Source organism: Vibrio natriegens NBRC 15636 = ATCC 14048 = DSM 759 (assembly GCF_035621455.1).
Classification (GTDB): Bacteria; Pseudomonadota; Gammaproteobacteria; order Enterobacterales; family Vibrionaceae; genus Vibrio; species Vibrio natriegens.
The window spans coordinates 1153432-1211102 of the sequence record NZ_CP141822.1 but is presented as its reverse complement, the minus strand read 5'-3'; the positions used below and the strand labels follow the sequence as shown (position 1 = coordinate 1211102).

Sequence of the window (57671 nt, the reverse complement as noted above, 5' to 3'; positions counted from 1 at the left end):
TCCCGAAAGACTAGACTGGGTGATGATGGTGATGAATGTTCATTACAAAATTGCGCATACTTATTTACTACTCTGTTTCGTTGCTCTGTTGGTAAACACACTAACCAAGGATTCTGTTTTTTTCAACACTAAATTTTACCTTTTCTAACATTTTTTACTAATACATTGTTTTTGTTTGATTTTTATTTATCTGACCTGTACTAAAAACCAATGAAAAAAGTCTCTATTCAACCGGTATCCTAGTAAATAACGTCGAATTTATAAATTTTGCTATAAACAGCGAGTTAGCATTTTTCATCACTGTAATTAACAACTTTCTCAATAAAAAGACAATAACTCGCCTTACGGCAACTAATTAAAAACTATTATTTTATTGGGGCAAAAATAGTGATTAATGATGAAACTGCATAACAATAGTGCTAACAAAGTTGTGGATTTCAGCGATGCCGATTTATATCCATTAATCGGTAACAGCGCATGTATCCAAGAACTTCGTAATGCAATAAAAAAATACGCTCGATGCGATGCAGAAGTGCTCATTCAGGGAGAAACTGGGGTGGGCAAGGGCTTGTGCGCCCGCCTGATTCATCAGTTGTCGAGAAGACGAGAGTCGCCTTTTATTGAGGTAAACTGTGGCGCGATTCCGAGCGGCCTTATTGCCTCTGAACTTTTTGGCCATGAAAAAGGCGCGTTTACAGGTGCTATTGCTGATCGCATCGGTTTTATTCAAAAGGCTCATAAAGGCACTTTATTCTTAGATGAGATTGGAGATATGCCTCCCGATCTTCAAATTCACTTATTACATTTTTTAGAAAGTAAACAGATACATAAAGTCGGCGCTGACAAGTTTATCGATGTCGATTGTCGTGTGATTGCTGCCAGCCATGTAGATTTGAAAAGTGAAGTGGTACAGGGAGAGTTCCGAGAGGATCTATTCTACCGACTCAATATATTGCCTTTGACGATCCCTCCTTTGAGAAAAAGAGGCAGGGACATTCTTATGCTTTCAGAGCATTTCCTAAACAGTTTATCGAATGGTCAAGTAAACAAAATGTCTGCTGACGTCGAAGAGATGCTACTCAAGCACCGCTGGCCGGGTAACGTGCGCGAACTGCGTAATGTCATCCAAAGAGCGATAATCATGTGTGACGACAACACATTGTTGGTTGAAGATTTAGGGCTCGATTGCAACGAACGACAACTCCTTCCATCAGTCGACCAAATCGATCTTGATTATTTGCTGCAAGCTATCGAAGAAAACAAACACAACATGAGTGCTGCGGCAAGAGATCTTGGTATATCCAGAACAACACTCTACCGCCTTATCAAGAAATACAATTTGAGCGTTTAACACTGTACAGCTGTAACGTAACACTGTGTAACAGTAAACTTATCTATTATCATTCACTTAAAATTTTCACGCCAAAAGCTGAAATTCAGCCCCTTATAAATCAACAAGTTAAAACAGGCATACTCTTTGCTCTCTACTCCTTAGTCATTAAACAAGATGACACAGGAGCAGAAAATGAACACCAACAGGCAATTTTCCAGAATAAGGACAGCGACTCTTGCGGTATCTTCACTGGCTCTCATGTTTTCAATGTCAGCTTTTGCTAGATTAGATGGCGCTATTTTCACAACCACGCCAGCGGGCGACATCGTAAATGAAAATGTCCGCTACCAATCTAAAGAAGAAGTCTTTTTAGATGGCGGCCCTGGGCCACAAGCCCCAAGAACGGCGGCAGCATTACCTGAAGGGCTTTATTACTTCCAGGTCACCGATCCATCCGGTAAGTGTTTATTATCAAGTACGCTAGAAAGCGCTGATACAAACGGCGGTACCTGCTACGAAGATGTAAAAATCAAAGGTAAAAATGCAAAAAATGCCGAGGCATTTTACGCTGAACCACTATCATGCCGACTTTTCTACTTTGATGGTGAAGATGGCGTGACCTTTATCAACGACTCGTACACTATGACTCAAGAAGTGAAAGTTCGCGGTAAAATGGAAACGCAATCCATAGTCGTAGAATGTAGACATCAGCTTGGTAGTGAGTATTTGGAAATAGACCCATCTGCAATGCCAGATGGTGAAACGATTCAACTCTTCCCATTTGCAAATACGCCTAATTCGGGCGGTGTTTATAAAGCTTGGGTATCCACAGCAGAAAGTGTAGAAGCAGCGTGCGAAAGTTCTCCAGACTGGAATGAAGGCATTGAAACCGGTGAAAACTGTAATGGTTTCTTTGGTTTTATTCCACGTAACTCGAAAACGGATAACTTTAAAGCATTAACCGAAACTCCTATACCACCTAACTTTGATATTGCACTTCGCTCTTTCCACGATAAAAACCTCAACTGTCAATACGACCCACTCGTTGATGAAATTATTCCGAATTGGGAGTTTGGTCTTCGTGATATAGACCCAAATATGCTAGGTATGCGAAATACCAAACTATCTAATGACTTACCTGCTGATCCAGTTAGATTCAGTGTGTTTGGTGTTGAAAATCATCCATGGACTATAGACCAATTTATGTGGTGGGCACACAAATATGAAGGGATTGCTCCGATGAATAATACTCCATCGGACACACCATTCAGCCACTTTACCACCTTCTCCGAGCTGAAAGACTTTGCTCCAACCTTCGATGATGGTGCTCTTCGAGTCAGCTTTAAAAACGCAATAGCTTGTCCAGAAGATACAGAAAGTCTATCGCTTCTAGCGGTTACAGATGACATCGTGAAACGCTCTTCGGGAGAAGATACTGATGAAGAGGCTGGTAACCAAGGGGATCCTGATGGCGATACTGGATTTGTACCAGGTATGTACGCTGAACCTACCTATGATGATGATCCTGTACTAACCATTCGCTTTGGTTCTATTGGTGTCGCAAGACTAGAAGTTTGTAAATCATTCGATGCAGATGGTAGCGGCTCCCACGATGAAGGCGAACAACTCATCCCTAACTGGCCAGTTACACTATACATCCCAGAAAGTGTTCCTGTTCTCCCAGAGGATGGAAACTTTGGTCCTGGTAATCCAGAGTTCGACCTTTTAGCACAGCTTCTAATTGACACTGGGTACTTGAAAGAAGGTGAAGAACTAGCGGAAGTCAAAAACCGCTATGTAACAAAACTAACTGAAGATGGTGAGCCCAACGAAAGTGGTGAATACCCAGAGGGCTACGGATGTGTGAAATTTAACGTTCTTGTTCCCAACGTAGTACCAACTGAAGATGGCACTCTACCTTCATATAAAGTTAGTGAGGATGTCGATAATCTTACCCCAACCTGGATGAATACCAGTGCTTATAACATCACTTTTGATGTCGAGTCAGTATTAAGCGAATTGAATGGTGCGCCTGTGGTTGAAGGTGTGGTTCGAAATCGTAGTGATGGCGAAGAAGGTAACAAGGTTTACTTTAACAACGTTTGTAAAATCACTGTCGATTTTGATACCAAAGGCTACTGGCACAACAAAAATGGTTTGGCTGAGCTGACAGAAGCAGACCGAGACTATGTCAATGGACTAGACCCATACGACAGTCCTACCGTCTACTTTGGCGCCGGTGATGAACCATTCGACGGTGAATACATGGACGGCACAGCTGTCGCTGCAGCCTTCTCTGACGGTTCAGTAATATGGGGAGCAGGCACCTGGCAATCAGAAGTGTCACACTTCCTAACCGACAACAATGGTAATGCCGATCTTAACGAGCACAAAGAACAGTTAGCGCAACAATTGTTGGCGTTTATCTTTAATACTCGTCATCGCCCTGTCGATTCAGGCTTAAGTCCAGCAACCAAACTTTGGTTCGGCGGTGAATGGGTATCTGTAGAAGACATCATCGACAGTGCAATTTCTGCATGGCAGGGTTCTGATATTTACACAATCGATCATATTAAAACCCTACTAGATGGTATGAATAACAATGATGCAGTTGAAATTCCTGTGTCATCACCAGAGGAGTGCCCTGCTGCTTATCCACCTGAAGAAAGTTAACCCCAAAAACGCGATTGCCCCCCTCACCTAAATCGCGTTTCAAAAAAAGCTCCGCTATTACTAGCGGAGCTTCCTCTTTTGCAATTAATAAATCAAAACTTGTTAAACGTTCTGATACGACGCCATCTTAGCTTTAGATAACCAAGAAAGAACGCTACACACAATCACAAAAGTAACGGCTGCTGCTGAGAATGAAATTGCGATAGATGCTGTCATACCCAGAGTAATGAAGCCAACGCAAGACACTAATGCTACAGATAGCGCGTAAGGTAACTGTGTTGACACGTGGTCAATATGATTACAACGTGCACCAGTAGATGACAGAATTGTAGTATCTGAGATTGGCGAACAGTGGTCACCAAATACCGCACCAGCAAGTACTGCGCTTAACATAGGCAGCATAAGCGCGATATCCGTCGCACCCGCCATGTCACCTGCGATAGGCAGCATGATACCAAACGTACCCCAAGATGTACCTGTCGAGAATGCCATCAAACCAGACAACAAGAACAGAATCACTGGCAGCCAGTGTGGGTCAATATTACCTTGAGCCAGCGTTGACAGGTAAGAACCCGTTTTCATGTCACCGATAACAGAGCCGATCGTCCAAGCAAATACTAGGATCAAAATAGCGCCAAACATTGATTTCGCACCGATCCAAAGCGTACGGATGATTTCACCCATTGGAATACCCTGCTTAAGCACAGTAAATAGACCAACCGCCAGACCAAGTAAGCTACCGTAAATCAGAGACATACCCACATCGGTATTCTCGAATGCGCCCAGTAGAGCAAACTCTTTACCATCCGCAGCCAAAGCCTGACCACCGGTGTACATCATCGCAGCAATTGTCGCGACAATCAGTGTCACGATAGGCAATATCAAGTCAGATACCTGACCTTTATCGCTCTCGCGAATATCAAGTTCTTCGTTGATTTCATGAGCTTCAGGCGCGTCGTTCTCTGTATCCTTGTCAAAGCCACGGCCTTGAGACGCAGAGATCTCATGCTCGCGCATCTTACCGATGTCCAGACCAAACCACGCAACAGCAAACACCATCAATAAAGCGAATACCGCGTAGAAGTTCATAGGAATCAGACGAATGTATGCACCCAAAGCTGAGTATTCTGTGATGCCATGCGAGACTAAGATGCCACCAATAATAGTGATGATGTAAGCGCCCCAGCTCGATGCAGGCATAATTACACACATTGGAGCCGCAGTTGAGTCCAAAATGTAAGCCAGCTTAGCACGAGAAACATAGAAGCGATCGGTAACCGGACGAGAAATCGCACCAACTGCCAGGCTATTAAAGTAATCGTCGACAAAAATGAATACGCCTAAGAAGGCAGCAAGAAGTTTGGAGCCACGCTTACTTTTAACACGAGATTGCGCCCACTCAGCAAATGCTCGAGTACCACCAGATAGTGTTAATAATGCCGTTGTCATCCCCAACAGGATAAGGAAGCCAACAATACTCATATTCCAGGTGTTAAGGCCACCATCTTCAACAAAGACAGAAGAGACTTGAGTACCAACATAGCCAGCGGTATCACCAACCGACCAACTATTTAGCAGTACCGCACCGAGTACGATACCCACACCAAGAGAAATTAATACACGACGAGTCAAAATAGCCAGAGTCAAAGCGACTAGCGGTGGCAATAATGAAACAGGAGAACTAGAAAAATCTATTAAATTCATGATCTTCAAAAACCAAAGTTTGGCTAGAGATCTACTGCAGACAAGTTACGTTTTACTTAAAACGTACTCATGTTGAACTTAGCGACAGGGAAGCGAACACTCCACCCAACCCTACAGTAGCGCTCCATAGTTTAATGTAAATATACTATGGCAGTGTTGTTCCTTTCGGATACAACCCCAGCAAATAATGTTGATGGATTACTTGCTTCGGCAATCTTCGCCTTCCACTATTATTCATTGGCATCACCCCAATAATAGCTACTCTTCGAGACTGCGCCTCTACGGCAACAGCAAACAATTGACCGCTAATTATACAAATTAGCAACAATTTATCTGCAATATTGCATCAGGTAGCGCTATTGTACTTATGATGGGAGCCAATGCAACACATCAAACTAAATTAAACAGATAAAACTCAGTTAAGCCAACTGGAAGTGTTAACTCACTCTAACGTTATCCAAATCATTATTGTGCAACTGACATCACTTCAATTAGGCTTTCTATGAAACCTTATTACTACACAAAATTACCATGCCTTATGTAATATTGATAAATAAGGTAAATGTAATGCGAATACAAAGAGACTTTATCTTTACCGACAAGTAAAAACATCTCGGCGCTTAATAAAAGTAATTACACAATTTCTGTGATTAAAATTATGCGGACTAACTTGAAATTCCATCTTATAAGTTTTAATTCTCAATAATAATATTACTTTCTCTAAAAAAGTGGCCAAAATTAAACGAAATCATGATTTAGTATTTGCACATAAGTAAAAGATAAAGTTAAATATAAGGACTTACTATTTATTTGTAGCATGGCATTATTTCATCGTAACGATAAAAGGTGCCAAACACATTAACCTATTAATAGGAATCGTTATGTCTGAGCTGACTAAAACACTTCTAAATATCCGTAGCCTTCGTGCGTTTTCTCGTGAGCTGACTCTTGAACAATTGGAAGAAGCTCTAGATAAACTTTCTACTGTTGTAGCAGAGCGTAAAGAAGCGGAAGAAGCGGAACTCGCAGCACAAGCTGAGCAAGAAGCTAAGCTTGCTGAAATCGCAGAAAAAATTGCTCAAGACGGTATTGACGTTGAAGCTCTTATTAATGCGCTATCAGGCGAAACTAAGACTAAAGCAAAATCTAAGCGCGCACCTCGCCCTGCAAAATACAAGTACACGGATACTAACGGTCAAGAAAAAACTTGGACAGGCCAAGGTCGTACACCTTCTGCAATCCAAGAGCAGCTTGATGCAGGTAAATCACTAGATGATTTCCTAATCTAATTGCTGGATATATAAAAGGCTCCTCAGGGAGCCTTTTTTGTATCTATTAGACAAATAAAAATGGCGCATATCATTATGCGCCATTTTTACATTTGTAAATGAGCTGTTAACTTTAACTAAATTAACGTTCCCAATACGCTTCTTCTAAACTATCTTCTCGCTCTGGCAAGCCACGTGAAAGACGTGGAGAATGCTGAACAAGAACTTCATAACTTGCACGGTTTGCGTATTTACAAACTTGTGAAAAAGAAGAGTAAGTTAAATACTCATTGCTGTGCTTACTTGAATTAGGCACATTTTCTTTGTGGTATTTATTCGCAGCCATGTCATGTAAAACCGCAGACAAAGCCGCATCACCTGCGCCATTGGTATTCTTAATTTTCTCCGGGCCACCCATATATGGTGAAATATGAGAATACACTTTGATCGGTGTTTCACACGCGTCTTTTTGTGCAGGTCGGCTAAATTCGTAACGGTTAAACTCTGCAATTGATCCTGGCAACAATGGCAAAGTAGTCTCACGCTTCGCGCTATCTTCTGTATAACCCGCCATGAATAAACCAACAGGACCAGCAGTACAAAGTACTAGATCTGCCCAATCCAACGTCTTGTCTGATGCCGCTAAAGGATCAGATTCACCTGTCAGTGCTTCGGCTTCATCTTCATTCATTGCGACAACAGAAACATGGTCACGAATAAACGCTTGCCAGTATTGAGGGTCGTCCTGAATAACAAATTTTGTACCCAATGTCAGTACAACTGGCACATCATACTTTTTCGCGTACTCGATCGCCTTCATGGTTGCTTCCGGCATTGGGTCGCCCTCTTTGCAACGCACCAGGTAAGACGTCAATAAAAGCGCAGACGCATTTTTGAAGATTTTCTCTGGGATGCTATCGGGATGAAGTTGGTTCATCTGACCTTCGCTGATGGCAAAAGTACGTTCACCGTCTTCTGTAATAAGAGCAAAACAACGCCCTATTGAGCCATTAACACCTTGAAGGTAGTTAAGGTCCATACGGCTTGATGTATTACACAAATAACGGTAGCCGTAGCTACCAATTCTAATGTCCTGACTCATTACCCCAAGCAAAGTGGAACGATCATCAGCAAGAACAGAGTAATTGTGCAACGTATTGCCAATCGTACCACCAGCGTATTCGTTAGTGATTAGGTTCTCTTCTTTTAATTGCTGATAAAGCGCTTCTGCTGTTTCATCATTAATAACTAATGAGTGGCCTTTACTCAAACCATATTTTTCAATCACATCTGTCGTAACTTTTGCTTCAATATCGACCAGTGTTTGATCAATACCGATGATGTGAGTACGCGTCATCTTCTTGCTTTCTTGTGCTTGACTGACTAAAGGGTCACGAGCATGAACAGGAAAATAATGCTTGGATTTGCGTTGTCCAGGAAATTTCATATTGTTAGTCTGAGTAAGGGATGAAAAAGAAAACGGATTCTATACCGCGAATAATATTGCGGCAATAACAGCCATTATAGCAAACGTTTGCCCGTCTCTTTTTTCTCCGCGATGACTTATTCGCCTTCCATAAAGCTTAAATCTGGCAGTTGATCCAGGTGCTCGCTATAACGTTTCAGACTAAACTCACCTTCGTTCTTCATCACATCAAACACTTCAATCGACATCGCACATGCCATCATTGCCACTGCATCTTCGCGAGGCGTCCCCGTCATCACTAGACGCATAAGTGTTTCTTTGGCTTTCATCGGATTGCCGTCTTCTAATTGATTTTCAACAATCTCAATTAACTCAGCTTCTTGCATAAATTGGTTTTCTTCAGTCATCTTGATATTACCTCTTGGATTTTCGGCAACTATGCCATATATATCCCTTCTATACTTATCGAATTCTCACACAGTGCTCTCTTTCGGTTAAATTTACATCAAAATCGAAGTGTGATTTCGCTCTCGGATCTGTCACCGGTTTGTGGATTCTGGTAGAATCTGCCTCCCGTTTATTTAAGTGGTGTTTAGTAATGTCTGATAACAGCCAAAAGAAAGTCATCGTCGGTATGTCCGGCGGCGTTGATTCATCTGTTTCTGCGTATCTTCTAAAGCAACAAGGCTACCAAGTAGAAGGCCTGTTCATGAAGAACTGGGAAGAAGATGACAACGAAGAATATTGCACAGCAGCAGAAGATTTAGCCGATGCTCAGGCAGTATGTGACAAGCTTGGCATCCACCTACACACCATTAACTTTGCTGCCGAATACTGGGATAACGTATTTGAGTATTTCCTTGCTGAGTACAAAGCAGGCCGTACGCCTAACCCAGACATTCTTTGTAACAAAGAAATTAAGTTTAAAGCGTTCCTTGAATTTGCTGACGAAGTATTGGATGCAGATTACATTGCAATGGGCCACTACGTACGCCGCTCTTTTCCTGAAAACGGTGAAAAACCGCAAATGTTACGTGGCTTGGATAGCAACAAAGACCAAAGCTACTTCCTATACACATTGAGCCACGAACAAGTTGCGCGCAGCCTGTTCCCGGTTGGTGATCTGGAAAAACCTGAAGTACGCCGTATCGCGGAAGAACAAGGTCTAATTACAGCGAAGAAGAAAGACTCGACTGGTATCTGCTTTATCGGAGAGCGCAAGTTTACTGACTTCTTAGGCCGTTACCTGCCAGCCCAACCAGGCAACATCGAAACGCCAGAAGGTGAAGTCATTGGCCAGCACCAAGGTTTGATGTACCACACGCTAGGTCAACGCAAAGGTCTGCATATTGGCGGCCGTAAAGGCGGCGGTGGTAATGAAGATCCATGGTTTGTTGGAGAGAAAGATCTTGAGCGTAACGTACTGATTGCAGTTCAGGGTAAAGACCATCCGATGCTAAAATCAGAAGGTCTACTTGCGTCACAACTGCATTGGGTAGATCGTGAGCCAATTCGCGATGTTATGAAGTGCACGGTAAAAACTCGTTACCGTCAGCAAGATATTCCTTGTACAATCATCCCTATCGATGATGAGAACATTAAAGTGATCTTTGATGAGCCACAAATTGCAGTGACTCCAGGTCAATCCGCTGTGTTCTATAAAGATGACGTTTGTCTGGGTGGCGGTATCATCGAACAACGCATTAAATATTCTCAAGCTTAGGAGTTGTTACGTGGCGAATACACTTTATGACCGTACTATCGCGTTTGCTGGCATTTGCCAAGCTGTTGCTTTGGTTCAACAAGTTGCGAAAAACGGACATTGTGATCAAGATGCCTTTGAAACATCCATTAACGCTATTTTGAACACCAGTCCAGCCAACACGATTGGCGTGTTCGGTCGCGAAGCCGACCTTAAGCTCGGTCTGGAGTGTTTGGTTAAAGGAATCGATAGTACGCCGTCTGGAAGCGAACTCACTCGCTACATCATTAGCTTGATGGCGCTGGAACGTAAATTGACGGCGCGTAACGACGCCATGTCTCAGCTCGGTGATCGAATCCAGATGGCACAGCGTCAAACCGATCACTTCGAGTTGATGGACGACCAAATGATCAGCAACCTGGCAAGCATTTACCTGGATGTAGTTAGCCCTATCGGTCCGCGTATTCAAGTAACTGGTACGCCTGCAGTCCTGCAACAAACCTCGATTCAGCATAAAGTTCGTGCACTACTATTATCCGGTATTCGCAGTGCGGTACTTTGGCGTCAGGTTGGTGGTAAACGTCGCCACTTGATTTTTGGTCGCAAAAAAATGGTCGAACAGGCACAGATCCTGTTGGCCCGTATGTAAGAATAACAATAACAAGCTCGCGTTTATCGCGAGCTCGTTTTTTTAGCTTAAAACCACTCTCGCGCAAACGTTTGCGCAATGTTCGTGACAATTGCCACAGTTATTGGTATAACGCTCACGAAATTTAGAAACCCAATTCAGGAGAACATCATGGAACTGTCAGCATTGACTGCTGTTTCACCAGTAGACGGCCGTTACGGAAGTAAGACGATTGCGTTACGCGAAATTTTCAGTGAATACGGTCTACTTAAATACCGTACTATCGTTGAAGTCCGCTGGTTACAAAAGCTAGCTGCTACTGCTGAAATCGCAGAAGTGCCAGCATTCAGCGCAGAAGCGAACCAATTCCTAGACGACCTTGCTGCAAACTTCTCTGAAGAAGATGCGCGCCGAATCAAAGAGATCGAGCGCACAACTAACCACGACGTAAAAGCGGTTGAGTACTTCCTAAAAGAAAAAGTGGCCGATGTTCCTGAACTGCACGCAGTTAATGAGTTTTTCCACTTTGCATGTACTTCTGAAGACATCAATAACACGTCACACGCTCTAATGCTTAAAGAAGCACGTGAGACGGTAATTCTTCCAGAAATCCGCAACCTAATCGACGCAATCAAAGCACTTGCTGTTGAATACCGCGACATTCCACTTCTGTCTCGTACACACGGTCAGCCAGCTTCTCCATCAACAATGGGTAAAGAGATGGCTAACGTGGCGTACCGCATGGAGCGTCAATACAAGCAGATCGAAAACGTTGAGATCCTAGCGAAAATCAACGGCGCAGTAGGCAACTACAACGCTCACCTTTCAGCTTACCCAGAACTAGACTGGCACAAATTCAGCGAAGAGTTCATCACTGAATCTCTAGGTGTAACTTGGAACCCATACACAACTCAAATCGAACCACACGATTACATCGCTGAATTGTTCGACGCGGTTGCACGTTTCAACACAATCCTAATCGACTTTGACCGTGACGTTTGGGGTTACATCGCACTAGGCCACTTCAAGCAAAAAACTATCGCTGGTGAGATCGGCTCTTCTACGATGCCACACAAAGTTAACCCAATCGACTTTGAAAACTCTGAAGGTAACCTAGGTCTTGCGAACGCAGTATTCGGCCACCTAGCGCAAAAACTGCCAATCTCTCGCTGGCAACGTGACCTGACTGACTCAACAGTTCTACGTAACCTGGGTGTGGGTGTTGGCTACGCAGTAATCGCATACACTTCAACGCTAAAAGGCATCAGCAAGCTAGAAGTTAACCGTGAAGCGCTTCTTGCTGAACTTGATAAGAACTGGGAAGTTCTAGCAGAGCCAGTGCAAACTGTAATGCGTCGTTACGGCATCGAGAAGCCATACGAGAAGCTAAAAGAGCTAACTCGTGGTAAGCGTGTAGACGGTGAAGCAATGCGTGTATTTATCGATGGTCTTGAGCTTCCTGAGCACGAGAAAGCTCGTCTTAAAGAAATGACGCCAGCAAACTACATCGGTCAGGCAATCGAGCTAACTGATAAGCTGTAAGCGCTAATTTAATTAGCCAGACATTGAAAAGGTTGACGTGAAAGCGTCAACCTTTTTTGTTTTATACGGGTTTTGATAATGGCAAAGATACGTAACGTTATTGCTTTTGAAAAAATAAGGTTATGGTCCCTACTTCGACACCAAACTTCTTAATTTTAGTCAGGTTAAACACGTGTCTGTCATCTTGACGATAAAGCCAGTCATCAAAAGCGACAGTGATGGTGTCGTCATCCATTTTTAACTCAAAGTCATACTGCCATTGTAATGCGTTACCTTGCTCCTGACCGGTTGCCACGCCAATAATGTCGTCTGCTTTGCCCTCATAACGGTTATTCTCTAATCTGGAGATCACCCAAATTCGCTGGTCCACTTCGCCATCATCAAACAAGAAGTCTTCTACCAGTGTTAATTGATTACCTTGTACCGTACCAACAATTTCTACTTCGAATCGTCTGGTTTGTTTATCAGAGTAGTCTTGTACCATTCCCCACGCTTTTACATTGCCATCGAAATAGCCAAACAAGTCAAAGCTGGGTTTCGTCGTCTGGTAATTGTCTAACTCTGCCGAGCAGGAGCTCACAAGCATGGTAACGGCGCTCGCCACCAAAACGATGATCAATTTGAAGATCTTCACTGCGTAACCTGCCCTATCAATTGTTTACGAAGTTTCGGAAACTCGGTTTTTGGTGACAACCAAATGGAGAGAAAAGCATCGTTTAATGCTTCATCTTTGACATAGCCAACCGTTTGAGGATAAGCATCTCCAGCACGACGATGAAGAAGATGCCCGGTTTTACCATCGGTTACATAGGCAAGCTCGTCGCCCTTTTTAATGGTTGGATACATCATATTAAGAATGGTTAGCCATTGCTGACGAAGGGATTGTTCTATTCCCAGCTTTTGCCATTGCTCATCGGTTACTTCTAACAACTGTTGCTTGGTGACGTCGCGCTTATAATAAATTTCGAGCGCAATTGGATGAGGAGATACATCCGCACTCACCTGATAGCGTCCATCCGGAGCTCTTAACCGTGACTCGTAAATATCAAAGATGAACCAAGTCAGCTTTGCTTCACCGACCGTTTTCCATTGACGCCATTGCGCTGTATTCACATGGGCGGTATCGGCACCCGCACTCTGTGCATACAGCGGAACCGGCAGAATCAGCCCAGAAAGGAGTAACACGCTAATTAGATTCTTGGTTAACTTTCCCTGTAAGCTTTTCATTTCCATACACCCTGAGTATCAACTGGGTTACAACGCACCATTCCACGAATAAAACCATCATCGATAAGGTAACATCGTAACCAAAATCAACAGCCTGGAGTTTGTAGCCAGCGAAATAACTCGCTGCTCCCCCAATGCCGCCTATTATTGATACGTAAGTTTTAGGAAAACGATACAAAACGGATTTTAGCTGGTAGGCATACCAGGCAAACATTACCCATAAGCACATCAACCATATTGGCAGCCATATCGTTAGGAAGCTCAGAAGCGAAAACTGTTGGTTAAAACTATCCAGGGCGAGCCCGAAAATAACGATGACAGCGATGGGTTTCAATGACGTCGCATCGCGTACCGCACAGTAGGCAATGGTGGCCAAAGTAAAACCAAGGGTAAACCATTGCCACTGATAGGTACCTAGTACCGCAGCAAACCAGCAAAGTTGAAACCAGGTTGATGCAATCAATACTCTCATGACGAATTAAGGTCGCTGAAAAGTCATGTGCACTGTGCTAATGGTTCGTGCTAAAAAACCACCCTCGCAATAACTCATGTAATAACGCCACATACGGATAAATCGGTCATCATAACCTAGCGCGCGAACTTCTTCCTCAGCTTGATTAAACCGGCGATGCCATTCATTGAGTGTTTTCGCATAATCGAGGCCGATATCGAACAGGTCTCGAACAACAAGATCACTGTACTTTGTCGCCGCTTGAGTCAGAGAAGTCACTGAAGGTAAAAATCCACCTGGAAATATGTACTTTTGAATAAAATCGACGTTATTGCTGTAATAGTCATAACGCTGATCGGCAATAGTGATCGCCTGAATAGCCATTAAACCACCGGGTTTCAGCAGTGACTCACACTTCTTAATATAAGACGGCAAAAACGCTTTCCCCACCGCTTCAATCATCTCTATCGAAACTAACTTGTCATAAGTGCCATCAAGGTTGCGATAATCTTCTTTAAGCAAGGTGATTTTATCCGACAAGCCTTTCTCTTCAATCTGTTGCTTGGCGTAGGCGTGCTGTTCTTCTGAAATAGTGGTGGTGGTCACCCGGCAGCCATACTGCTCAGCCATATAAATCGCCATCGCGCCCCAACCGGTACCAATCTCAATAACATGATCGGATGCTTTTAGATCGATCTGTTGGCAAAGACGATCCATTTTATTGATTTGCGCCTGCTCTAGTGACTCACTACCTTGGCGATAAAGCGCAGATGAATAGAGCATATTACTGTCTAGAAATGACTCATACAGCGCATTGCCGAGATCATAGTGCGCATGAATATTTTTGCGAGAGTTCTCTTGAGAGTTGCGGTTAGCCCAATGGCTGACTTTGTAAAACAGCTTGGTTACCCAACTACCCTGCTCTTCGATTTTATCTAATGCGCGCATGTTTATCGCCATTAGCTTCATCAATGCCGTCAGGTCTGGGCTATCCCACCAGCCATCCATGTAAGCCTCACCTGCAGCGATACTGCCACCTCGTAAAATACGTGAGTACAAACCGGGATGTTTCACCTCGATGGTCGCCGACACAGGCTCCTCGCGATACATACCAGCCGGTGCTGTAAATCGTTCGCTTCTTTCTGCTCCGCCGGAATTAAAGCTCTCGATTAAGGTTAAACAACCAAATTCCATTTTTTTCAAACATTGAACGATCACTCTGCGAGCCGCTTTTTGAGTGGTACTCAGTTCGCACGGCAATGTGATTGCACTACTATTCAACATGCAGAATTCTCCTTGTTATTGCTTTCCTTTTTTTTCTTTTCTGGCTGCGTGTTATTTTCGTTGGAGTATTTAGGGTGGGAATAAAAAGGCGCACCTTTTCTCCATAACTTCAATGCGTGCCAGTAAATGCCAAACACCACTTTGACTGTTTGTATCGGTGTGATGACCAAACACTTCATCAAGCTTTTACTAGATAATACTGTCGCTTTCATTGCCATGGTTGCATCAAAATGCTTACCATCTTTATGGCACTCTAAATGAATATTGAGCTTGTCGGTCAGTGGTTTAATCTTCCAGTGGTACTGCTGGTCAATCGGGTTAAACGGGGAGACATGGAACGCTTTTTCCTGCTTCCAGCCAAATTGTTCATCATCCTGATCAACAGAAACGGCATAATAATGACGCTCATTCCACGGTGTATTGCTTACTTCAGCCAGCAAATATTTCCATTCACCCTGCTTGTTATAAACATAGTAGAAATTAACCGGACTAAAATAGAGCCCTAAATAGCGCAAGTGGCAAACCGCAATGACTCGACCATCACATTTCACGCCTGTCAGGCTTTCTAATTTGTCTTGTACTGCCTTTTTAAGGCTGCCCTCACCGACATAGTCACTGCGCTTAAACCGCGCCCAATGCCACCAGCGTGTTCCAAATCCCCACACTTTCTTTTCAAGCTCATCAATCTCGTCAACATCAATGGCTGGCATGAATAACGAATAGTTCAATTCGTGCGACACGGGAGTGAAGCGACGATGTCTTACATTGCCAATAAACAATCGGCTGTTCATACCGCTAGCCATGTTATGCTGCGCCTCTTTGTAGCGTAGTAACATCTTGTGCTTTCGTTTTCTCTTTCATCGCTTTGACTACATCCAAAGCACTACGCACACCATCTTCATGAAACCCGTTATGCCAATAAGCCCCACAGAACCAGGTATGTGCAACGCCCTGAATCTCACTCCTTCTCTGTTGAGCCGCTATAGATTCGGTCGTAAAAACGGGATGATCATAAGAGAACTTACGAAGAATTTTGTTTTCATCGATCTGCTCGGTGCTATTCAACGTTACGCAAAAAGTATGAGGAGAATCTAAATGCTGAAGTATGTTCATATCGTACGTGAGTGACGGTAATCGTTGTTTCTCGCTGTCGCTCCCCTCTAAAAGATAGTTCCAGGAAGCCCAGGCTGCTTTGCGTTTCGGCAGCAAGCTTGTATCAGTGTGCAGAACCACCTCGTTGGATTGATACGCCATATCACCAAGAATACTTCTCTCCTCGTCAGACAGCTCACTGAGCATTCTCATTGCCTGATCACTGTGGCATGCAAATATCACTTCGTCGAACCACTCCGTAGTCCCGTTTACGTGCAAAAGCACACGATCTTTACTTCGCGTAACGCTTTCAACCGGACTGTTGAGACGGATATTTTGTGCAAACCCTTGAGTCAACGGCGGAATGTAAGCGCGAGAGCCACCTTTGATCACATACCACTGTGGACGATTCGTCACATCAAGCAATCCATGATTCAAGAAAAAACGTAAGAAAAACATCAACGGAAATGCACGCATATCCGCAAGTGTAGAAGACCAAATGGCCGCGCCCATAGGAAGAATGTAATTGTCAGTGAAGAACCCACTAAATTTATGTTCATCGAGAAATTCACCAAGCGTTTGCAAATTGGTGTTTTCGTTCTTGGCGAAGGCTTTCGCTAACTTGTTGAAACGAAGTATCTCGTAGATAAAGCGATAAAACTTTGGATTTAACCAATTACGCTTTTGCGCGAACAGTGTAGAAATCGTGTGACCATTGTACTCTAACCCGTTTCCGTTATTACGGACGCTGAAGCTCATTTGAGTCGGAATGCCTTCTACGCCAATTTCATTCATCATCTTGATAAAATTTGGATAGGTACGGTCGTTATAAACGATAAAGCCAGTGTCAATTGCATAGTCTTTTTCATCAACAGTGACATCAACGGTTGCTGTGTGCCCACCGATGTAATCATTCGCTTCAAATAAAGTGATGTCATGTTCTTTATGCAAGTAATAACCGCACGTCAGTCCGGATATCCCTGTGCCTATAATTGCAATTTTCATATTTTCTTCCTTTTTACGACACGAGTTTACGCATTAAGCGGGCTTGCCAGCGGTATGGAAACAACGAAATGAAGCGAAGAATGCTGGTAAACCTCGCAGGGAAATAGATGTGACTTTTATTTGCTGAAAGCTGCTTCCTGATCGAATCAGAGGCTTGCTTGACGGAAATGATCATCGGCATTGCAAAGGTGTTTTTGTCGGTAAGCGGCGTCTCGACAAAGCCAGGAAAGACCGTGATAACCTTTATCCCTTTCTTGGCGAGATCTAAGGCGAGTGTGCGGGCAAAGTAGCTCACAGCCGCTTTCGATGCCCCGTACGCCTCTGCTCTCGGTAAAGCCACTTCAGACGCAATAGAACCGACAATCACCACTCTATGCCCCGCTTCAAAATAGCTCTGACAGGCTTCGACACAATTGGCCATCCCAATAACGTTAACGTTCAGCACTCGCGCCATGAGTCTCGCGTCAACGTGGCCATTGTCCATGTACTCGCAATCTCCAGCATTGAAAAACCAGGTATCTGGAACAAAGCTGAGTGATGACAGTGCATGCATGGTTTCTTCGTAATTCGTCACGTCAAACCGAAGCGTTTCGATCTGCGGTGAAACATCACTTAGCTCACTGAGTACGGATTCGTTACGCCCACAAGCTATGACACGCCAGCCAGAATTGGCGTAATCCAACGCAAGCTGCTTTCCTATGCCAGACGTCGCCCCAGTAATCAAAATCGAGCCGCTCATTGCGATAACCTCTGCTTCACGATTTTTACCACCGCGCCAAGTAGGGGTAAGTTTTCATAAAGCATCTCGCCGAGATCAAAGTAGTCGCGATGATAAATGACTTGTCCTTCAGCAAACTTCAGATGAGAAGCTCCATTTACCAAAATTGGCGATCCACCCTGTAGCTTTGGATGGAGTAATTCCATGGTCCACGTAATAAACCCCGTATCATCCACCTGTTGGTGTTCATGAATGACAAAGTCACAGCGGATTACGTTGGTATACAGTGATTGAAAGTATTGGTAGAGAGCGGTTCTGCCCTCTAATCGATGCGCTGCGTCTTCAAACACCACATCAGGGTGATAAATTTCATCCAGCAGATGTAAGTTATCTTTGCTGAGCTGCTGGTAAATATCGACGACAGACCGTAATTCCATTTCGTTGCTCCTACGCACCTTCAACCGTTCATGTTGTACAAAAATATTATACGTACAACATAGACTAATCACATAAAGTTGTACAAAAAATATTTTGTATAACTTTGTTTCTTTTAGGTGTGATACGTGAACAAGGAAGGTAGCGATCAGACAAACGAAAAAAAGGCTTGGTAAAAACCAAGCCTTTTCAGAAAATTATTCAATTAGTACTGTTGATTGCGCAGAGCGTTAATACGCTTGTCTAGTGGTGGGTGGCTCATTAGTAGCTCTGTCAAAGACTGCTTACCGTTGATACCAAATGCCATCATAGTGCCATCTAACTTCGACTCTTGGCTCATTTTTAAGCGCTCAAGAGCAGCAATCATTTTTTCTTTGCCGACCAGACTAGCGGCACCAGCGTCTGCATGGAACTCACGATGACGGCTGTACCACATGGTGATGAAGCTTGCTAAGAAACCAAACACCAGTTCCAGTACCATAGAGACACCAAAGTACACCATCATGTTTGAACCTTGACCTTCTTCCTCATCGTTAGACGCCACCATGTTGGCGATAAAACGTGACAAGAAGATAACAAACGTGTTCACAACACCTTGCATCAGTGTCATCGTAACCATGTCACCATTAGCAATGTGACTTACCTCGTGCGCCAATACGGCTTCAGCTTCATCGCGAGTCATGTTATGTAGCAGACCCGTAGAAACTGCAACCAATGAGTCATCACGCTTTGCACCTGTTGCGAAGGCATTAATATCTGGTGAATCATAAATTGCCACCGTTGGCATGCCGATCCCCGCTTGCTGAGCCTGACGACCTACTGTCTCCAGTAGCCAGTGCTCTGTTTCGTTACGTGGGCTTTCGATAACCATACCGCCAACCGAACGCAGTGCCATGCCTTTTGACATCATTAACGAAATCAGTGCACCACCAAAACCAAAGACCGCAGCCATAACCAGCAAACCAGACAAACTGCCCGGCTGCATTCCCGTTGTAGCGTAAACAATATTCAGAACAACACTAAGAACTAGCACAACGGCTAGGTTAGTTGCCAGGAATAACATAACTCGCTTCATTACTTTTCTCCGAGGAAGCTTATTGTTGTAAAAGCCGATCCCATTTGGTTTCGTGCTCCGTTGCGTTATAGATATAGTCTATCGCTGTTAAAAACAAGGTTAAGCAATAAATTGCAACATTTGTTTTCTCAACTGAAATAAATCGTAAATTTTTATAGCCTAAAAACAGTATTTTAGACCAGGTTTAGACTTTGGTCTTATTGTTCGATTGTTTCAGCGTGCTAAATTCAGGTCAGATGAACAAAAAACAGAGCGAACTCTAAAGGCTTTCCGAAGCCGAGTAGCTCCAATTCCATGTCTTGAGGGAAAAATCATGGTAGAAACGAACGACTATCAAATGGCTATCGATTTACTACGTTGTCACCTAGGTATCTCAGAGGACGAGGCAAAGCAACAACTTGGTATTTCGACTGATGATCATATGGCTAATCGTATTGCAGAAACGCAACACGCATTGATGGGTCTCGGTAACGAAAAATAAACCTGAATTAGGTTTTCGAATTCGAATAATGGAAAGGGCTGCGCAATGCAGCCCTTTCGTTTTTCTGTGTTAGCGTTGAAGCAAAGGATCGATGTTAATGTATTTGCCGAGTTCTTTGCGCTTAGCACTAGGAACATAAGGGATCTCACCTAATTTGGGTGCACCTAAGCGAGATTCCAGCATCTCGATGATGTCCGCATAGTGCTCCGTTCCCGGGTTCACGCGATTTGCTACCCACCCAACAAGGTTCAAACCATCGGCTCGAATTGCCTCTGCGGTTAAAAATGCGTGGCTCAAACAACCCAGTTTAATACCAACAACCAAAACAACTGGAAGCTGCTCTTGTTTAACCCAAGTAGAAAGATTGTCTGTATCCGAAACAGGGACACGCCACCCGCCAGCACCTTCAACCAATACCACGTCAGCCTGAGCTTTGTGCTGAGCCAGCTTTTCACTTAAAACGTCGTATTTAATCTCAACATCTTCATGTTTCGCGGCAATATGAGGCGAAGTTGGCAGCTCCAGTGCGTACGGATTTATATCATCGTAAGCCACTTCTAGTGTCGCTGCTTTTTGTAAATGCAACGCATCTGAGTTGCGCCAACCTTGCTCTGTCTTTTCGCTTCCTGCTGCCACTGGCTTATAACCAATGGTATTTAACCCTTTTGCCGCTAACGCTTGCAGAATGGCTTTAGACGCTACCGTTTTTCCTACATCAGTATCCGTACCAGCAATAAAAAAAGCATCAATCATAGATGTATTACTCCAAAACAAACCTGATAACTTGCAGGTAAAAGACCTTTATCGTTTTTGAATTCTTGGTACGCACGTTCTACGTGTAAAAGTTTGCGGCGGCTTGTCAGCGCAGGAGAGCGCCCACTAACATGGGTTGCTCCGATACCTTTAAGGTCTCGCATAACAGAAAACGCAGAGTCGTACCAAACTGTGATGGAGGTCAAGTCTAGATGATGGTCATTGCAGTGAGCTTGCGCCAACGCAATTTTTACCTGATTGATCGTTATAAAGTTATTGACGTGTTGATATGCATCAATTTTTTTCCATGACTCACGTAGCTCATAGAGAGAACCATCAACCAGAGTAGAGAAAAAGCCAGCGCCCCCGTCCTTGAGAACTCGGCGTACTTCGCGTAACGGATAGCTTAAATCACGACACCACTGAAGAGCCAAACTCGAAAAGACAAAATCAAAGTGATGATCATCAAAAGGCAAGTTTTCTGCGTCGGCTAAAACATAGCGTGCTCTTGCATCGCCGCATCGTTGATGGGCCTTGTTTAACATCTCTTGAGAGAGATCCACACACACCACTTCGGCACCACGTTGCTGGAGTAACTCAGAGAAGTAACCCGTCCCACAACCTAGATCTAATACGCGCTTCCCTGATAAATCTTCTGGAAGCCTTTCTAATAACCGATGCCCTACATCGCGTTGAAACGCCGCATGTGCATCATACGTATTGGCGGCTTTACTGAATGAAGTAGCGATAGCACTCTTATCTAGACTTTCAAGAGCCAGATCTCTCTGTTCTGCTTGATTCATTACCGCGCTCCTAGTGCTTGTTCAAGTACGTGAGATAATGTTTTGATTTGATCTTTGGTGTGATTCGCCGTCAAAGTGATACGCAACCGGGACGTCCCTGCTGGAACCGTCGGCGGTCGGATCGCCGTAACCCAGAAACCGTGCTGGCGACATGAGTCTGCGACACTTAACGCTTTCTCTGCATCACCGATAACAAAAGGTTTAATCGGTGTCAGTGTTTCAATAAAGCCGCTCATATCGTGTAAGCATTCCTGATAGTAAGCACTTAACTCCGCCAGCTTCTCTCTCCGCCAACCTTGCTCCTGAACGATGGAAACCGCATGAGTTAACGCATACGCTTGTGCAGGAGGCATGGCTGTCGAATAGACGTGATGGCGCGCGAACTGTGTCAGGAAGTCACCTGTCACGCGGTCACACAAAATGGCAGCACCGGAAACGCCAAACGCCTTGCCAAATGTGACTACGAGTATATCTGGCTTGATATTGGCCTTCTCACACGAACCACCACCAGTATCGCCCAACACACCAATGCCATGAGCGTCATCCACTGCCAGCCAGGCATCATTTTCTTGAGTTATCTGGGCAAGCGCCGCAAGAGGTGAGCAATCACCATCCATACTAAAAACGCCTTCCGTCACCACTAAATGATTACATTCGGTATTGATAAGCGATCTGAGATGTTCGAGGTCATTATGTTTAAAGCGTTTCATTTTAGCGGGAGACAACGCACCGGCTTCCATTAAAGACGCGTGATTAAGCCGGTCTTGCAATAAGACATCTGACTTTTCCAACAGAGTAAACAGCAATGCCTGATTGGCGCTGAAGCCCGAGCCAAACAATATTGCTCGCTCATAGCCCAACCACTCAGTCAATGCGGCTTCTAGATTACTGTGCGCAGCGCTAAACCCTGTCACCATAGGTGAAGCTCCGCTGCCACTACCGTAAACACTTAGCCCCTGCTGCCAAGCCCGAACCAAAGATTGATCATTGGCCAAACCAAGGTAATCATTACTCGAGAAGTTGATATAGCGTTTGCCCGCGTGTTCCAGAACAGACTGATTACCGGCAAACACTAAGTTCATTGAGCGATCCAGCCCCTGCTCTTTACGTTGAGAGAGTGCTGATTCGATACGAGATTTAAACGCTGGCATCGTAGAAAAGGTCGTCTTTAGTTGGGCGAGCGGCAACACGTTCTACCACACGATCAAGCAATTCGTTCTCTTCAATTTCATCCGGCTTTTGCGAGACTTGCTGGCTGTTTATGCCTAACTTATCAAACAGCATCATATCTTTGTCTTCAGAAGGGTTTGGCGTTGTAAGTAGCTTACAACCGTAGAAAACAGAGTTCGCACCAGCCATGAAACACAACGCTTGCATTTGCTCATTCATGTTTTCGCGTCCCGCAGACAAGCGAACCGCAGATTGAGGCATCATGATTCGTGCGATAGCAATGAGACGAATAAAATCAAATGGTTCAACATCTTCGACTTTTTCAAGCGGTGTGCCTTTCACTTTAACCAGCATGTTGATTGGTACACTTTCTGGATGAGTCGGCAGATTAGCAAGTTCAACTAATAAACCAGCACGGTCGTTGGCACTTTCGCCCATACCAATGATGCCGCCCGAACAAATTTTCATGCCCGCATCACGAACATGAGATAGCGTATCCAGACGATCCTGATAAGTGCGAGTTGTGATGATATTGCCGTAAAACTCAGGTGACGTATCAAGGTTGTGGTTATAGTAATCCAAGCCCGCGTCGGCAAGTTGATTCGCTTGCTCTGGCGTCAACATACCCAGCGTCATACAGGTTTCTAAACCCATACCTTTCACGCCTTTGATCATATCTGTCAGGTGTGGCATGTCGCGCTCTTTCGGGTTCTTCCACGCAGCGCCCATACAGAAACGGGTAGAGCCTGCATTTTTCGCTTTTTGCGCCGCATCGAGGACACGTTCCACTTCCATTAAACGCTCTTTTTCAATGTCTGTGGTGTATCTCGCGCTTTGAGGACAGTACTTACAGTCTTCTGGGCATGCACCCGTCTTGATTGATAGCAATGTGCTAACTTGAACATGATTGGTTTGCTGGTATTGACGGTGAACAAGCTGTGCTTCGAACAGAAGATCCATAAATGGTTTTTCCATTAGCTCTTGTACTTCTGCATGCGTCCAGTTATGACGTACTTCCACGTGTATTCCTTAGATTACTTTTTTTGTTGTGTTGACAGTCTACTTAGTCTCGATAAACTGTCAACACAATCGCAAAATCATAAGTTTACAACCGGTCATTTTTTAACCTTTACAATATTGGAATTACACATGGATCTTGCCTTCGATCGCCAACATATCTGGCATCCCTACACTTCTACGCTGACTCCTCTGACCTGCTATCCGGTTGTTTCAGCTGATGGGGTCTACATTAATCTGGAAGACGGCACCCAATTAGTTGATGGCATGTCGTCTTGGTGGTCAACGATTCATGGCTATAATCATCCGCATCTGAACCAAGCGGCGCATCAGCAAATTGATCAGGTTTCTCATGTTATGTTTGGTGGTATTACTCACCAACCCGCTATCAGTTTGTGTAAGAAGCTGCTCTCCCTCGCACCTGACAATCTCGAACACGTTTTTCTTGCCGATTCAGGCTCGGTCGCTGTAGAGGTAAGCCTCAAAATGGCGTTGCAATATTGGCATGCAAAAGGCGAACGCAGACCTAAATTCCTTACCTTAAAACACGGTTACCATGGTGACACGTTTGCCGCAATGTCGGTCACTGACCCCGACAACTCGATGCACTCGCTATACAAAGGCTTCCTGCCAGAACACATCTTCGCGGACTCTCCGACATGCGGTTATTTGGATGAATGGAACCCCGACAACTTGGCTGATTTCGCACAGAAGATCGAGCAGCATCACCAAGAACTTGCCGCAGTGATTCTCGAGCCAATCGTACAAGGTGCCGGGGGGATGCGTATTTATCATCCTGAGTTCCTTAAAGGTGTCAGAGCACTCTGTGATAAATATGAACTTCTATTGATTGCTGATGAGATTGCGACAGGATTTGGACGCACTGGAAAGCTTTTCGCATGTCAGCATGCCGATATTCAGCCAGACATCCTTTGTGTTGGTAAAGCATTAACTGGTGGCTATATGACGTTATCCGCCACTCTTGCGACCAAACATGTCGCTGATACGGTTTGCGGTGGCGAAGCAGGTTGCTTTATGCATGGGCCCACTTTCATGGGAAACCCGCTCGCTTGTGCGGTAGCGACCGCGAGTTTAGAGCTTATCGAGCAAGGAGCCTGGCAACAGCAGACTCAGCAAATTGAAACGCTTTTTTCTGAGTTGTTACCCAAGCTAGAACAATATGATGTGGTGAAAAATACACGTTGGCTTGGTGCAATAGGCGTTGTGGAAACTCATCGTCCCGTTAATATGGAAACGATTCAGGCGCTATTTGTCGAGCAGGGTGTATGGATTCGTCCGTTTGGCAAACTCATTTATATGATGCCACCATTTATCAGCGAGCCAGAACACATTGAAAGGTTGGTAAACGCGATTGAAACAGCGCTTCAACGTGAAGACTGTTTTTTATAACTACCACGCCCACTGATTTTGGTTTTTAGATATTAAAAAACCCAGCTCAAAAGCTGGGTTTTTGTATTTATTCAGTTTACTTATTAACCGATGTGCGTTGCGCCGCCCATGTACTTCTGAAGTGCAGTTGGGATTGCAATACGGCCGTCTGCTTCTTGGTTGTTTTCAAGGATAGCAACCATTGTACGACCTACTGCTAGGCCAGAACCGTTTAGCGTGTGCACAAGCTCAGGTTTCTTCTCGCCTTTACGACGGAAACGCGCTTGCATACGGCGAGCCTGGAAGTCCCACATGTTAGAACATGAAGAGATTTCACGGTAAGTTTCTTGCGCAGGAACCCATACTTCTAGGTCGTAAGTCTTACGAGCACCGAAGCCCATGTCACCTGTACACAGAACGACTTTACGGTAAGGAAGCTCTAGAAGTTGCAGAACTTTCTCAGCGTGACCTGTTAGCTCTTCAAGTGCATCCATTGAGTCTTCTGGCTTAGTGATTTGTACAAGTTCAACTTTGTCGAACTGGTGCATACGGATAAGACCACGAGTATCACGACCGTAAGAACCTGCTTCTGAACGGAAACACGGTGTGTGAGCCGTCATCTTAAGCGGTAGATCCGCTTCGTCAGAGATCGTGTCACGTACCATGTTAGTTACTGGTACTTCAGCTGTAGGGATAAGTGACAGTCTACGCGGCTCTTCGTCGTTCACTTTCTCTTCAAGCGGTTCTGTGTGGAAAAGGTCTTTACCAAATTTAGGTAGCTGACCTGTACCAAATAGGCTGTCAGAATTCACTAGGTACGGTACGTACATTTCTGTGTAGCCGTGTTCTTCAGTGTGAAGATCTAGCATGAACTGAGCGATTGCACGGTGTAGGCGCGCGAACTGACCTTTCATCACGATAAAGCGTGCACCGGTAATTTTAGTCGCGCTCGCGAAATCAAGACCGTCGCCCATTTCACCTAGGTCAACGTGATCTTTCAGTTCGAAATCGTAAGTTTTTGGCTCGCCCCAACGAGAGATTTCTACGTTGTCTTCTTCATCTTTACCGTCTGGCACATCGTCAGCTGGCAGGTTTGGAACAGAAAGCGTGATTTCCTCTAGTTGAGACATCACTTGCTCAAGTTCCACTTTTTTAGCATCAAGATCGCTACCTAATGTACCGATTTGTTTCTTGATTTCTTCTGCGCCTTCTTTGTCGCCAGCTGCCATTTTTTGGCCGATTTGCTTGGAGATGGAGTTACGCGTGGATTGTAAATTTTCAACTTCTACTTGAATGGACTTACGTTGTTCTTCAAGGTTACGGATAGTCTCGACGTCTAGCTTAAAGCCACGACGCGCCAGTTTAGCAGCTGTTTCATCCAGCTCAGTTCGAAGTAATTTAGAATCCAGCATTGTTAATCCTATGCTTTTGTAGTTGTGAAATCGCGCACCAACATCTTGCTAGTACGCTATAAAAATTTACCGAATAAATGTATCCAAAAATGCCTACTTTTCATAGCGCTTTTGTGGGCTATTTGCGTCTAAAGTAGCCAAGTAATCTAACTTTTCGCCGATTTTGGTCTCTAGACCTCGATTTGTCGGCTCATAGTACTTACGATCATCCATTTCCGGTGGCAGATATCGCTCACCCGCTGCATACGCTCCCGGCTCATCGTGAGCATACCGATATTCAGCGCCGTACCCCATGTCTTTCATCAAACTTGTTGGTGCATTACGCAAATGATGAGGGACTTCGTACTCGGGTAAGTTATGCGCGTCGGAAAGCGCTTGTTTCCACGCCACATAGACCGCATTACTCTTAGGTGCACACGCAAGGTACACGATCGCCTGAGCAATCGCACGTTCACCTTCTGCCGGACCAACACGCGTAAAACAGTCCCATGCAGAGAGCGCTACTTGCATAGCTCGAGGATCCGCATTTCCGATATCCTCGGAAGCAATTGCGAGTAATCGGCGTGCAATGTATAAAGGGTCACAACCTGCAGCGATCATTCTCGCAGCCCAGTACAGTGCTGCATCTGGGTTAGATCCGCGAATTGATTTATGTACCGCAGAAATCAAGTCGTACCAAATGTCGCCTTTGTTATCAAAACGAGAGACTTTTTCCCCTGCGACTTCGGCCAGTAGCTTAAGTGTGATTTCTTTCTCACCTTGTGCATTGTCTTCGGCCATATCGTAAAGCAACTCAAGGTAATTAAGCGACATGCGAGCGTCACCGTTAACCAGTTCTGATAAGCGATCGAGCACGTTATCAGCAAAGTGGGCCGGTATCTTACCCAGACCACGCTCTTTATCGTGAATTGCTTGATTGAGCGCCTGTGCAATCTCGTCTTTATTCAGTGAGGTCAGTTTGTAGACACGCGCCCGAGACAACAATGCGTTGTTGAGTTCGAAAGACGGGTTTTCTGTGGTTGCACCGATGAAGGTAACCGTACCATCTTCAATATGCGGAAGGAAAGCGTCTTGCTGAGACTTGTTAAACCGGTGTACCTCATCCACAAACAATATCGTGCGGCGACCCGTCATTTTATTTTCTCGTGCTTTCTCAATCGCAGCACGTATTTCTTTCACACCAGACGTCACTGCAGAAACACGCTCCACCTCTGCATTCGCGTAATTCGCTGCGACTTCTGCCAACGTCGTTTTGCCGGTACCCGGAGGCCCCCACAAAATCATTGAGTGGATATTCCCGGCTTCTAATGCACGACGTAAAGGTTTCCCCGGACCTAAAATATGCTGCTGTCCAATATACTGTTCGACCGTTTGCGGCCTCATACGCGCAGCAAGGGGACGAAAATCTTCGTCCCCCGAGAAATCTAGTGTGTAATTCGTCACTACCCGTTAATTCCTTTGGTCATCCACTTCCACTCCTTTTGGAATCGTGAATGTGAATCGGTTGGCTTTTGGTTTTCCTAGCTTCACGTTACTGAATTTGAACAGGCCTCTTTGACCATCTTGTTCAATCACATTGAAGCCTTTTACGATACCTTTTGCATCGATATTAATCTGGAAACGACCTTGCGTTGAATCGACAGCTGTCGGGATCAGTGTGAACTCATTGCCTTTTTGAGAGACTTTGTAATTGTCCCAATCACTTGCGCGATTACGAGTCAAAAGCACAAATGGTGTCTGTTCAGCAGCTTGTTCTTGCCAGTAAATGCTCACTTGTTCGATAAATGGGCTGTAGTACCAAAGGGTTTTACCATCAGACACCAACAAGTTTTCGTCTGGGAATGTCGTGCTCCAACGGAACAAACTCGGACGGGCAATCTCAACGGTCCCTTCCCCTTCCATCACCGTTTCCCCTTCAGGGCTGATGACTTGTTGAGAAAAGTCGGCACTGAAGCCTTCGTTAATTGATAAACGCTTGCTTAACTCTGCTTTTGGGGATTCGGCATACGCGGTTGAGAATATAGAGAAGCTTAAAACAAGCGCGGAGATGAGTTTCGCTGAAAATCGTTGTTTCATTCAAATACCTATCACTGTGGTCTAAAAGACCGAATTTTACTCACCTCTTTGGACTGAGGTGAGTAAGACAAGTTCATTAATCTTTTGGCGGCGCAGGCGCGAGAACTTCGCGGTTGCCATTGTGGCCCGGTGCGCTGACAATACCTTGAGCTTCCAGCTGCTCAACGATTCGAGCAGCTCGGTTGTAACCAATCTTGAAGCGACGCTGCACACCGGAAACTGAACCACGACGTGACTGAACGACGTGCTCAACCACTTGATCGAACAACGGGTCTACATCTTCATCAGATTCCATCTGTTCGCCCGGGAGTAAACTTTCCGGACTCTGGTCGCCGCTGATAATCTCATCGATATAGTTTGGTTTTCCGCGAGCTTTCCAGTTATTCACGACAGCATGAACATCGTCATCTGAAGCAAATGCGCCGTGTACACGTATGGTATGGCTCGAACCCGGCGGCAAGTAAAGCATGTCACCCATACCCAATAGTGATTCAGCACCACCTTGGTCTAGGATCGTACGCGAGTCCGTCTTGGTTGATACGGTAAATGCCACACGCGTTGGGATGTTCGCTTTAATCAGACCGGTAATAACATCAACAGATGGTCGCTGAGTCGCAAGAATCAGGTGAATACCCGCTGCACGTGCTTTCTGTGCCAAGCGTGCAATCAGTTCTTCGACTTTTTTACCGACGACCATCATCAAGTCAGCAAACTCATCCACGACAACAACGATGTATGGCAGTTTCTCTAGCAGCGGTGGCTCAGTGTCCATGCTGTCGCCTTCTTGCCAGAATGGGTCATGAATTGGGTGTCCCGCTTCCGCAGCCATCTTCAGTTTTTCGTTGAAGCCTTTAACGTTACGAACGCCTAGCGTTGACATCAGTTTGTAACGACGTTCCATCTCGCCTACACACCAACGGAGAGCGTTAGACGCGTCTTTCATGTCTGTCACAACTTCAGAAAGTAGATGCGGAATGCCTTCATAGATTGAAAGCTCCAACATTTTCGGGTCGATCATGATAAAACGCAGATCTTCCGGAGACGCTTTGTAGAGCATACTCAAGATCATCACGTTTACACCGACCGACTTACCCGAACCGGTTGTACCAGCCACCAGCACGTGAGGCATTTTAGCAATATCGGCGATGACCGCTTCACCAGCAATGTCCTGACCAAGCACTACCGTTGTCGGTGATTTAGCCTGCTCAAATTGAGGGCTGTTGATAACGTCGGAAAGATATACGGTCTGACGGCTCATGTTTGGCAGTTCCAAACCTACGTAAGGTTTACCTGGAATCACTTCAACAACACGTACTGCCATTGCAGACAGCGCACGAGCCAAGTCCATTGAAAGGCCAGAAATACGGCTGACTTTTACACCCGGCGCCAAATCCAACTCAAATCGAGTGATGACAGGGCCTGGATAAATACCGACCACGTCCGCCTTAATTTTGTAATCTGCCAACTTACTTTCAACCAGTCGAGCGACCTGCTCTAACGCGTCACGATCAATAAAGTTCTCGCGTTTTTCTGGGTGATAAAGAAGCTCTAGAGTTGGTAGTGGCTCTTCTGGCACAGGCAGGTTTTCTTCTTGTTTCATCAAAAATGGGTTTTGTGTTGCTGCCACTTTAGCTTGAGCACCAGCTACCATGTTCTGGAATGCAGCCACATCTTGATCGCCCTCAGCAACCTCTTCTACTTCGACCACAGGAGCAGGCTCAAATGTCTCACGTGGTGACGGTTCAGACCTTACAAACGGCTCGCTTGATTGCGCTATTGAAGCCTCTGATTGAGGAACCACTGTCGGCTCTGGTTGAGCAGCAACATACTCGTCCTCATCTTCGTCATCAACAACATCAAAGTTCGAAATCGTTGGTTCAATATGCTCGCCGGGTTCTGTCTGCTCAGAAATATTATCCAAAGAGGCGGAATCTATCACTGGCTCTTCAAATGGTACTGAATCAACGTGAGCCTGCTGTGCTTGCTCCGCTGCGAACTGCGCATACTCAGCGTAGTCCGGTTCACTTTGGAATGATGTTGTATCAGTCACTTCATGTTCAGCAGGGCGTTGTGGCTCTGAATAATTCTGTTGTGTCGAAGTTAGCGTTTGTTCTGGTTGCTCTTCCATCGCCCAATCGTCAGCCTGATGAGCAGCCGCTTCCAGCTCTTCAATCGTGACATTGAGCTGTTTAGTGCGTTCCACTGATGGATCAACATGACTCGCGCTGAATGCCTGCGTTTGAGGTTCTGGTTTGGAATACGCCATTGCCGGCTTTTCTGCTGCAACCGAAACAGGTTTTACCGAATCCGCCACAGGTTTTGACACCCGCGGTTCCGGCTGAGTTTGCGGCATATAAATAGGATATTCGTGCGGCGCTTCTTTAGGCTCTTCGACATCATATGCGGTCAAGTGAGGAAGTGCTTCTTCTTCCTGATCGACCTCAACGCGTCTTGTCGTGACTTTATCTTCAATAAACTCATCGAGTTGAGGTTCCAGTGTCTCCTGCTCTGAGCCTCTGAGTTTATTAGCAATACCATTGACTAACCCTAGGGAGCGATCACCTAACCATTCGACAATGTTTAACCAAGATATTCCGGTAAACAGAGTAAAGCCCGCGCCCCACAAAAACAGCAGAACTAACGTGGTCCCCAAAATATTGAGTGTAGGTAATGCCAGGCTGGAGAGTACGTCGCCTACAACGCCACCCGATGAGAAATACCAGATATCATCGAAATTAATATCGGCCAAACCACAACTGGTCATAATGAGAACAACAAGACCAAGTAGTCTTGTGCCCCAAAGCATAAGATCGATTGGCTCGTCTTCGCCGCGCTTACGACAAAGCACCCATGCCGCCGCAGCCAATAAGAAAGGCAGAGGGTAAGCCAGTGAGCCAAACGTGAAAAATAGAGTATCGGCTAGCCAAGCGCCAAACAGGCCACCCGCATTATCGATCTCTCCTCCCCAAGCAGTTTGGGACCAGGAAGGATCGGCCGGGCTAAAGGTAAATAACGCTACAGCAAGCAATACCGAGCTAAGAACGCCCACAATAAAGCAGCACTCTTTCAAGCGTTGGAAGCCATTTAAGCGTGAAGACTGAGGCTCTTCACTTGTTTTGATGATGGTTTCGACTTTCTTTGCGTTCTCTTTGAACATAAATCAACTTGAATATGGAAATGAATTAGGAATTTGCAAAACATTCCGAGCGGCATAAAGCCGCTCGGTAAATTGATTTAACCATATCAAAGAGAAAAACCCAATTACTCAATGCCGAAAGCGGAAGCATATACCGCTTTCTTTGCAAGAAATTAACGAGTTTTAATCACAAGCTGGTTAGATTGTTTCACTTCTTCCATAACAACGTATGTACGAGTGTCGTTTACACCAGGTAAACGTAGAAGCGTATCGCCAAGTAGTCGACGGTAAGCACCCATATCTGATACACGAGTTTTAAGAAGATAGTCAAAGTCACCTGATACTAGATGACATTCTTGGATATCATCCAGTTTTTGAACCGCAGAGTTAAACTGCTCGAACACATCTGGTGCGCCACGGTTTAACGTAATTTCAACGAACACTAAAAGTGAAGCGTCCAAAAACTGCGGATTCAGTAACGCAGTATACCCTGTAATGTACCCCTGACGTTCTAATCGACGTACACGCTCCAAACACGGCGTTGGCGAAAGACCAACACGCTTTGAAAGTTCTACGTTCGAAATACGACCGTCTTTCTGCAATTCATTAAGAATGTTGCGGTCGATACGGTCTAGTTCCTTGGACGGCTTTTTATAGTTGTCTGCCATTTTTTATTCCACCTTATTACTTCCTTGCAAAAAAATATACTACAACTTTTTAATATTTGGTGCCAAATATTACAAATCTATAACTATACTAGCTATTAATTCGATAATAACACCCTACAAATAGTTAAAATAACCATTATAGAAAGAGGATACAGGATGATCATTGGCGTACCTAAGGAAATCAAAAACCACGAATATCGTGTCGGTATGATCCCAGCAAGCGTGAGAGAGTTAATCTCACATGGTCACCAAGTTTTAGTTGAGACCAACGCAGGTGCCGGCATTGGTTTTACAGACGATGATTACATCGCTGTCGGCGCATCCATTCTCCCTCATGCTGCAGACGTTTTCGCGCAAGCAGACATGATAGTAAAAGTTAAAGAACCCCAAGCAGTCGAGAGAGCAATGCTCCGCGAAGGGCAAATTTTATTTACTTATTTACACCTAGCACCAGATTTTCCACAAACTGATGAGCTAATCAAGAGCAAAGCTGTCTGTATAGCCTATGAGACTGTAACAGATAATATGGGTCGTTTGCCACTGTTAGCACCAATGTCTGAAGTAGCAGGTCGGATGTCTATTCAAGCAGGTGCACAAACGCTAGAAAAATCACACGGTGGTCGTGGTTTACTGCTTGGCGGCGTACCTGGTGTTGAACCTGCAAAAGTCGTCATTGTGGGCGGCGGTGTCGTTGGCGCAAACGCAGCTCGTATGGCTGTGGGCCTTCGTGCAGACGTCACTATTCTTGATCGTAATGTCGATACTCTGCGTAAACTGGACGAAGAATTCCAAGGCCGCGCTAAAGTCGTTTATTCTACAGAAGACGCGATTGAGAAGCATGTTGTAGAAGCTGACCTAGTAATTGGCGCAGTTCTTATCCCGGGTGCAGCTGCACCTAAACTGGTGACAAAAGAACACATTGCGAAGATGAAGCCAGGCGCAGCGGTAGTTGATGTAGCTATCGACCAAGGTGGTTGCTTTGAAACATCGCACGCAACCACTCACGCAGAACCGACATACATCGTCGATGAAGTCGTTCACTACTGCGTAGCAAACATGCCAGGTGCCGTTGCCCGTACTTCTACTTTTGCATTGAACAACGCAACGTTACCTTACATTTTGAAACTGGCGAATAAAGGCTACCAAAAAGCCCTTCTCGACGAGAAAGGTTTCCTTGAAGGACTAAACGTTATTCACGGCAAAGTGACTTGTAAAGAAGTTGCCGACAGCTTTGGTCTTGAATATGTAGAAGCAGAGCAAGCGATTGCAATGTTCAACTAATGACAAAATAATTCATTTTTGTCACGTTTTGTTTACAAAAGCCCACTAGCAGGTGGGCTTTTTCCTATAGAGCATTTAGATATAAATAATAACCATTACTTATATGCACAAATTAAAATATTTCGAGGCGTGACAGTTTTAGAGCAAAACTCCGACAAACTGGCACGATAACCACGTTGCTCAAGATAAAGTACTTTATCTAATGCGAGCCAAAGCTCTAATGGACGCTGAAATACCAGCTGAACTAAGCTCATTCTTTCCATATGCCAAAAGCGCTGTTCCGCTAAGGTTTCGAACTTATTAAAGTCAATCGACTGACTGATATCGATCGCCTTTTGCTCTGCCGCCCACAAACAAAATGCCTCAAACCCTTCACTCAACTGTGATTTGCGGATACTCGGGACCGGTTGGTATTCTTCAATGCCTAGCACCTGACGAGTGATTAGATCAAAGCCAAGCCTGAAAATCATTTCTTGCTGACGATGACGGCGGACACGTTCCCCACCCGTCACCGTTTGTTGCAATGGAATACGAAGTTCTTGTTTCGACAGCACTAACGTAGAGTGTTGAGCAATCTCGGACAATGGTTGATACGTTTCGCCCTGAATAAGGTGATAACAGCACGGAGAAATCGTCATTGCCGAGACTCCTGCTTCACAGCCGTACTGAAGCAAACGAATATGTAAGTCACCACAAGCATGCAGCGCAACGGCATGTTGCGTAGGCTTAAAAACCGCTTTCGCTTTGGCATCAAATGCGTCGCCTTGAATAAACGTCATCTTCCATTGATGTTCATTAGCCGCCGACTGTCCCGAATCGCATAACGATTGTTGATATTCAAAGCTGGTAACAGGCTGATCCGTTTGTGTGGTCAGAATACGTCCAAGATACCCCTTACCCGAGCACCACTCGAGCCATTCTTCACCATAATGGCTTTGGATTGCGGCTTCTCCCATGGCAACTATTTGCTCAAGTTTACGACCAGGAACACCGCTGTCTAAACCGCGGTCAAGATCCAAACCTTTGAGTGGTACCGTTTCTAAGTGGGTATGCTCAGACAGTAATTTAAGTACTGGTAGGTAAGCGCTAATTTCAGCCAACGCTTCTTCAGGTTTTGCTTTTAAGCGTTCAATTTCAAGAGGAGACAGTGACGCTAACCACTGACAAAGATCGGGATACTGTTCTTGCCAAGGTAGTACTGGATGAATGCTGCTTTGGAATGGATCAAATCGCCACAACGATTGGTTGTCAATCAGACAGTCATTAATAAATTGGAATCGAGTATTCATTAAGCCCCCACCACACTAGCGGGGGCGAATTATATACCTAACCAACCCTTTCCGAAACACTCGGCTTGGGTATGGGCATGTAATTCATCGTTATCGGACTGGAAGGTCGATATCTTTAAACATCTCTTCAATTTCCACGTTTGACTTCAAAGAGATAGCTTGCTCTACCACTGGTCGAGTCAAGTGCGGCGCAAATCTTTCCATAAAATCAAACATATAAGAACGAAGGAACGTGCCGCGACGGAAGCCGATACTGGTGGTACTTGCCCCGAACAAATGACTAGCATCGATAGCAACTAAATCTGTGTCTTGCTTTTCATCAACAGCCATACTTGCAATCACACCAACACCAATACCCATTTTTACGTAGGTTTTGATCACATCCGCATCGGTTGCAGTAAATACCACGCGAGGAGTCAGGCCTTCACGGTTAAATGCAGTATCGAGTTCAGAGCGGCCTGTGAAGCCAAATACGTAAGTCACTAGCGGGTAAGCGGCAAGGTCATGGATGCTGATGTTGGCCTTCTTCGCCAGAGGGTGATCTTTCGGCACTACAATAGAGCGGTTCCAGTGATAACAAGGCAACATAATTGCGTCTTGATAAAGATGCAGTGCTTCAGTCGCTATCGCAAAATTTGCCGTACCTTTAGCGATCGCTTCTGACATTTGCGAAGGAGTACCCTGATGCATGTGCAAAGAAACTTTCGGGTAACGAGTCGTAAAACCTTTAATGACATCGGGTAAGGCATAACGCGCTTGTGTGTGCGTCGTCGTAATATTCAGGGTTCCCATTTCAGGATGCGTATGCTCACCCGCTACCGCTTTAATACTTTCGACACGTCCAAGGATTTCTTGAGAAATTCGAACAATCTCTTCGCCCGCGCCAGTCACCTGAGTTAAGTGCTTACCACTTCGCTCGAAAATTTGGATGCCCAGTTCATCTTCCAGTAACCTCACCTGCTTACTGATACCAGGCTGTGAGGTGTACAAACTTTCTGCGGTGGCAGACACGTTCAAATTATGGTTTACAACCTCAACAATATACTTCAGTTGTTGCAGTTTCATCGTAATCCCTTACTCGTTCCCGAGACACTAAAATCGAAAGCAAAAATCATCACTCTTTTGAGTGATATAATAATTAGTTATAACGCGACATCTGCCAAATGAACAGTACTTTCTAACATATATCTCAAACTCATACTAAAAAATTAGAAGCAAATTAATATGCGCATGATTGAATCGTTTAAATGCTGCTTTATAGATGCGAGCGAATCCATATAAATTAAAACGTGTGGCGGGCTAAATAATCCGATAAATAGGGTGCCTTGCTCGTTGAGATTCATGTATTCTTTAGCGCTAGCCGTAGAAACTAAAAGCAGACGCAAAGATATGAATATTGGTTTAATAATCGCTTTGGTAGCCATCTTATTGGTCTTGATCCTAGGCTATAACATGATGTTGCAATACAAGGTCAAAGTCGAAACGGCAAGAAGACAGGAATCCGCTCGTTACGTTGCTTTAATTGACGGTACTGAAGAACTTATTGGTCACGCTCACCATATTCCTTTCAGCCATGATCTTCTGCTATGCCTGAACAATCGAATTCTTGACGCCTTAGAAGCGATGCAACAACTCGATCCAAAAAATAAGCAGCTCTCCCAGCGGGTCGAAAATCTCAAGCAGCAAATTGTCCAGTTAAAATTAAACGAGCAAGCTGGTGACAGTACGGCATTCAAAATGCCAAGCAGCGATAAACAAGCCATTGCGATGCTCAAACTGGTGAAACGCCTGAGAGACACGGTTCGTAACGAGCACAATAAAGGTCGATTAGATACTCAGACTTACGTTAGTGAGAACGCGCGCTTGGAAACGATCCAAATCCGCATCAATATCGAAAACGTAATAAAAAGAGCCAACGACTCTATTGCGCGTGGTCAACCAGGCACTGCACTTCAGCTTCTACGTAAAGGCATTGACGCGTTAAGTACCAAAAATGATGCTTATTCAATTCAGGCCAAACAAAAGCTTGAAGATATGCTGGGTGATTTAGATAAAAGACGCCAAGATAAAAACAACGCAGAAATTCAGCAACTGGCCGATAAAGAGCGTGACAATGATATGGAAGTGCTCTTCGGTGAGAAGAAAAAGTGGTAATATCTGCTTAGCTTTCCACTCATGGAAAAGGCTGCTCTGGCAGCCTTTTTTGTATCCAGGCCACCAGTGGATAAAAATCAGAACGTAAAGTATTAAATTAACATGATAAATTTAGACGCCTATCAAGATCTTCTTGCTCCTATCAACCAGTTTCTACAGTGCAGCACACCTGATGCGTGGGTTGAAGAAGCCAAGAAACCAGAAAATCTTCAAACCATTTTGTTAGACCACCTACTTTGCGAGCTCAAAGCAGGCCAGTCAGCCATGTTTTTGATACGGAAATACGCCGTTGATCAAAACAGTTCACACGCGTTACTAGACTGGTTTAAACCCTACGAAGACTTCGCTTATCGCAATGTTGGCTCATTAGAAACATTGAAAGGCAAAAGTAATATTTCCAAATCAATCATGGCGAAATCAGACTCACCGTATAGCCAGGATCTAATTGATAAGATGGTGCTTTTGATCAAAGAAGAGTTACACCACTTTTATCAAGTGCTGGAGATTATGGAAAGCCGTGACATTGAATACCAGAACATCCCGGCAAGTCGCTATGCTAAAGGGCTGATCTCTCATATGAAAACCCACGAGCCAGAAACGTTGATCGATAAGCTGATCATTGGCGCATACATAGAAGCTCGCTCATGTGAGCGCTTTGCGAAACTGGCACCACATATGGAAGAAGATATCGCTAAGTTCTACATTTCTCTGCTGCGTTCTGAGGCCCGTCATTACCAAGACTATTTGGTGCTGGCTGAGCAAATCGCAGGGAAAGACATTAGCGAACGCATCAAATACTTTGGACGTGTCGAAGCGGATCTCATCTTAACGCCAGACGAAGATTTCAAATTCCACAGTGGCGTACCCGCTTAATCGTCGGATAAAAAATAGAATAAAGCCGGAGCATGCTTCTTTAAGGGGTCACTTCAAGTCCCGGCTTTTTATTAAGTGAAAAAACTGAATAGAATTTCATCATTCTACTGTTCCTCTCCCCCTAGTTTGTGGCTTAATAGCTTAAACAATAATAACTTTTCTCAACGGGTACCCGAATGGACTCGGTTTTAAATCAGTTGCAATTTTCTCTATCGATTACAGGCCCTATCTGTTTGATGCTAGTGCTCGGGGTGGTCTTTAAACGAGTTGGCTTGATTGATAATAACTTTATCGATGTGGGGTCAAAGCTGGTCTTCAAGGTGACACTTCCAGCTATGCTATTCATCAGCATTGTGTCTTCAGAACATGACTTCGCTTCAGCCAGTAATTTCGTCAACTATGGCATCATCGCCAGTATTTCATTTTTTGTTTTTACCTACATTTCCGTCAAGTTGTTATTTCCGACCTCCCCTGATCAAGGAGTGCTGGTGCAAGGCGGATATCGTGCTAATACGGGCATCATAGGTCTTGCTTATGTGTCTAGTGCTTATGGTCCATCAGGCGTCGCGTTAGCCGCTCTTTATGTAGCTGTCACCACCTTTATCTATAACGTACAAGCGGTTATCTGCTTATCACCTAAAGGCGCGACATCCGTCTCTCAGGCCACAAAGTTGATGTTTCGCACGCTGACTAAAAACCCGTTGATTATATCCATCGTGCTCGGGATGCTTTTTTACATACTGTCGATCCCTGTGCCTAAAATTGCGATTGATGCAGGTAATTACTTGTCGAAGATGACATTACCACTTGCATTGTTATGCACGGGCGGATCATTGAATTTGCGCTTAATGAGACAAGAGAAAGGCCCATCATGGTTTGCCAGTAGTTACAAACTTCTGGTAGCACCTGCGGTAATCACATTAGGTGCGTATTTGGTCGGATTCAGAGGTGTTGAGCTAGGCATTTTGTTCTTTATGAACGCTTCGCCCGTTGCGGCAGCAAGTTACGTCATGGCCCGTTCTATGGGCGCAAACTCTGTACTGGCGGCCAACATTATTGCTATGACCACCGTCCTTTCCACACTAACTTGCACCCTAGGGATCATCATGTTGAATTCTCTGGATTTGATTTAAACATGAATTCAGCAGGTCCGAACTTACGTTGACTTGTGGGTTTCGCTAGCTATTGTCAGTCGTGATTGGCCAGCGTCACCTTCCTGATCAGACGAACGAACTCCGAGGTTTCCGACTCAGACAAGCAAGAGAAGAAATCCCGCTGCAAGTTAGTCATGATTTCATGAACCTTTTGCAACGTTTGCTGGCCGTCAGTGGTCAGACTTAGCATCTTGATTCGACGGTTTGATTCACATTTAGAAACCTGTACCAAACCACGCTTTTGCAAATTATCCACCATACGCTTCGCAACGCTACGTTCGCAGATTACGGCATTCGCTAACGCTTGCTGACTCATTGGCTGAAATTCTTCGATCGCCGCCAGCGCACTCGCCATCTCTAAGGTGATCAAACTTTGACGCGATAGTTCGGCCTGCGCACGATTTCGATACATACGTTGCATTACGCCACAAACAAACATCGGGCTTTTGTCTAAAACGGTAATTGGAGAAATCTTTTTATCTTTCATGGATGGCTATTTTTAAGTAGAGCAGATAAACAAAGAGCGCCGAAGCGCTCTTATATTACAAAATTATCAGTAGTATAACTTAGTTCAAGCTATTAAGGTCTACTTTGAAGATTCAGATTCTTGAGCCAACGCTTGTTGTTCTTCTTCCTGCTCTTTTCTCGCTTTGCGGTCAAACAAACGTTCTACCACGACGAAGAAGATCGGAACAAAGAAGATCCCCAACAATGTTGCACTGATCATACCGCCAAGTACACCTGTACCTACTGCGTTCTGACCTGCTGAACCTACACCAGAACTAATAGCCAAAGGCACAACCCCAAGACCAAACGCCAGTGACGTCATGATGATCGGGCGTAGACGCACTCGAATTGCATGCAACGTGGCTTCAATAAGCCCCGCACCTTTCTCGTAGTACTCTTTAGCAAATTCAACAATCAGAATGGCGTTTTTGGTCGCCAGACCGACAGTGGTTAGTAGACTTACCTGGAAGAACACATCGTTATCCAAACCTCGTCCCATCACCGCAAGCACTGCACCAAGCACACCCAGAGGAACCACTAATACAACTGCGAACGGTACAGACCAACTTTCATAAAGTGCAGCCAATACAAGGAAAACAACCAGAATCGACAACGCGTATAGCATTGGAGCCTGGTTTCCGGATAGGCGCTCTTCATAAGAGATACCCGTCCACTTCACCTGGAAACCTTCAGGTAACTGTTTTACCAACGATTCAATCTCGGCCATCGCATCACCAGTACTAACGCCAGGCGCTGCGCCACCCTGAATGTTCATCGCAGGCAGGCCATCAAAACGTTGTAACTGAGGAGAACCGTACGTCCATTCGCCATGAGCAAACGCAGAGAATGGCACCATGTCACCATTGGAGTTACGCACGTACCAAGAATCAAAGTCTTTAGGCTGCATACGGAACTCGGCATCACTCTGTAGCATCACCTTTTTAACACGGCCACGGTCAATGTAGTCGTTGATGTAAGCGCCACCCCATGCCGAAGACAGGATTTGGTTAACGTCATCAATGCTCACATTCAAAGCGCGTAGCTTCGCGTGGTCAACGTGCACTTGGTACATCGGCGCATCCGCCTGACCGTTAGGACGAACACCAACCAGATTAGGGTTTTGTGCTGCCATACCAAGTAGCTGGCCTTGCGCTGCAACCAATGCATCGTGCCCTTGGTTTAACGAGTCCTGAAGATAGAAATCAAAACCGGTGGCGTTACCTAACTCTTGGATTGCTGGCGGTGCAAAGGCATAAACCATCGCCTCTTTGATGGTCGAGAAGTAACCCATCGCTCGACCCGTTAATGAAGCTGCGTCCATTCCCGGCTCTTTACGCTCTGACCAGTCCTTCAAGTTAATGAATGCCATACCCATATTTTGTCCCTGACCGGCAAAACTAAATCCAGCCACGGTAAATATCGAGTTTACAGCATCTTTTTCTTCTTCAAGGAAGTACTCACGCATCTTATCGAGCGTTTTCTCGGTTTGTTCCTGCGTTGAGTTCGGAGGCAAAATCGACATAGAGAAGATAGTGCCTTGGTCTTCGTCAGGTAAGAAAGACGTCGACAGATTAGTAAAGAACCAACCTGCACCTGCTGACAACGCAACAAACAACAACATCATACGACCCGTGCGTTTTAGCAGTCTTGCTACGCCCGATTCGTATTTTGAAGTTAAAGAGTCAAACTTACGGTTAAACCAGCCGAAGAAACCTTTCTTCTCAGACAGTTCTGCATCGCCTTTCTTCAGCAAGGTCGCACACAGCGCTGGCGTCAAGATGATCGCAACCAGTACAGAAAGCGTCATGGCTGCAACGATCGTTATCGAAAACTGGCGATAAATAACCCCGGTAGAACCTGTCATAAACGCCATCGGTACAAATACCGCAGACAAGGTCAAACCGACACCAACCAAGGCGCCAGTGATCTGCCCCATCGATTTTTTGGTCGCTTCTTTAGGTTCGAGCCCATCTTCGTGCATCACACGTTCAACGTTCTCTACGACTACGATGGCATCATCCACCAGCAAGCCGATCGCCAGAACCATCGCAAACATGGTTAAAGTATTGACGCTAAAGCCCGTCGTATACAAAACCGCAAACGTACCAAGCAAAACAACCGGAACCGCGATGGTCGGAATAAGCGTCGCTCGGAAGTTCTGCAAAAACAGGTACATGATCAAGAACACCAAAACAATCGCTTCCAGTAGCGTTTTCACTACTTCATGGATCGATGCTTCAACGAAAGGTGTGGTTTCGAACGGATAAGCGATCTTCAAACCAGCCGGAAAGTTTTCTTGCAACTGCGCCAAACGCTCTTTCACCGCTGCAGCCGTTTCCAGAGCGTTCGCTCCAGTGCCCAGAGAAAGACCCAAACCAGATGCTGGGAAGCCATTGTACTGACCCTTGATGTCGTAACTTTCCGCGCCACGTTCCACACGAGCAACGTCTTTCAAATACACATTTGCGCCGCTGGTGTCGGACTTCAGAATGATATTTTCAAACTCTTCAACACTGCTCAAGCGGCTTGCAGAAGAGATGGTTGCATTCAACAACTGCCCTTTTTGTGCTGGTGCTGCGCCAAGCTGACCTGACGAAACCTGAGCATTCTGCTCACTGATCGCGCTAGCAACATCAATCGCAGTCAGATTAAACTGGGTCAGCTTAAACGGATCTAACCAAACACGCATCGCATATTGCGCACCAAACGCCTGAACCTTACCAACACCTGATACACGGCTGATTGGATCTTCAATGTTCGATACCACATAGTCTGCGATGTCATTTTGTGTGTAGTCTGGATCTTCAGAATACAGGGCAACAACCAATAGGAAAGAGGTGTTCGATTTCTCGACAACAATACCCTGACTTTGTACTTCACTCGGTAACGAGGTCAACGCCAACTGTAGCTTGTTTTGTACCTGAACCTGAGCAATATCCGGATCGGCTTCGCTATCAAATGTTAGCGTAACTGTCGCATTACCAAACGCATCACTGCTTGACGAAAGGTAACGCAAGTAGTCAAGACCAGTCATGTTTTGTTCAATAACCTGCGTAACGGAATCTTCAACCGTTTTTGCAGACGCGCCCGGGTAGCGAGCAGAAATCGTGACCGTCGGCGGCGAAATGGTTGGATACTGCGACACTGGCAAGTTCATCAGGGACATGACCCCCGCCAGCATAGTCAGAATAGCCAGAACCCAAGCAAAGACCGGACGATCGATAAAGAATCGTGCCATGATTACTCCTGTTCACCAGTTTGAATGCTTACAGAACTACCCGGACCTACCTTTTGCAGACCAGCCGTAATCACTTTGTCGCCCGCTTTCAGGCCGTCGATAATACGCCATTGGTTATCAACCACTTCAGCTGTCGATACCGGAGTCGAGACAACTTCATTGTCTGCGTTAACAACCATCACGGTCGCTTGTCCCCTTGCATCACGAGTTACCGTGTTTTGGGGTACAAGGATAGCTTCAGGGTCAACACCCGTAATCACCGTGGCACGAACAAACATACCAGGTAGAAGCAGCCCATCTGGGTTAGGGAATTCCGCACGCAGCGTGACACTACCAGTGCTCTCATCAACATTCACTTCGACAAACTTCATTGTGCCTTTATGGGCATAAGTCGAACCATCTTCTAATTCTAAAGTCACTTCGGCTGACTCATCCTGCTGGATATGTCCTTCCGCCAGAGCAGATTTCAGACGCAGCAACTGAGCTGATGACTGCACGATGTCGATGTTAATTGGATCAAGCTGTTGAATCGTCGCTAACGTGTCAGACTGGTTTGCAGTAACCAAAGCACCAGCAGTAACACTTGATTTACCGATAACACCACTGATAGGAGCCTTAACCTGAGTGTATGACAAGTTGATTTTCGCAGTATTGATTGCCGCTTTAGCGACTAATGCCTGAGCTTTTGCTTCTTTATAAGCCGCTTCCGCTTCATCCAAATCTTGTTGACTGATTGATTTTTTCGAAATGAGGGCACGGTAACGCTTAACCGTTGCAAAAGTGGATTCTTCAGTCGCATTCGCGCGGATTAATTCTGCCTCAGCACTTAACAGAGCCGCTTGATAGGTTGAGTCGTCAATCTGATACAGTGACTGACCTTGTTCGACAACACTACCTTCTACAAAGTTACGTTCCGAGACAATACCACTCACCTGTGGGCGGACTTCTGCTTCTTTAAACGCACGGCTACGGCCCGGCAGCTCTACGGTTAACATTTGACGAACTGGCTCAACAGTCATCACTTCGACTTCTGTTGCTGGAGCGGCACCACCGCTTTGCTTCGTTCCTTCTTGGCTTGGTTGGCATCCGGCCATAAACAGGCTTGACGCAATCAACAGCGATAGCGTGGTTTTACGTCTCATTAAACATCTCTCTTCTTACTTTCTCTAAAAACCATTCAGGCGCCTAAATACACCTAAAAAATGTGGTTATAATTGTTGAAGTTACATTCAAAAATTACTTAGGATGATAATTACCCAGTGTTGTACATACAACAATATTTACGTTTCTATACGCTTGCAGAATACGTTTGTCTGAAAGGTGTGCTTAACATCTCAAAACTGATTATTTTGCGTTGGAAATCACATTTTTCTGTGTGCAATAATATTGCTCAAAAAGAAGACGTATTGATTAAATAATCACCGAAAGTTTGTACAAAAATTTGATCCCAAGTCCACTTTTATTTCTTAAACGCCTAAGAAACAATTCGTAGATAACCAAAAGTAATGTTAGCTAATGCACTAAAAATGACCTGAATTTATGCATGCATTCTTATTTTTAGTACCCGAAACCGGGTCAGGATCAATCAACACAACACTTTCGTCGCTGGCAATGCTTATGCGCGGACCGCTTTATGAGTTAAACGCAGATGCATAATCCCCACCAACAAGCCCCACAATGTCGCGCTCACACCAAGAAAACTGATTCCGGACAGAGTGATAAGAAACGTAAACAGTGCAGACTCTCTGTATCCTTCATCATGAAAAGCCGATTGCAAACACATCATTAACGTCCCTAACAAGGCAAAACCCGCTAAGATTTTTGTTACTTCGTCAGGAAGTGATAAAAAGATCGCCACAACCGTCGTCGCGAACACACCGGCTATCAGATAAAACACCCCGGCCCATATCACTGCGCGGTAGCGTTGTGTTTTGTCTGAGTCTACTTCTGGTGTCATACAAATTGCTGCTGAAATTGCGGCAAGGTTGACACTAAAACCACCAAATGGCGCTGACAAAATATTGGTGATTCCCGTGCCCATTAAAATGGGTTTCACTGGTGTGTCATATTGGTAACTTTTCATCATCGCAATACCAGGCAAATTCTGAGAAAGCATCGTAATGATATAAAGCGGGATCGATAAGTTCAGTATCGCACCGAGATCCAAACCCGGAGTGACCCACATAGGCTGAGCAATGGAGAGTTCCTCGATGTTAAGCGTGGCGTCTTCCACCGCAACCGCGCAAACAACACCCAGGATAAGAAGTACGAGCATTGCGTACCTTGGAATCGTATTCTTGGCTAACAAAAAGCCAGCAAACATAATCAAAAATGTGATTGGTGCGCTGCTCACTGCTTGAAAGCTCCCTAAGCAGAACGGCAACAAAATAGCACCAAGCATCGCCGTGCCGAGTTGTGACGGAATGCGTTCAAGAGCTCGACTTAACGGTGAAATGAGCCCCGTCAACAAGATCAGGACACCAGAAACAACAAAAGAACCGATGACAACTGGCAATTCATACTGCTGTGAAGCAATGACCAACATCGCAGCTCCGGGTGTCGACCACGCGGTCAGTATCGGCGTTTTATAAAACCATGAATAGGCGATGGAGGTTAACCCCATTGTGACGCCCAAGGCCAACAACCAGCTTTCTATCTGACTGGGTGTCGCACTGGCAGAGGTTGCCGCCTGAATGATAATCACCACCGAGCTGGTGTAGCCCACTAACACGGCAGTAAACCCTGCTGACAAGTGACTTAAATTGAACAGCTTTTTCATCCTTCGTTCTTCCCTGCTTTATGGTAAAATTTTTGTGCGCTATAACATACAAACAAAAAGATAACATTGTGCGCAATAACGCACAACAAGGTATTTAGTTATGAATGAATCAGCATTTAAATCCGAGATTGCTCACCACCTGAAGTCTGAAAGGAAAAAAAGAGGATTGAGTCTGGATGCGACCTCTAAACTGACTGGGGTTTCAAAAGCGATGTTAGGGCAGATCGAGCGAGAAGAATCAAGCCCGACGATTTCGACTCTGTGGAAAATAGCCAGTGGTCTGGACACATCTTTCTCGGCGTTTTTTGCCAATGACCCAGAGCTACGCTCTGCAGATCAGGCCTTCCCCGACGACTCAAAGATGAAAGTGAATACGCTGTTTCCTTACAAAGCAGATTCAGGTTTGGAAATGTTCGAAATCACGCTGACTGATCATCATCGCCAAATGTCCTCTCCGCATGGAGTTGGCGTCATCGAACATATTCATGTGTTGAAAGGAGAGATGAATGTGTTCTTCAACGATGAATGGCATCACCTGACTACAGGAGAGAGCATCCGCTTCTTCAGTGATCAACCACATGGCTACGAAGCTGCAACGGAAACAGCAACGTTTCAAAACATCGTTTGTTATCCGAGATGACCATCCCTGCGAGTGTTGATTGGAACGAACCTCCCATTCGGGCACTTAAAGGACCTCAGAAAGTGTATAAGTCTCAGACTAAAGACTACATTTTATATGCCGATGCCCCACACAGAACATTCAGCAGTCGTGTTCTGGCAACGAATAGTTGGGCTTTATTTCTTCCTGTGTTTAGCCAGAGTGGTAATGCTCTGGCTTCTTTTTACCTGGAGTAAAATGGCTGGAGAGTTCCCTTCATCAATTAGCGTGTTCTCTTTACCCACTCTAAGGTGTTGTCTAAGTTGGTGGAGTCAAGGCTGACGCACTGCGTCTGATTCATTGATGACTGGCAAAGTGACGTGAGTACGGCTCCCGGAGCGCATTCCATTGCCAATTTTACGCCACGTTGTCCCATCATCGACAACGTATCCCAGAGGTTCACCGTTTGACACATATTGAACGCTAAATCTCGACGTATGCTTTCAGAGTCGTGCAGCACCCGGGCTCGGTTGGCGCTGACGTAAATACTCTTAGCGCGGTTAATCGACACCTTTTGCATTTCGGCATACAGAATTTCCGCCTGAGACGCGAGTAACTCACAGTGCGAAGGCACCGAAACGTTAAGGCGTCGGGCGCTGTGTGACTGTATTTTTATAGCCCGTTCGCAAATCTGCTCTAAATCATCAATCTTGCCTGATAGGATGGTTTTATTCTCTGAATTGACGTTTGACACATACACGCAAAGCCCCTGCTCTCTCCCTTGCGAAACAAGTTCGTTCACCTGATTCTGTGAAAGCCCAATTATCGCCGCCATGCCATAACCGCTAGGATAAGCCTGAGCCATCAGTTCGCCTCTCAAAGAAACAATATTAAGCCCTTGTTGCAAGTCTAAAATGCCACTGCAAATTGCGGCAGTAAACGCTCCGATTGACAGTCCCATCATATAGTTTGGCTGCACACCGTGGGCTTTCAGGTAACGATACTGAACATACCCAGAAATGGTAAGCGCTAACTGTACATCCTTATTTGAGCTGTTCTCATCAAGGCTATCAAACTTAGTTGGGGAATATCCCAATGCCTCTTCCACCTGCTGCAAGGCCAATTCAACCTCAGCGTGACAAGGTAACTCAGATATCATGTTGGGGCGTTGTGTTCCCTGTCCGGGAAAGGTCATTAGAATACTCATAATATGTGTTCTCAGAAGTGAGAGGATGCCCAGTAGTACTGCGGAAACTGGGCTAGAAAGGGGGGAATTTACGGACTAACGAGCCCAAGGATTATCCGTCAGTAGCGGGCCCTCGTCCGTTTTGATCAGAACGTTAGATTCTCCGCGGCCTAAAACCCACTCTCTTAAAGCGACGGCCCCGAAAGGCGTTTCTATTTGCGTATCGACCCTGCACGCTAATTTGTCTAGCTGATCGCTTAAAGACGTTAGCGTTTCTACTGGCACCGGCTCTGATAAGTAAACGGTCATGTCGATATCACTATCCTCATGCGCGCATGGCATTCCCGTCGCCAACTCGTAACCTAAACTGCCTGTGACGCCCCACTCAATTCCATACGCCTGACATATTGCATCCACATCAGTGAGCGTTTGAAAAGCTACTAACTCACTCGAGTGCCAGTACGCCCGTGCATGCTCTGACTGAACAAGCTCTCTAGGCGAAACTGACTTGACGACCGATGATTTACACGCCCATGCTGCCAAACGTTCACTGCGGTTTTTACCTCTCACGCCGACGGGAATTAGGGTTTGTCGGCTAGCCCGGCGGACAACAACTGGCAGAGACTGATTATGGCTCGCGTACCAGTTGGGCGATTCATTTCCTTCCAGGGTTATTTCATCGACCCACAATAAATCATGTGCGCTAAAAGGCATCATCAGCCTCCTCATTACCTTAATACACCCAGGCTTGTTGCATCTGTTCTCGAATATGACGGGTTGCTTGTCTGTTCTCCCCTTGCAGGCGATGAGACCAGTCATTGCCGTTGACTTTGATATCTTCCAATGCCGCAGAAAAGAGAGAGCGAATATGGTCAATATCCTGATTAGAAGGCTGCTGCGCATTCTCTACCGAGACCAACTTCCACAATAGCCCTAGCGAATTGTAATTGTTGATATCGTACGCCATCGGCGGATGTTCAGCAGCGAGTGATTCTAGCTGTTCAACGGTTCTGAGCGTCACTTTCGCCGCCGAGGCTTTACCCATCGCATGCACACTGCACTGCTCATCATCCAAAGCAATCAATCGAGACGCCTGATAGCCATGAGCAAGAAAGCCACCTGACATCGCTTTGCCCACAATCAAACCTAACACCGGGTGACCCGTCTTACGAGCCTGAGCGTATGCATTAGCCGCAGCCGCCAATGACAAATGAATGCCATAAGCCTCTTCGCGGCGACCGTAGGCCTGAGAAGGAACATCAATAACCGCGACAATGATCGACTTTGAAAGGCTGTCTTGATCACGTTCAACCACCTGACGCACAGCCTTCGCAACATTCCATCCTTCCAGTAGCCCGACTTCACCATTTCTCGCTCGTGGGAATGGATTATTGAGGTCTTGAGTCACGTTTATATAACGAATAGGAAGGCCATTAAACTGATCATCAACGACTTGTACCGATGGAGAAAAACCGGTGACTACCTGACCATTCTCTGCCAGTGCTTTCATCCAAATATCACCTCGTTTATTCATCAGCCTCTCCTCCTGCTAAATCTGAACATACCTGTGTAGGCGTTGCTTGAACCGATGTATCTACCTGATTCAATATCGATAAATAGTGGTCAATTTGTTCACTACGGGTTGTTGGTGGCTTGCCAGATTGAAGTGTCTCAACAAGCTGTTGTTTAATCACGTTTGCATCATCTTCAACTAAATGATCGACCAAATTACTTCGATATCTCTGCTCACCACCGGTGATTCCCCAGATAAAAGGTCGATCGGAAGCGTCGTATTCCGCGATCCCCGCTTCCTGTTCAATAACGGCAGGGCCATTCAAACCAAGTCGCGCTTCACGGGTGACGATAAGCTTGCTGCAAAGTCCCGCCGCTATCGACATTCCACCAAAACAACCCACGGCTCCGGCCACAATCCCCACCACAGGGACATAATCATTTAGCCCGATAATAGCTGAGTGGATATCGGCAATGGCTGCCAAACCAAGATTGGCTTCCTGTAATCGGACACCGCCGGTTTCAAGTACAATGACCACTTGGGTTTTTACACCGCGTTGATTGTCTTGCAGGGCGAGATCAAGAGCGGCTGCCATTTTTGCACCAGAAACTTCACCAATCGCGCCGCCCTGAAACCCACCTTCTATTCCGAGAACAACGGCGCGCTGACCATCAATTTTTCCTAGCATCACAATCGCGCCATCATCACTTTGTGAAACGATGCCTTGCTTAGGTAGCCATGGGGACGTTAACTGTGCTTCACAACCCAAAAGCTCCGTAACTGAACCTTCATCGAACAGAAACTGGCAACGCTGACGTACTGGCATTTCGACAAAAGAGCGACCCATTACCGAGTTATCGAACGAAGGATTCATTTGTTCCTCAAGCTGCTCGAGTGCCTGAGCCAGCCTGAGGTTAATCACGCCGGGAGTCGCGCCAAAATCATTAATGGTGACCGTCATCGCTTCGTTCACCTCTTCAAACGCACGCGATAAAATCACGTGCCAAACTTCATGACGATGGTTAATTGAAGTCGAAATATTCACGTCGATTTGTGGATTTGAGTTTGGTTGCAGCAAAACTTCTAAGTCACCAGACCCAACATTACCCACCCGCACGTTTTTGGAAACTGAGTGCTGGCCGGGATAAGTAAATTGCAGTTGTTCCATTGCTAATAATCTCCTTTATAAATCAATGAACTGGAATCATTGATCAACCAAAATGATGCTACGATTTGCTATCGCATCGACAAAGAGTGTCGCCGCTAACAGATCAGCTGCGCCTCCCGGAGAAGCATTGATAGCAACCATGTCTCTGTTCAATTCGATGAGCTTGCTAAAGCCTGACGCCGTCGCCACTCCACCAACATGAATGATGTCATTCGCGCCTTGTTGCATCAGTGTTAACCCCTTCATTCCAGATCTGGATAGCACGCACGTATCGGTCAGTTCTGCCATCAGGGCTACTAACGCATTCAACTGCGCAAGAGGTTCAGAGTCACCACTCTGCCGACTGGTGAAAAGAGCCGGAAACGCGATGTCTAAAATGGCAGGAAACCCATTCTGAGCTTGCTCTCGAGCGCCGTTGATCTGATATTGGCGTGTGGCCTTAAGTCCTTTACTCCACGTCTGTTTGACGAATTTATCCGGCAAACAAGCGATGCGCCCGGCGACCACACACAGATCATTTGACGTTGCGTTTTCACCCAGCATCCCTGCGGATGTAGCCAGTAAACCCAGCGCCCAAATCGCCCCACGATGCGTGTTCACATTATTGGTCACCATCATCATTTGCGACTCGGCATCTCGGCCAATGCGACCAATTCTCTCTCGCAGATCAAGCAAAGAATCCGTAGTCTGATCAGAGTGATACCTTTGTCCTTCTGCCGCCATTTGCGCGAAATAAGGCGCAAGACAGTTGGCCGAACGCACCATCAATTCAACAGTCAAATCACTGTGTGACCCGTTGTTCCACTGATCAACTAAGCCAGGTTTTGGCGATAACATAACTTCAGCGACCAACGCATCACGCGCTAATAAACCTATCTGATTTGCCAACGGAGAAATCGTTGTGTATTCCTCCCAATTTGGGCGGACTTTCTGAGCAATATGCGACATTAACGTTCCCTCTACCTCACTGCTTACTTACACGCTTGCGAATACTGCTGAGCGGTTAATAAACAAGTGCTGTTCTATAAACCCATCTGCCTACCAACTGCGGAATTTCGCAGGCGGCTCGTACAAACCTTCAGACCACTTAACCAGCTCATTCATATTTTTCGCGGCTAACAAGTCACGAGTCGCTTCAGAGCGTTTGATACCCAGCTCCTGAGGTGTGGCGACCTTGCCTTCCGCTCTGAGTTTATCTATCTGATCCTTAGTGATTGTCTGCCCTAAATGAGTAACGCCAGCCACCGCAGCAATCATCTGTTTGCGTTCTTCCAAGTCCTGCGCCATGTAGAGGTAAGCGATGCCTTCTTCTGTCAGTACGTGGGTCACGTCATCGCCATAAATCATAACCGGTGCGATTGGCATATTGCTGTGCTGGCCAACATCAACCGCATCAAGCTTATCGACGAAGGTTGGCTTTTCCCCGCTTTGGAATGTTTCGACCATCTGAACCACCAGCTTTTTACCTTTGAGGATGTCTTGGTCGTGATCGGTGATGAGATCCATCCAGGCATCACTCGCGTGTCGGCGTCCACGAGGATCGTGCCCCATGTTTGGCGCACCACCAAAGCCGGACAATCGACCATGCGTCACAGTTGACGAGTTACCTTCCGCATCCATTTGCAACGTAGCGCCTATAAACATATCCGCTGCGAACTGGCCAGCCATCTGACACATAGTTCGGTTCGAGCGCATGGAACCATCGGATCCGGTAAAGAACACATCTGGTCGATGACGGGCGTACTCTTCCATGCCTAATTCGCCACCAAACGAGTGCACGCTTTCAACCCAGCCTGATTCGATCGCTGGTATCAATGTAGGATGCGGGTTTAATGTCCAGTGCTGACAGATCTTGCCTTTCAGTCCCAGTTTTTCGCCGTAGGTTGGAAGAAGTAATTCGATCGCGGCGGTATTAAAGCCAATACCGTGATTGAGGGTTTGCACTTTATGCTTGGCATAAATTCCTTTGATTGCCATCATCGCCATCAAAATATGGGTGTCTTTGATCAATCGGGGGTCGCGAGTGAACAGCGGTTCGATAAAGAAGTCTTTGTCAGCTTCAACCACAAAGTCGACCCAATCGCCAGGAATATCAACACGTGGTAAGTCATCGACCGTGTCCACAATCTTGTTAACTTGAGCGATAACGATGCCGTCTTTAAAAGCAGGCGCTTCCACCAGAGCAGGCGTATCTTCCGTTGATGGACCTGTATATAAATTGCCTTTTTTGTCAGCTGTGTAGCCAGCCACTAGGGCAACATTGGGAATTAAATCGCAGTACAAACGCGAGTAGAGTTCGATGTAGGTATGGACGGCGCCAACTTCTAGTATTCCGTCAGCGAGCATTTGAGAAATACGTACGCTCTGTTTTCCTGCAAAAGCGAAATCCAGCTTTTTGGCTATCCCCATTTCGAAAATATTCATATGCTCAGGCAAGCTCACACTCGGCATGATCATATGCAGATTATTCACCGTTTGGGGGTTTACTTTTTCTAGACTGCGCGCCAAGAAGTCAGCCTGTTTTTGATTATTGCCTTCGAGGATAACTCGATCACCGGATTGGATAATTTTTTCCATCACTTCAACAATATTTTCGGTTGGAATAACCTTCCCTTCCGTTATTGAATGAACCGATTTAATTCGCTGCTGTTTTAAGGTGCGCTTAATATCCCACTTCTTCTTTTCCGTCATAAAAGTGCCTCACGATCTATTTCAATCACGCTGTTATTTTTTAATTTGAAAAATAACCCGCTATTCCATGGCATTGTTTTCCGTGAACTAATGTCAGTGACAACGCTCTGAATCTATCCATAGATTCAAACTACTCGTGAACGAGACCACATTCAATTAACTGACAAGCAACACTATTAACCTAAAGTTAACAATGCTATGGTGATGACATCATTGGAACGGATTCGAACAAACATGATTAACGATGGTGTTACGTTAAAGAAAATAATGATTTTTCATGAGTTTATGAAACACAACAGCATGAAAGATGCTGCAAGTAATTTGGATATTAGTGTGGTGAGTGTGCATAAAGCGCTGCACTCATTAGAAGAAGCGATTGAGTGCCCACTTTTCGAGACTCAAGGCCGTTCCCTCCGCCCGCTGAAAAGTGCGGAAACCTTGTATACCTACTCAGAAAAGCTGTTGAATGAACTCGATTCCGCCATCAAAGAAGCGAAAGAACAGCTGGGGATTCAAGCCGACAAGTTGGCATTAGGTAGCTTGTATTCCTTAACGTATGATCTGGTTCCAAGTGTTGTCTCAGGTTTGCAAAATCGACGACCAGAGCTTCAGGTTTCGATCACCCAAGGCTCGAACCAAACGCTACTGCAACGCTTAGACAAAATGGAAATAGACGTCGCACTGATTGCGCAACCGCACACCGCGGCGAATAGCACCTATACCGTCATGCCGATCTATCAAGATCACATGGTGATTGCGTTATCCAACTCTTCGCCTTTTGCCAACAAAACCAAGATAGCACTGGAAGAGCTCGCCAATGAAAAACTCATCACTCTATCGCCTGGCTTTGCTACCTATGAACATTGCATGAAGTGCTTTGAAAGGGACAACCTTAAACCTAATATCGGCATGCAGGTGGAAGATATTTTTACACTAATGAACATGATTCAATCTGGCGTGGGCTACTCGATCGTACCAGCACGATTAAAAGACAAATACCAACCACACGTTACGTTTGTTGATATCGATACCCTTCACCCCGAGCCCGAACCTCAAACCGTGTCTCTGGTTTGCTTAAAAACGAAAGAGCGTGAAATAGGCATACTGAGTTGTATCGCAGAATGTCGATTATACGCGCTCAAACATAAAGCGTAGAATTAACAACTAGAATCAGAAAACCCCAGACAATGGGTCTGGGGTTTTCAAAGCGAGCCTTGCGCATCATTAAAGAGCTAAGTTTATCTATTCAAAAATAACGACGACTTCACTTGAACAATTGGTAGTTCCAGCTTCACACACCATATAAGTATATGTCGCACTGCCTTTGCCTATTTTTTCATCCCTATACGTTCCTCCGGATACGCTAGGCGTGATAAGGTTGCCATCGCGATAAACATCTACGCTCATTGACGCGTCTTCCCAGGTTAAGACAACGTTGTGCCAATCAGGTTTACCGGATAGATAGTGGTCAAACAATGTAAGAACTGGGACGACTGGTTCAGGTTCAGAAGGAGGTATGCCCCCAACTTCAGTTTCGATCACAAGCTGGTCCACAAATATTTCGTCTAATACATCGTTACCAGCAAGCTGATTAGTATCTGTAACTCGGATATAAACCGTACCATCGACTCCCGCTGGTAGATTGGCACTGTAGCTTTCCGTTCCACCACTAACAGAGAGCCCATTTAATTTCGAATAGTTCGAACCATCAACAGAATAACTAAATGTAAAGGCTTCCCCGTCTGAAGAAATAGTGGAACCAGCCACAATATTTAGTGTGGAAGTACCTACGGGAACGCCTGTAAACACCCACGTATGTTGTAGGTAGCTATAACGATTGGCTGGTTTACCTCCAGATAAACGCTCAGCAATAGTTTGAACGTTCCCATCATTAGCCTCTGCAGTATCGGCATAACTCCCCGTTACCGTGCCTGCACCAAATATTTCGCTGCTCGCTACCGTAGTTTGAACCGTCTCAGAAGGCGTACTTTTTGTCGTCGCGGACGCCACATCTGTATAGGCGGAATCACCCACTTCGTTATAAGCAACGACTTGATAGTCATAAGAGTTTTCAGCTGTTAAACCCGTATCACTATAGGTAGTGACATTCGCTCCAACGCTGGCGAAATCTACCTCCCAGCCAGAGCCACTATTGCGTTCTATACGGAACCCTTGTTCATTATTCGAATTATCTTCCCACGTCAGCGTGATTTCAGTATCAGAGACCGCCGTCGCAGAGAGTGAGGTTGGCGCAGCGGGTAAAGTCGCGGGCTCTTGAACCGCATTCAAAGCGTTAAGAACACCTCCGGTGACTGTTTTCCCTGCTAAAGATGTCAGTGGACGAGTCGTGCTCAAAATACGGTTTTTAATGTCTGCATAGCCCCATTCGGGATGCATGCTCGCCACCAAAACAGCGACACCAGCAACATGAGGTGCAGCCATTGACGTACCTGATGCTATCTCATAGTCACCTGCTATCGTATAAGTACTCACGATGTCTTCGCCCGGAGCGCCAAGATCAACGCGGCTACTACCGTAGTTTGAAAAAGATGAAAGGTCATCGTTGGCGTTTGTTGAGGCAACCGAAATGATGTTATCTAAATCGAAGGATGAAGGGTAATCTGCTGTCGAATCGTTATTATCCCCTATTCCATCGCTACCTCCGTTGCCAGCAGCAGCGATAAATAGGTGGCTACTCGTCGCGGTACTTTGTATTGCAGCGTAGAGTCCATTTGAAAATTCAGGCTCTCCTCCCCAGCTGTTATTTGAAATTTTCGCGCCATTCTCTACGGCATACTCAATCGCGCTGATCGCATCACTGGTGTAGCCTGAACCATCAGCGCCTAGGAAACGCAGCGCCATAATCTGGCATTGCCACGCAACGCCCGCGACACCGACTTGGTTATTACCCTGGGCACATATCGTACCGGCCACATGGGTTCCGTGCCCATGTTCATCCATAGGGTTATTATCGTCGTTATAAAAGTCATAACCATGGACTCCACTAGGGCTGCCAGTGTTCGACCACATATTTCCTGCTAAATCTTCATGGTTATAGTCCACCCCGGTATCAATCACCGCAACAATGACATCCGAGCTACCCGTGGTGATGTCCCAAGCTAAATTGGCATCAATATCCGCACCCGCCTTTATTGGGAACAACGTACCTAAGAATGGCCCCCACAAATTCAAATAAAAGCTGCCATCATTGTCTGGTGCCCATTGCAACCCCTCCGTGTAGTAATAATCATCGGGTTCCATGTAAGCACGAATAACATAATCAGGTTCGACGAAATCGACAAAAGGCAAACGCTGTAAGGTTTCAATCGCTTTTTCTACACTGCGCCCGTGGCCTAACTGAAGATGCTCAAGCGCATTCACAATCGCAAATTGGCGCATCGTTTTACCGTTAACCAATTGCCTTGCTTGTTGTTTATTTGCCACGCTGGCTTCAGGTTTAAAACGTATCAGAACCGACTCTGATGAGTAGGCTAATGATGGGTTATTTTCAAGCTCAGCACGAGCCGAAGGAGAGGCTGCATGAATTGGAATAGAGGTAAGAGCGAGGAACAAAACACACCACAACTTTTTAGTCTGCGCTCTTATTGTTTTGACAAAGGTGCTAGTAAACATAGTCGTTCTCTTCTTATTGAGTGTTTACACAGTTCACTAGTCAGTCTAGGACAGATTTTGTCTATAGCATTCTTTAAAAGTGTTTTTGATACACGCTCATAACGGTTTATTTATCTTAAAAACCCTTAAATAATTCTGCGCGATGATAACCGAGATACGACTTATGCTCTGGATAAAGATTAAAAGACATGTCCTCTCTCAACCCGATTACAGAAGGATCTTCTAAGTGGCTAGAGATCATAACTTTTCCGTCATCATCAAAAGAAATAAAACCGATATCAAAAGCTTTATCCAAATTAGCCAACAGTAATAGCCCGTTAAATTTATCCAGACGCTCCTCATTATTTGAATCACGCCACGGCTTGATATGAGAAGCTAACAACATTTGTGTATTTCTATATCCAGTAACCGCACACCCGCCCCACATTTGAATAAGCTTTGCCCGAAACTGGCCTTGACCCATCCTAGTATTTACCAAAATTGTTTTTTCTGTTTCCGATAAAGTATTATCCGACATGACTTGCTTTATATCTGCGTTAATATCGATTTGAGATAGATCAGCGAGAAACTTGTTGTAATGAGATAGAGCGGCACTGTACATTCCTTTGCCTTTCGCATCGCGAATTTGAAACTCCTCTAACCTCTTTACCTTTTCTTTATAATCAAGAAATTTTCGATATGAATTAATATTAGTTAGCGGTTGATCAATTTCCCCCGCCTCGATCAACCAATTAGACATTGAGCCACGAATAGCTCCAAGGTAGTTAACTGCGGTTTTATCGGATTTTCCAATATCGACTAGCCATTGACGAAAGAGCGTTGCTAAATCTGAAAAATTTGAAATCAGTGCTTGTTTGAGTTCATTAGACACAATATAACTTTTCATGAACGCAAATAGCTCTTCATCAATAAATGCATAAGCCACAGACTTCGATGAATATCGGCTTGTGGTCTTTTCATCATATCCATCTTTATATGAAAGGTGCCAAAATCCTTCACTTCTCAGATGAAAATAAGGATTTTCCGGCGTATCTTTGTCTTTATCTTGCGCAAAGGTGTTGAAATGGCGAGTAAACTGATCTTTAAGTATTTGATTGAATGTAATTTGGTTGGAAACAATATGCCCCGCTTGAATAAGA

General features: G+C 45.3%; 49 protein-coding genes, 1 riboswitch and 1 other annotated feature (2 of these 51 only partly in view). Of the genes, 14 read left to right on the top strand and 35 right to left on the bottom strand.

Annotated features, from left to right (window positions below; translation table 11 throughout):
• Positions 1–35: a sequence feature (His leader region), on the bottom strand; it reaches 103 nt to the left of the window's first position.
• A 362-nt stretch (positions 36–397) separates the two neighbouring features.
• Entirely contained in the window at positions 398–1351 is a 954-nt protein-coding gene (locus tag VER99_RS05550; protein WP_020332947.1) for a sigma-54 interaction domain-containing protein, read from the top strand.
• 174 nt (positions 1352–1525) lie between these two features.
• Complete coding sequence (locus VER99_RS05545) at positions 1526–4006, top strand: hypothetical protein (RefSeq protein ID WP_024372836.1); 2481 nt, start codon at positions 1526–1528, stop codon at positions 4004–4006.
• A gap of 102 nt (positions 4007–4108) precedes the next feature.
• On the opposite strand, the gene tet(35) is transcribed toward VER99_RS05545, so the two are convergent.
• A complete protein-coding gene (gene tet(35), locus VER99_RS05540) occupies positions 4109–5710 on the bottom strand; it encodes a tetracycline efflux Na+/H+ antiporter family transporter Tet(35) (RefSeq protein WP_020332945.1) in 1602 nt (533 codons plus the stop codon).
• A 109-nt stretch (positions 5711–5819) separates the two neighbouring features.
• Positions 5820–6000, bottom strand: a riboswitch (Lysine riboswitch).
• Between the two features lie 591 nt (positions 6001–6591).
• Here tet(35) and VER99_RS05535 point away from each other — a divergent pair.
• Positions 6592–6999 (top strand): H-NS family histone-like protein, encoded by a 408-nt coding sequence (locus VER99_RS05535; RefSeq protein ID WP_014231482.1) that lies wholly within the window; start codon positions 6592–6594, stop codon positions 6997–6999.
• A 121-nt stretch (positions 7000–7120) separates the two neighbouring features.
• On the opposite strand, the gene VER99_RS05530 is transcribed toward VER99_RS05535, so the two are convergent.
• Positions 7121–8425, bottom strand: a complete 1305-nt coding sequence (locus VER99_RS05530; RefSeq protein ID WP_014231481.1) for an inosine/guanosine kinase — start codon at positions 8423–8425, stop codon at positions 7121–7123.
• 116 nt (positions 8426–8541) lie between these two features.
• On the bottom strand, positions 8542–8811 hold the full coding sequence (locus VER99_RS05525; protein WP_014231480.1) for a hypothetical protein: 270 nt from the start codon (positions 8809–8811) through the stop codon (positions 8542–8544).
• A gap of 191 nt (positions 8812–9002) precedes the next feature.
• Here VER99_RS05525 and mnmA point away from each other — a divergent pair, with 191 nt between their 5' ends.
• From mnmA to purB, 3 genes are all read left to right on the top strand, one after another.
• Complete coding sequence (mnmA, locus tag VER99_RS05520; RefSeq protein ID WP_020332942.1) at positions 9003–10127, top strand: tRNA 2-thiouridine(34) synthase MnmA; 1125 nt, start codon at positions 9003–9005, stop codon at positions 10125–10127.
• 10 nt (positions 10128–10137) lie between these two features.
• Complete coding sequence (hflD, locus tag VER99_RS05515) at positions 10138–10755, top strand: high frequency lysogenization protein HflD (RefSeq protein ID WP_014231478.1); 618 nt, start codon at positions 10138–10140, stop codon at positions 10753–10755.
• Between the two features lie 150 nt (positions 10756–10905).
• On the top strand, positions 10906–12276 hold the full coding sequence (purB, locus tag VER99_RS05510) for an adenylosuccinate lyase (protein WP_014231477.1): 1371 nt from the start codon (positions 10906–10908) through the stop codon (positions 12274–12276).
• Positions 12277–12373: 97 nt separating this feature from the next.
• Here the strand turns inward: purB and VER99_RS05505 are convergent, their stop codons facing one another.
• From VER99_RS05505 to htpX, 9 genes are all read right to left on the bottom strand, one after another.
• A complete protein-coding gene (locus VER99_RS05505; protein ID WP_152490531.1) occupies positions 12374–12862 on the bottom strand; it encodes a DUF3833 domain-containing protein in 489 nt (162 codons plus the stop codon).
• A 44-nt stretch (positions 12863–12906) separates the two neighbouring features.
• A complete protein-coding gene (locus VER99_RS05500; protein ID WP_020332940.1) occupies positions 12907–13503 on the bottom strand; it encodes a chalcone isomerase family protein in 597 nt (198 codons plus the stop codon).
• Complete coding sequence (locus VER99_RS05495) at positions 13463–13975, bottom strand: DUF2878 domain-containing protein (protein ID WP_020332939.1); 513 nt, start codon at positions 13973–13975, stop codon at positions 13463–13465. Before VER99_RS05495 ends, VER99_RS05500 begins: the two co-directional genes overlap by 41 nt.
• 6 nt (positions 13976–13981) lie before the next feature.
• Entirely contained in the window at positions 13982–15238 is a 1257-nt protein-coding gene (locus VER99_RS05490) for an SAM-dependent methyltransferase (protein WP_020332938.1), read from the bottom strand.
• Positions 15232–16041 (bottom strand): DUF1365 domain-containing protein, encoded by an 810-nt coding sequence (locus VER99_RS05485; RefSeq protein ID WP_024372833.1) that lies wholly within the window; start codon positions 16039–16041, stop codon positions 15232–15234. The genes VER99_RS05490 and VER99_RS05485 overlap by 7 nt, the downstream gene beginning before the upstream one ends.
• 1 nt (position 16042) lies before the next feature.
• On the bottom strand, positions 16043–17335 hold the full coding sequence (locus tag VER99_RS05480; protein ID WP_020332936.1) for an NAD(P)/FAD-dependent oxidoreductase: 1293 nt from the start codon (positions 17333–17335) through the stop codon (positions 16043–16045).
• Positions 17336–17348: 13 nt separating this feature from the next.
• The gene (locus VER99_RS05475) at positions 17349–18074 is read right to left on the bottom strand and encodes an SDR family oxidoreductase (protein ID WP_020332935.1); all 726 of its coding nucleotides are present in this window, start codon (positions 18072–18074) and stop codon (positions 17349–17351) included.
• Positions 18071–18490, bottom strand: a complete 420-nt coding sequence (locus VER99_RS05470; protein WP_014231469.1) for a nuclear transport factor 2 family protein — start codon at positions 18488–18490, stop codon at positions 18071–18073. The genes VER99_RS05475 and VER99_RS05470 overlap by 4 nt, the downstream gene beginning before the upstream one ends.
• Positions 18491–18693: 203 nt before the next feature.
• Positions 18694–19563, bottom strand: coding sequence for a protease HtpX (gene htpX, locus VER99_RS05465; RefSeq protein ID WP_014231468.1), 870 nt, complete (start codon positions 19561–19563; stop codon positions 18694–18696).
• Positions 19564–19876: 313 nt separating this feature from the next.
• Here htpX and VER99_RS05460 point away from each other — a divergent pair, with 313 nt between their 5' ends.
• Complete coding sequence (locus VER99_RS05460; RefSeq protein ID WP_014231467.1) at positions 19877–20044, top strand: hypothetical protein; 168 nt, start codon at positions 19877–19879, stop codon at positions 20042–20044.
• A gap of 69 nt (positions 20045–20113) precedes the next feature.
• Here VER99_RS05460 and bioD read toward each other — a convergent pair whose 3' ends face one another.
• From bioD to bioB, 4 genes are read right to left on the bottom strand one after another with little or no spacing between them, the layout of a single operon-like run.
• A complete protein-coding gene (gene bioD / locus VER99_RS05455; RefSeq protein ID WP_020332934.1) occupies positions 20114–20797 on the bottom strand; it encodes a dethiobiotin synthase in 684 nt (227 codons plus the stop codon).
• Positions 20794–21600, bottom strand: coding sequence for a malonyl-ACP O-methyltransferase BioC (bioC, locus tag VER99_RS05450; RefSeq protein ID WP_020332932.1), 807 nt, complete (start codon positions 21598–21600; stop codon positions 20794–20796). Before bioC ends, bioD begins: the two co-directional genes overlap by 4 nt.
• Positions 21600–22751, bottom strand: coding sequence for an 8-amino-7-oxononanoate synthase (gene bioF, locus VER99_RS05445; protein ID WP_020332931.1), 1152 nt, complete (start codon positions 22749–22751; stop codon positions 21600–21602). Before bioF ends, bioC begins: the two co-directional genes overlap by 1 nt.
• Positions 22738–23790: a biotin synthase BioB gene (bioB, locus tag VER99_RS05440; RefSeq protein ID WP_014231463.1), complete on the bottom strand. Its 1053-nt coding sequence runs from the start codon at positions 23788–23790 to the stop codon at positions 22738–22740. The genes bioF and bioB overlap by 14 nt, the downstream gene beginning before the upstream one ends.
• A gap of 129 nt (positions 23791–23919) precedes the next feature.
• Between bioB and bioA the strand changes: the two genes are divergently transcribed.
• A complete protein-coding gene (bioA, locus tag VER99_RS05435; RefSeq protein ID WP_020332930.1) occupies positions 23920–25197 on the top strand; it encodes an adenosylmethionine--8-amino-7-oxononanoate transaminase in 1278 nt (425 codons plus the stop codon).
• Between the two features lie 83 nt (positions 25198–25280).
• On the opposite strand, the gene serS is transcribed toward bioA, so the two are convergent.
• From serS to lrp, 5 genes are all read right to left on the bottom strand, one after another.
• On the bottom strand, positions 25281–26588 hold the full coding sequence (gene serS / locus VER99_RS05430; RefSeq protein WP_014231461.1) for a serine--tRNA ligase: 1308 nt from the start codon (positions 26586–26588) through the stop codon (positions 25281–25283).
• Between the two features lie 93 nt (positions 26589–26681).
• Complete coding sequence (locus tag VER99_RS05425) at positions 26682–28031, bottom strand: replication-associated recombination protein A (RefSeq protein WP_020332928.1); 1350 nt, start codon at positions 28029–28031, stop codon at positions 26682–26684.
• A gap of 6 nt (positions 28032–28037) precedes the next feature.
• On the bottom strand, positions 28038–28664 hold the full coding sequence (lolA, locus tag VER99_RS05420) for an outer membrane lipoprotein chaperone LolA (RefSeq protein ID WP_020332927.1): 627 nt from the start codon (positions 28662–28664) through the stop codon (positions 28038–28040).
• A 76-nt stretch (positions 28665–28740) separates the two neighbouring features.
• Positions 28741–31821, bottom strand: coding sequence for a DNA translocase FtsK (locus VER99_RS05415; protein WP_020332926.1), 3081 nt, complete (start codon positions 31819–31821; stop codon positions 28741–28743).
• A 152-nt stretch (positions 31822–31973) separates the two neighbouring features.
• The gene (gene lrp, locus VER99_RS05410; protein WP_005378234.1) at positions 31974–32468 is read right to left on the bottom strand and encodes a leucine-responsive transcriptional regulator Lrp; all 495 of its coding nucleotides are present in this window, start codon (positions 32466–32468) and stop codon (positions 31974–31976) included.
• Between the two features lie 156 nt (positions 32469–32624).
• On the opposite strand from lrp, the gene ald reads away from it, so the two are divergent.
• On the top strand, positions 32625–33749 hold the full coding sequence (gene ald, locus VER99_RS05405; protein WP_014231457.1) for an alanine dehydrogenase: 1125 nt from the start codon (positions 32625–32627) through the stop codon (positions 33747–33749).
• Between the two features lie 95 nt (positions 33750–33844).
• On the opposite strand, the gene VER99_RS05400 is transcribed toward ald, so the two are convergent.
• Complete coding sequence (locus VER99_RS05400) at positions 33845–35038, bottom strand: methyltransferase (RefSeq protein WP_020332924.1); 1194 nt, start codon at positions 35036–35038, stop codon at positions 33845–33847.
• Positions 35039–35128: 90 nt separating this feature from the next.
• Positions 35129–36103: an HTH-type transcriptional regulator CysB gene (gene cysB, locus VER99_RS05395; protein WP_014231455.1), complete on the bottom strand. Its 975-nt coding sequence runs from the start codon at positions 36101–36103 to the stop codon at positions 35129–35131.
• 324 nt (positions 36104–36427) lie between these two features.
• Between cysB and VER99_RS05390 the strand changes: the two genes are divergently transcribed.
• The 3 genes from VER99_RS05390 to VER99_RS05380 all read left to right on the top strand — a co-directional run bounded on the left by VER99_RS05390 (position 36428) and on the right by VER99_RS05380 (position 39198).
• Entirely contained in the window at positions 36428–37192 is a 765-nt protein-coding gene (locus VER99_RS05390) for a hypothetical protein (protein WP_024372832.1), read from the top strand.
• A gap of 102 nt (positions 37193–37294) precedes the next feature.
• Positions 37295–38065 (top strand): tRNA isopentenyl-2-thiomethyl-A-37 hydroxylase MiaE, encoded by a 771-nt coding sequence (gene miaE, locus VER99_RS05385; RefSeq protein WP_020332922.1) that lies wholly within the window; start codon positions 37295–37297, stop codon positions 38063–38065.
• 176 nt (positions 38066–38241) lie between these two features.
• Positions 38242–39198 carry an AEC family transporter gene (locus VER99_RS05380; protein ID WP_020332919.1) on the top strand — a complete coding sequence of 319 codons (957 nt, stop codon included), beginning with the start codon at positions 38242–38244 and terminating at the stop codon, positions 39196–39198.
• A 55-nt stretch (positions 39199–39253) separates the two neighbouring features.
• On the opposite strand, the gene VER99_RS05375 is transcribed toward VER99_RS05380, so the two are convergent.
• The 4 genes from VER99_RS05375 to VER99_RS05360 form a co-directional block, all read right to left on the bottom strand.
• The gene (locus tag VER99_RS05375) at positions 39254–39706 is read right to left on the bottom strand and encodes a MarR family winged helix-turn-helix transcriptional regulator (protein WP_014231451.1); all 453 of its coding nucleotides are present in this window, start codon (positions 39704–39706) and stop codon (positions 39254–39256) included.
• A 99-nt stretch (positions 39707–39805) separates the two neighbouring features.
• Positions 39806–42964 (bottom strand): efflux RND transporter permease subunit, encoded by a 3159-nt coding sequence (locus tag VER99_RS05370; protein WP_020332918.1) that lies wholly within the window; start codon positions 42962–42964, stop codon positions 39806–39808.
• Positions 42965–42966: 2 nt separating this feature from the next.
• Positions 42967–44106 carry an efflux RND transporter periplasmic adaptor subunit gene (locus VER99_RS05365; protein ID WP_014231449.1) on the bottom strand — a complete coding sequence of 380 codons (1140 nt, stop codon included), beginning with the start codon at positions 44104–44106 and terminating at the stop codon, positions 42967–42969.
• 473 nt (positions 44107–44579) lie between these two features.
• Positions 44580–45743 (bottom strand): benzoate/H(+) symporter BenE family transporter, encoded by a 1164-nt coding sequence (locus VER99_RS05360; protein WP_020332917.1) that lies wholly within the window; start codon positions 45741–45743, stop codon positions 44580–44582.
• A gap of 100 nt (positions 45744–45843) precedes the next feature.
• On the opposite strand from VER99_RS05360, the gene VER99_RS05355 reads away from it, so the two are divergent.
• On the top strand, positions 45844–46383 hold the full coding sequence (locus VER99_RS05355; RefSeq protein ID WP_014231447.1) for a helix-turn-helix domain-containing protein: 540 nt from the start codon (positions 45844–45846) through the stop codon (positions 46381–46383).
• A 241-nt stretch (positions 46384–46624) separates the two neighbouring features.
• On the opposite strand, the gene VER99_RS05350 is transcribed toward VER99_RS05355, so the two are convergent.
• The 6 genes from VER99_RS05350 to mdcA form a co-directional block, all read right to left on the bottom strand.
• Positions 46625–47548, bottom strand: coding sequence for an ACP S-malonyltransferase (locus VER99_RS05350; protein ID WP_024372831.1), 924 nt, complete (start codon positions 47546–47548; stop codon positions 46625–46627).
• Between the two features lie 75 nt (positions 47549–47623).
• A complete protein-coding gene (locus tag VER99_RS05345) occupies positions 47624–48244 on the bottom strand; it encodes a malonate decarboxylase holo-ACP synthase (RefSeq protein ID WP_236614637.1) in 621 nt (206 codons plus the stop codon).
• Positions 48245–48260: 16 nt separating this feature from the next.
• Positions 48261–49061 (bottom strand): biotin-independent malonate decarboxylase subunit gamma, encoded by an 801-nt coding sequence (gene mdcE / locus VER99_RS05340; RefSeq protein ID WP_020332913.1) that lies wholly within the window; start codon positions 49059–49061, stop codon positions 48261–48263.
• Entirely contained in the window at positions 49054–50208 is a 1155-nt protein-coding gene (locus VER99_RS05335; RefSeq protein ID WP_020332912.1) for a biotin-independent malonate decarboxylase subunit beta, read from the bottom strand. The genes mdcE and VER99_RS05335 overlap by 8 nt, the downstream gene beginning before the upstream one ends.
• 36 nt (positions 50209–50244) lie before the next feature.
• Positions 50245–51156 carry a triphosphoribosyl-dephospho-CoA synthase gene (locus VER99_RS05330; RefSeq protein ID WP_020332911.1) on the bottom strand — a complete coding sequence of 304 codons (912 nt, stop codon included), beginning with the start codon at positions 51154–51156 and terminating at the stop codon, positions 50245–50247.
• Positions 51157–51246: 90 nt separating this feature from the next.
• The gene (mdcA, locus tag VER99_RS05325; RefSeq protein WP_020332910.1) at positions 51247–52899 is read right to left on the bottom strand and encodes a malonate decarboxylase subunit alpha; all 1653 of its coding nucleotides are present in this window, start codon (positions 52897–52899) and stop codon (positions 51247–51249) included.
• A gap of 234 nt (positions 52900–53133) precedes the next feature.
• On the opposite strand from mdcA, the gene VER99_RS05320 reads away from it, so the two are divergent.
• Complete coding sequence (locus VER99_RS05320) at positions 53134–54054, top strand: LysR substrate-binding domain-containing protein (RefSeq protein WP_020332909.1); 921 nt, start codon at positions 53134–53136, stop codon at positions 54052–54054.
• A gap of 87 nt (positions 54055–54141) precedes the next feature.
• Here VER99_RS05320 and VER99_RS05315 read toward each other — a convergent pair whose 3' ends face one another.
• A complete protein-coding gene (locus VER99_RS05315; protein ID WP_020332908.1) occupies positions 54142–56532 on the bottom strand; it encodes a S8 family serine peptidase in 2391 nt (796 codons plus the stop codon).
• A 115-nt stretch (positions 56533–56647) separates the two neighbouring features.
• On the bottom strand, positions 56648–57671 hold the 3' portion of the coding sequence (locus VER99_RS05310; RefSeq protein WP_024372721.1) for an HNH endonuclease. The gene runs 104 nt beyond the window's last position; 1024 of the gene's 1128 nt are visible here — the last part of the coding sequence; its start codon lies off the right edge, out of view; the stop codon is at positions 56648–56650.

Bases quoted from the DNA above. Each gene is read 5' to 3' on its own strand.
- VER99_RS05550 (WP_020332947.1), top strand. From the start codon at position 398: ATGAAACTGCATAACAATAGTGCTAACAAAGTTGTGGATTTCAGCGAT.
- VER99_RS05545 (WP_024372836.1), top strand. From the start codon at position 1,526: ATGAACACCAACAGGCAATTTTCCAGAATAAGGACAGCGACTCTTGCG.
- VER99_RS05535 (WP_014231482.1), top strand. From the start codon at position 6,592: ATGTCTGAGCTGACTAAAACACTTCTAAATATCCGTAGCCTTCGTGCG.
- VER99_RS05530 (WP_014231481.1), bottom strand. From the start codon at position 8,425: ATGAAATTTCCTGGACAACGCAAATCCAAGCATTATTTTCCTGTTCAT.
- VER99_RS05525 (WP_014231480.1), bottom strand. From the start codon at position 8,811: ATGACTGAAGAAAACCAATTTATGCAAGAAGCTGAGTTAATTGAGATT.
- mnmA (WP_020332942.1), top strand. From the start codon at position 9,003: ATGTCTGATAACAGCCAAAAGAAAGTCATCGTCGGTATGTCCGGCGGC.
- purB (WP_014231477.1), top strand. From the start codon at position 10,906: ATGGAACTGTCAGCATTGACTGCTGTTTCACCAGTAGACGGCCGTTAC.
- VER99_RS05505 (WP_152490531.1), bottom strand. From the start codon at position 12,862: ATGCTTGTGAGCTCCTGCTCGGCAGAGTTAGACAATTACCAGACGACG.
- VER99_RS05500 (WP_020332940.1), bottom strand. From the start codon at position 13,503: ATGAAAAGCTTACAGGGAAAGTTAACCAAGAATCTAATTAGCGTGTTA.
- VER99_RS05495 (WP_020332939.1), bottom strand. From the start codon at position 13,975: ATGAGAGTATTGATTGCATCAACCTGGTTTCAACTTTGCTGGTTTGCT.
- VER99_RS05490 (WP_020332938.1), bottom strand. From the start codon at position 15,238: ATGTTGAATAGTAGTGCAATCACATTGCCGTGCGAACTGAGTACCACT.
- VER99_RS05485 (WP_024372833.1), bottom strand. From the start codon at position 16,041: ATGGCTAGCGGTATGAACAGCCGATTGTTTATTGGCAATGTAAGACAT.
- VER99_RS05480 (WP_020332936.1), bottom strand. From the start codon at position 17,335: ATGAAAATTGCAATTATAGGCACAGGGATATCCGGACTGACGTGCGGT.
- VER99_RS05475 (WP_020332935.1), bottom strand. From the start codon at position 18,074: ATGAGCGGCTCGATTTTGATTACTGGGGCGACGTCTGGCATAGGAAAG.
- VER99_RS05470 (WP_014231469.1), bottom strand. From the start codon at position 18,490: ATGGAATTACGGTCTGTCGTCGATATTTACCAGCAGCTCAGCAAAGAT.
- htpX (WP_014231468.1), bottom strand. From the start codon at position 19,563: ATGAAGCGAGTTATGTTATTCCTGGCAACTAACCTAGCCGTTGTGCTA.
- VER99_RS05460 (WP_014231467.1), top strand. From the start codon at position 19,877: ATGGTAGAAACGAACGACTATCAAATGGCTATCGATTTACTACGTTGT.
- bioD (WP_020332934.1), bottom strand. From the start codon at position 20,797: ATGATTGATGCTTTTTTTATTGCTGGTACGGATACTGATGTAGGAAAA.
- bioC (WP_020332932.1), bottom strand. From the start codon at position 21,600: ATGAATCAAGCAGAACAGAGAGATCTGGCTCTTGAAAGTCTAGATAAG.
- bioF (WP_020332931.1), bottom strand. From the start codon at position 22,751: ATGCCAGCGTTTAAATCTCGTATCGAATCAGCACTCTCTCAACGTAAA.
- bioA (WP_020332930.1), top strand. From the start codon at position 23,920: ATGGATCTTGCCTTCGATCGCCAACATATCTGGCATCCCTACACTTCT.
- serS (WP_014231461.1), bottom strand. From the start codon at position 26,588: ATGCTGGATTCTAAATTACTTCGAACTGAGCTGGATGAAACAGCTGCT.
- lolA (WP_020332927.1), bottom strand. From the start codon at position 28,664: ATGAAACAACGATTTTCAGCGAAACTCATCTCCGCGCTTGTTTTAAGC.
- VER99_RS05415 (WP_020332926.1), bottom strand. From the start codon at position 31,821: ATGTTCAAAGAGAACGCAAAGAAAGTCGAAACCATCATCAAAACAAGT.
- lrp (WP_005378234.1), bottom strand. From the start codon at position 32,468: ATGGCAGACAACTATAAAAAGCCGTCCAAGGAACTAGACCGTATCGAC.
- ald (WP_014231457.1), top strand. From the start codon at position 32,625: ATGATCATTGGCGTACCTAAGGAAATCAAAAACCACGAATATCGTGTC.
- VER99_RS05400 (WP_020332924.1), bottom strand. From the start codon at position 35,038: ATGAATACTCGATTCCAATTTATTAATGACTGTCTGATTGACAACCAA.
- cysB (WP_014231455.1), bottom strand. From the start codon at position 36,103: ATGAAACTGCAACAACTGAAGTATATTGTTGAGGTTGTAAACCATAAT.
- VER99_RS05390 (WP_024372832.1), top strand. From the start codon at position 36,428: ATGAATATTGGTTTAATAATCGCTTTGGTAGCCATCTTATTGGTCTTG.
- miaE (WP_020332922.1), top strand. From the start codon at position 37,295: ATGATAAATTTAGACGCCTATCAAGATCTTCTTGCTCCTATCAACCAG.
- VER99_RS05380 (WP_020332919.1), top strand. From the start codon at position 38,242: ATGGACTCGGTTTTAAATCAGTTGCAATTTTCTCTATCGATTACAGGC.
- VER99_RS05375 (WP_014231451.1), bottom strand. From the start codon at position 39,706: ATGAAAGATAAAAAGATTTCTCCAATTACCGTTTTAGACAAAAGCCCG.
- VER99_RS05370 (WP_020332918.1), bottom strand. From the start codon at position 42,964: ATGGCACGATTCTTTATCGATCGTCCGGTCTTTGCTTGGGTTCTGGCT.
- VER99_RS05365 (WP_014231449.1), bottom strand. From the start codon at position 44,106: ATGAGACGTAAAACCACGCTATCGCTGTTGATTGCGTCAAGCCTGTTT.
- VER99_RS05360 (WP_020332917.1), bottom strand. From the start codon at position 45,743: ATGAAAAAGCTGTTCAATTTAAGTCACTTGTCAGCAGGGTTTACTGCC.
- VER99_RS05355 (WP_014231447.1), top strand. From the start codon at position 45,844: ATGAATGAATCAGCATTTAAATCCGAGATTGCTCACCACCTGAAGTCT.
- VER99_RS05350 (WP_024372831.1), bottom strand. From the start codon at position 47,548: ATGAGTATTCTAATGACCTTTCCCGGACAGGGAACACAACGCCCCAAC.
- VER99_RS05345 (WP_236614637.1), bottom strand. From the start codon at position 48,244: ATGATGCCTTTTAGCGCACATGATTTATTGTGGGTCGATGAAATAACC.
- mdcE (WP_020332913.1), bottom strand. From the start codon at position 49,061: ATGAATAAACGAGGTGATATTTGGATGAAAGCACTGGCAGAGAATGGT.
- VER99_RS05335 (WP_020332912.1), bottom strand. From the start codon at position 50,208: ATGGAACAACTGCAATTTACTTATCCCGGCCAGCACTCAGTTTCCAAA.
- VER99_RS05330 (WP_020332911.1), bottom strand. From the start codon at position 51,156: ATGTCGCATATTGCTCAGAAAGTCCGCCCAAATTGGGAGGAATACACA.
- mdcA (WP_020332910.1), bottom strand. From the start codon at position 52,899: ATGACGGAAAAGAAGAAGTGGGATATTAAGCGCACCTTAAAACAGCAG.
- VER99_RS05320 (WP_020332909.1), top strand. From the start codon at position 53,134: ATGATTAACGATGGTGTTACGTTAAAGAAAATAATGATTTTTCATGAG.
- VER99_RS05315 (WP_020332908.1), bottom strand. From the start codon at position 56,532: ATGTTTACTAGCACCTTTGTCAAAACAATAAGAGCGCAGACTAAAAAG.